The organism is Acinetobacter sp. LMB-5 (assembly GCF_001541635.1).
Taxonomy (GTDB): domain Bacteria; phylum Pseudomonadota; class Gammaproteobacteria; order Pseudomonadales; family Moraxellaceae; genus Acinetobacter; species Acinetobacter pittii.
The window spans coordinates 230,686-288,356 of record NZ_LRDR01000003.1; the positions used below are offsets into that span (position 1 = coordinate 230,686).

The 57,671-nt window shown below is 39.5% G+C and carries 55 protein-coding genes and 1 riboswitch (2 of these 56 only partly in view); of the genes, 23 read left to right on the plus strand and 32 right to left on the minus strand.

Features of this window, described 5'->3' with window-relative positions:
• From recJ to AW165_RS04555, 5 genes are all read right to left on the minus strand, one after another.
• Window positions 1-223: the start of a single-stranded-DNA-specific exonuclease RecJ gene (recJ, locus tag AW165_RS04535; protein ID WP_060465085.1), read on the minus strand. The gene continues 1,478 nt to the left of window position 1, outside the view; 223 of the gene's 1,701 nt are visible here — the first part of the coding sequence; the start codon lies at window positions 221-223; the stop codon falls past the left edge of the window.
• On the minus strand, window positions 224-880 hold the full coding sequence (pdxH, locus tag AW165_RS04540) for a pyridoxamine 5'-phosphate oxidase (RefSeq protein ID WP_044099834.1): 657 nt from the start codon (window positions 878-880) through the stop codon (window positions 224-226).
• A 10-nt stretch (window positions 881-890) separates the two neighbouring features.
• Window positions 891-2,228 carry a phosphoglucosamine mutase gene (gene glmM / locus AW165_RS04545; RefSeq protein ID WP_032004989.1) on the minus strand — a complete coding sequence of 446 codons (1,338 nt, stop codon included), beginning with the start codon at window positions 2,226-2,228 and terminating at the stop codon, window positions 891-893.
• Window positions 2,229-2,377: 149 nt separating this feature from the next.
• A complete protein-coding gene (gene guaB, locus AW165_RS04550; RefSeq protein ID WP_002121951.1) occupies window positions 2,378-3,844 on the minus strand; it encodes an IMP dehydrogenase in 1,467 nt (488 codons plus the stop codon).
• Window positions 3,845-4,038: 194 nt separating this feature from the next.
• Entirely contained in the window at window positions 4,039-4,836 is a 798-nt protein-coding gene (locus tag AW165_RS04555) for an MBL fold metallo-hydrolase (RefSeq protein ID WP_060465086.1), read from the minus strand.
• A 227-nt stretch (window positions 4,837-5,063) separates the two neighbouring features.
• Between AW165_RS04555 and AW165_RS04560 the strand changes: the two genes are divergently transcribed.
• Complete coding sequence (locus AW165_RS04560) at window positions 5,064-7,220, plus strand: TonB-dependent siderophore receptor (RefSeq protein WP_060465087.1); 2,157 nt, start codon at window positions 5,064-5,066, stop codon at window positions 7,218-7,220.
• 58 nt (window positions 7,221-7,278) lie between these two features.
• Here AW165_RS04560 and AW165_RS04565 read toward each other — a convergent pair whose 3' ends face one another.
• From AW165_RS04565 to AW165_RS04585, 5 genes are all read right to left on the minus strand, one after another.
• Window positions 7,279-7,854: a TMEM165/GDT1 family protein gene (locus tag AW165_RS04565; RefSeq protein ID WP_032004991.1), complete on the minus strand. Its 576-nt coding sequence runs from the start codon at window positions 7,852-7,854 to the stop codon at window positions 7,279-7,281.
• Window positions 7,855-7,869: 15 nt separating this feature from the next.
• Window positions 7,870-8,055, minus strand: a riboswitch (yybP-ykoY riboswitch).
• Between the two features lie 36 nt (window positions 8,056-8,091).
• On the minus strand, window positions 8,092-8,370 hold the full coding sequence (locus AW165_RS04570; protein ID WP_032057090.1) for a hypothetical protein: 279 nt from the start codon (window positions 8,368-8,370) through the stop codon (window positions 8,092-8,094).
• Window positions 8,371-8,516: 146 nt separating this feature from the next.
• The gene (locus tag AW165_RS04575; RefSeq protein WP_060465088.1) at window positions 8,517-10,505 is read right to left on the minus strand and encodes a 2-oxo acid dehydrogenase subunit E2; all 1,989 of its coding nucleotides are present in this window, start codon (window positions 10,503-10,505) and stop codon (window positions 8,517-8,519) included.
• Between the two features lie 2 nt (window positions 10,506-10,507).
• Window positions 10,508-13,225, minus strand: a complete 2,718-nt coding sequence (aceE, locus tag AW165_RS04580; protein ID WP_002121885.1) for a pyruvate dehydrogenase (acetyl-transferring), homodimeric type — start codon at window positions 13,223-13,225, stop codon at window positions 10,508-10,510.
• A 249-nt stretch (window positions 13,226-13,474) separates the two neighbouring features.
• Complete coding sequence (locus AW165_RS04585; RefSeq protein WP_002121983.1) at window positions 13,475-14,167, minus strand: M23 family metallopeptidase; 693 nt, start codon at window positions 14,165-14,167, stop codon at window positions 13,475-13,477.
• Window positions 14,168-14,267: 100 nt separating this feature from the next.
• Between AW165_RS04585 and AW165_RS04590 the strand changes: the two genes are divergently transcribed.
• Entirely contained in the window at window positions 14,268-14,714 is a 447-nt protein-coding gene (locus AW165_RS04590; RefSeq protein WP_081410540.1) for a DciA family protein, read from the plus strand.
• 97 nt (window positions 14,715-14,811) lie between these two features.
• Here the strand turns inward: AW165_RS04590 and lpxC are convergent, their stop codons facing one another.
• The 8 genes from lpxC to gshB form a co-directional block, all read right to left on the minus strand.
• Entirely contained in the window at window positions 14,812-15,714 is a 903-nt protein-coding gene (lpxC, locus tag AW165_RS04595) for a UDP-3-O-acyl-N-acetylglucosamine deacetylase (RefSeq protein WP_002121967.1), read from the minus strand.
• Between the two features lie 110 nt (window positions 15,715-15,824).
• Window positions 15,825-17,000, minus strand: a complete 1,176-nt coding sequence (gene ftsZ, locus AW165_RS04600) for a cell division protein FtsZ (RefSeq protein ID WP_060465090.1) — start codon at window positions 16,998-17,000, stop codon at window positions 15,825-15,827.
• Between the two features lie 164 nt (window positions 17,001-17,164).
• A complete protein-coding gene (ftsA, locus tag AW165_RS04605) occupies window positions 17,165-18,427 on the minus strand; it encodes a cell division protein FtsA (RefSeq protein WP_060465091.1) in 1,263 nt (420 codons plus the stop codon).
• Window positions 18,428-18,487: 60 nt separating this feature from the next.
• Complete coding sequence (locus AW165_RS04610) at window positions 18,488-19,342, minus strand: cell division protein FtsQ/DivIB (RefSeq protein WP_060465092.1); 855 nt, start codon at window positions 19,340-19,342, stop codon at window positions 18,488-18,490.
• Window positions 19,343-19,344: 2 nt separating this feature from the next.
• Entirely contained in the window at window positions 19,345-20,271 is a 927-nt protein-coding gene (locus tag AW165_RS04615; RefSeq protein WP_005066802.1) for a D-alanine--D-alanine ligase, read from the minus strand.
• 37 nt (window positions 20,272-20,308) lie between these two features.
• Window positions 20,309-21,757, minus strand: coding sequence for a UDP-N-acetylmuramate--L-alanine ligase (murC, locus tag AW165_RS04620; protein WP_002122011.1), 1,449 nt, complete (start codon window positions 21,755-21,757; stop codon window positions 20,309-20,311).
• 11 nt (window positions 21,758-21,768) lie between these two features.
• Entirely contained in the window at window positions 21,769-22,866 is a 1,098-nt protein-coding gene (gene murG, locus AW165_RS04625) for an undecaprenyldiphospho-muramoylpentapeptide beta-N-acetylglucosaminyltransferase (protein WP_005078668.1), read from the minus strand.
• Between the two features lie 237 nt (window positions 22,867-23,103).
• Window positions 23,104-24,048, minus strand: coding sequence for a glutathione synthase (gene gshB, locus AW165_RS04630; RefSeq protein WP_002121985.1), 945 nt, complete (start codon window positions 24,046-24,048; stop codon window positions 23,104-23,106).
• 160 nt (window positions 24,049-24,208) lie between these two features.
• Between gshB and AW165_RS04635 the strand changes: the two genes are divergently transcribed.
• From AW165_RS04635 to AW165_RS04645, 3 genes are all read left to right on the plus strand, one after another.
• Window positions 24,209-24,421, plus strand: a complete 213-nt coding sequence (locus AW165_RS04635; RefSeq protein ID WP_005066797.1) for a DUF1737 domain-containing protein — start codon at window positions 24,209-24,211, stop codon at window positions 24,419-24,421.
• A gap of 230 nt (window positions 24,422-24,651) precedes the next feature.
• On the plus strand, window positions 24,652-26,841 hold the full coding sequence (locus tag AW165_RS04640; RefSeq protein WP_212823827.1) for a TonB-dependent receptor: 2,190 nt from the start codon (window positions 24,652-24,654) through the stop codon (window positions 26,839-26,841).
• A gap of 141 nt (window positions 26,842-26,982) precedes the next feature.
• A complete protein-coding gene (locus tag AW165_RS04645) occupies window positions 26,983-27,450 on the plus strand; it encodes a surface-adhesin E family protein (RefSeq protein WP_060465094.1) in 468 nt (155 codons plus the stop codon).
• A 51-nt stretch (window positions 27,451-27,501) separates the two neighbouring features.
• Here the strand turns inward: AW165_RS04645 and pyrE are convergent, their stop codons facing one another.
• Window positions 27,502-28,152 (minus strand): orotate phosphoribosyltransferase, encoded by a 651-nt coding sequence (gene pyrE / locus AW165_RS04650; RefSeq protein WP_060465095.1) that lies wholly within the window; start codon window positions 28,150-28,152, stop codon window positions 27,502-27,504.
• A gap of 38 nt (window positions 28,153-28,190) precedes the next feature.
• Between pyrE and AW165_RS04655 the strand changes: the two genes are divergently transcribed.
• Window positions 28,191-29,015 (plus strand): exodeoxyribonuclease III, encoded by an 825-nt coding sequence (locus AW165_RS04655; RefSeq protein ID WP_016142748.1) that lies wholly within the window; start codon window positions 28,191-28,193, stop codon window positions 29,013-29,015.
• A 452-nt stretch (window positions 29,016-29,467) separates the two neighbouring features.
• Window positions 29,468-29,818, plus strand: coding sequence for an arsenate reductase (locus tag AW165_RS04660; RefSeq protein ID WP_060465096.1), 351 nt, complete (start codon window positions 29,468-29,470; stop codon window positions 29,816-29,818).
• Window positions 29,819-29,855: 37 nt separating this feature from the next.
• On the opposite strand, the gene AW165_RS04665 is transcribed toward AW165_RS04660, so the two are convergent.
• Entirely contained in the window at window positions 29,856-30,293 is a 438-nt protein-coding gene (locus AW165_RS04665) for a DUF2147 domain-containing protein (protein WP_002121971.1), read from the minus strand.
• Between the two features lie 152 nt (window positions 30,294-30,445).
• On the opposite strand from AW165_RS04665, the gene AW165_RS04670 reads away from it, so the two are divergent.
• Both AW165_RS04670 and AW165_RS04675 read left to right on the plus strand, forming a co-directional pair.
• On the plus strand, window positions 30,446-31,357 hold the full coding sequence (locus tag AW165_RS04670; RefSeq protein ID WP_004790086.1) for an alpha/beta hydrolase: 912 nt from the start codon (window positions 30,446-30,448) through the stop codon (window positions 31,355-31,357).
• 174 nt (window positions 31,358-31,531) lie between these two features.
• Window positions 31,532-32,725: a GGDEF domain-containing protein gene (locus tag AW165_RS04675; protein WP_060465097.1), complete on the plus strand. Its 1,194-nt coding sequence runs from the start codon at window positions 31,532-31,534 to the stop codon at window positions 32,723-32,725.
• Here AW165_RS04675 and dsbD read toward each other — a convergent pair.
• The 4 genes from dsbD to AW165_RS04695 form a co-directional block, all read right to left on the minus strand.
• Window positions 32,720-34,546 carry a protein-disulfide reductase DsbD gene (gene dsbD, locus AW165_RS04680; RefSeq protein ID WP_060465098.1) on the minus strand — a complete coding sequence of 609 codons (1,827 nt, stop codon included), beginning with the start codon at window positions 34,544-34,546 and terminating at the stop codon, window positions 32,720-32,722. The genes AW165_RS04675 and dsbD overlap by 6 nt on opposite strands.
• Window positions 34,547-34,564: 18 nt before the next feature.
• Window positions 34,565-35,332 carry a transporter gene (locus tag AW165_RS04685; RefSeq protein ID WP_060465099.1) on the minus strand — a complete coding sequence of 256 codons (768 nt, stop codon included), beginning with the start codon at window positions 35,330-35,332 and terminating at the stop codon, window positions 34,565-34,567.
• Between the two features lie 12 nt (window positions 35,333-35,344).
• Window positions 35,345-35,890 carry an ankyrin repeat domain-containing protein gene (locus tag AW165_RS04690; protein ID WP_005066773.1) on the minus strand — a complete coding sequence of 182 codons (546 nt, stop codon included), beginning with the start codon at window positions 35,888-35,890 and terminating at the stop codon, window positions 35,345-35,347.
• Between the two features lie 153 nt (window positions 35,891-36,043).
• Window positions 36,044-36,394, minus strand: a complete 351-nt coding sequence (locus AW165_RS04695; protein ID WP_001019316.1) for an HPF/RaiA family ribosome-associated protein — start codon at window positions 36,392-36,394, stop codon at window positions 36,044-36,046.
• A 252-nt stretch (window positions 36,395-36,646) separates the two neighbouring features.
• On the opposite strand from AW165_RS04695, the gene puuE reads away from it, so the two are divergent.
• The 5 genes from puuE (at window position 36,647) to AW165_RS04720 (ending at window position 40,774) form a co-directional block, all read left to right on the plus strand.
• Window positions 36,647-37,612, plus strand: a complete 966-nt coding sequence (gene puuE, locus AW165_RS04700) for an allantoinase PuuE (protein ID WP_060465100.1) — start codon at window positions 36,647-36,649, stop codon at window positions 37,610-37,612.
• 99 nt (window positions 37,613-37,711) lie between these two features.
• Window positions 37,712-38,215: a 2-oxo-4-hydroxy-4-carboxy-5-ureidoimidazoline decarboxylase gene (gene uraD, locus AW165_RS04705; RefSeq protein ID WP_060465101.1), complete on the plus strand. Its 504-nt coding sequence runs from the start codon at window positions 37,712-37,714 to the stop codon at window positions 38,213-38,215.
• Entirely contained in the window at window positions 38,212-38,535 is a 324-nt protein-coding gene (gene uraH, locus AW165_RS04710) for a hydroxyisourate hydrolase (protein WP_060465102.1), read from the plus strand. The genes uraD and uraH overlap by 4 nt, the downstream gene beginning before the upstream one ends.
• 24 nt (window positions 38,536-38,559) lie before the next feature.
• The gene (locus tag AW165_RS04715; RefSeq protein ID WP_060465103.1) at window positions 38,560-39,927 is read left to right on the plus strand and encodes a nucleobase:cation symporter-2 family protein; all 1,368 of its coding nucleotides are present in this window, start codon (window positions 38,560-38,562) and stop codon (window positions 39,925-39,927) included.
• Window positions 39,928-40,048: 121 nt separating this feature from the next.
• A complete protein-coding gene (locus tag AW165_RS04720; protein WP_060465104.1) occupies window positions 40,049-40,774 on the plus strand; it encodes an outer membrane protein OmpK in 726 nt (241 codons plus the stop codon).
• Between the two features lie 53 nt (window positions 40,775-40,827).
• On the opposite strand, the gene hpxO is transcribed toward AW165_RS04720, so the two are convergent.
• Window positions 40,828-41,985 (minus strand): FAD-dependent urate hydroxylase HpxO, encoded by a 1,158-nt coding sequence (hpxO, locus tag AW165_RS04725; protein WP_060465105.1) that lies wholly within the window; start codon window positions 41,983-41,985, stop codon window positions 40,828-40,830.
• Window positions 41,986-42,184: 199 nt separating this feature from the next.
• On the opposite strand from hpxO, the gene alc reads away from it, so the two are divergent.
• Entirely contained in the window at window positions 42,185-43,195 is a 1,011-nt protein-coding gene (gene alc / locus AW165_RS04730) for an allantoicase (protein WP_060465106.1), read from the plus strand.
• On the plus strand, window positions 43,192-43,695 hold the full coding sequence (locus AW165_RS04735; RefSeq protein ID WP_060465107.1) for an ureidoglycolate lyase: 504 nt from the start codon (window positions 43,192-43,194) through the stop codon (window positions 43,693-43,695). Before alc ends, AW165_RS04735 begins: the two co-directional genes overlap by 4 nt.
• Window positions 43,696-43,815: 120 nt before the next feature.
• On the opposite strand, the gene parE is transcribed toward AW165_RS04735, so the two are convergent.
• Window positions 43,816-45,699 (minus strand): DNA topoisomerase IV subunit B, encoded by a 1,884-nt coding sequence (gene parE, locus AW165_RS04740; RefSeq protein ID WP_060465108.1) that lies wholly within the window; start codon window positions 45,697-45,699, stop codon window positions 43,816-43,818.
• A gap of 14 nt (window positions 45,700-45,713) precedes the next feature.
• A complete protein-coding gene (locus AW165_RS04745) occupies window positions 45,714-46,295 on the minus strand; it encodes a YqiA/YcfP family alpha/beta fold hydrolase (protein ID WP_060465109.1) in 582 nt (193 codons plus the stop codon).
• Window positions 46,296-46,506: 211 nt separating this feature from the next.
• Between AW165_RS04745 and AW165_RS04750 the strand changes: the two genes are divergently transcribed.
• Entirely contained in the window at window positions 46,507-47,850 is a 1,344-nt protein-coding gene (locus tag AW165_RS04750) for a hypothetical protein (protein WP_032005011.1), read from the plus strand.
• Window positions 47,851-47,965: 115 nt separating this feature from the next.
• On the opposite strand, the gene AW165_RS04755 is transcribed toward AW165_RS04750, so the two are convergent.
• The 3 genes from AW165_RS04755 to AW165_RS04765 all read right to left on the minus strand — a co-directional run bounded on the left by AW165_RS04755 (window position 47,966) and on the right by AW165_RS04765 (window position 49,925).
• On the minus strand, window positions 47,966-48,610 hold the full coding sequence (locus AW165_RS04755; RefSeq protein WP_228138732.1) for a hypothetical protein: 645 nt from the start codon (window positions 48,608-48,610) through the stop codon (window positions 47,966-47,968).
• Window positions 48,611-48,739: 129 nt separating this feature from the next.
• On the minus strand, window positions 48,740-49,357 hold the full coding sequence (locus tag AW165_RS04760; protein WP_060465111.1) for a hypothetical protein: 618 nt from the start codon (window positions 49,355-49,357) through the stop codon (window positions 48,740-48,742).
• 214 nt (window positions 49,358-49,571) lie between these two features.
• Window positions 49,572-49,925 carry a DUF5991 domain-containing protein gene (locus AW165_RS04765; RefSeq protein WP_060465112.1) on the minus strand — a complete coding sequence of 118 codons (354 nt, stop codon included), beginning with the start codon at window positions 49,923-49,925 and terminating at the stop codon, window positions 49,572-49,574.
• Window positions 49,926-50,070: 145 nt separating this feature from the next.
• Between AW165_RS04765 and AW165_RS04770 the strand changes: the two genes are divergently transcribed.
• Complete coding sequence (locus AW165_RS04770) at window positions 50,071-50,718, plus strand: haloacid dehalogenase-like hydrolase (protein WP_060465113.1); 648 nt, start codon at window positions 50,071-50,073, stop codon at window positions 50,716-50,718.
• 56 nt (window positions 50,719-50,774) lie between these two features.
• On the opposite strand, the gene AW165_RS04775 is transcribed toward AW165_RS04770, so the two are convergent.
• A complete protein-coding gene (locus AW165_RS04775) occupies window positions 50,775-51,293 on the minus strand; it encodes a disulfide bond formation protein B (protein ID WP_060465114.1) in 519 nt (172 codons plus the stop codon).
• A gap of 16 nt (window positions 51,294-51,309) precedes the next feature.
• Window positions 51,310-52,887, minus strand: a complete 1,578-nt coding sequence (gene gshA, locus AW165_RS04780; RefSeq protein ID WP_060465115.1) for a glutamate--cysteine ligase — start codon at window positions 52,885-52,887, stop codon at window positions 51,310-51,312.
• 168 nt (window positions 52,888-53,055) lie between these two features.
• Between gshA and AW165_RS04785 the strand changes: the two genes are divergently transcribed.
• The 5 genes from AW165_RS04785 to AW165_RS04805 form a co-directional block, all read left to right on the plus strand.
• Entirely contained in the window at window positions 53,056-53,595 is a 540-nt protein-coding gene (locus AW165_RS04785) for a DUF924 family protein (RefSeq protein WP_060465116.1), read from the plus strand.
• 59 nt (window positions 53,596-53,654) lie between these two features.
• Window positions 53,655-54,218, plus strand: coding sequence for a CC0125/CC1285 family lipoprotein (locus AW165_RS04790; protein ID WP_002122008.1), 564 nt, complete (start codon window positions 53,655-53,657; stop codon window positions 54,216-54,218).
• 13 nt (window positions 54,219-54,231) lie between these two features.
• Window positions 54,232-55,542: a DUF445 domain-containing protein gene (locus AW165_RS04795; protein ID WP_017387594.1), complete on the plus strand. Its 1,311-nt coding sequence runs from the start codon at window positions 54,232-54,234 to the stop codon at window positions 55,540-55,542.
• A 28-nt stretch (window positions 55,543-55,570) separates the two neighbouring features.
• Entirely contained in the window at window positions 55,571-56,725 is a 1,155-nt protein-coding gene (locus AW165_RS04800) for a pyridoxal phosphate-dependent aminotransferase (protein ID WP_060465117.1), read from the plus strand.
• Window positions 56,726-56,831: 106 nt separating this feature from the next.
• Window positions 56,832-57,671, plus strand: the 5' portion of a protein-coding gene (locus AW165_RS04805; protein ID WP_032054538.1) for an MATE family efflux transporter. It continues 528 nt past the right edge of the window; the window shows 840 of its 1,368 coding nt (coding positions 1-840); it begins with the start codon at window positions 56,832-56,834; the stop codon falls past the right edge of the window.

Below are 57,671 nucleotides of genomic sequence, written 5' to 3' on the forward strand. Positions count from 1 at the left end.
CAATAACAATTTTTTTCTGCTCATCAATAGCTTGATCTATTAATGCCACAGCAGTTTCTAATCCCTTGAGCTGCGGAGCTAATAAATTCTTAAGCTTTAACTCTAATTCCTGTTCAGATTGTACTCCACGCCTTGCCAAAATTTCGGCAATAAACGGAGGCACGCCCTGAAATTGTTCAGGGCGTGTCAATAAAGGTCTTTGTTTGATTTGTATTTTTGTCATTTAAGGCATCAGTCGGTGCAACGTCCATTGACCGTCGATTTTTTCATAACTCAAGCGGTCATGTAAACGATTTGGTCGTCCTTGCCAGAATTCATAATAATCTGGCTGCAAACGATAACCTCCCCAGAACTCTGGCTTATCAAGCACTTCACGACTTGTAACTTGCTGTTGTAAATCTTGAAAACGTTGCTGTAACAGCTCTCGGCTTTCAATCTTACCACTTTGCGGAGTACTGATATGCGCTGCAATCTGGCTATCACGTGGTCGTTTACGATAGTAATCTGTAGACTCTTGCTCAGCAATTTTGACTACATGACCACCTACTCGCACCTGACGCTCTAGACTTGGCCAGTAAAATAATAATTCGGCATATGGGTTTTCTGCCAAATCAATACCTTTCTGACTGTCGTAGTTAGTATAAAAATCATACCCAGCTTCTGTAGCCCCACGTAACAAAACTGTTCGAACATGAGGTCTGCCATTCGCGCTTGCTGTCGCTAATGACATTGCATAGGGTTCATGCAAATTGGCTGCTAGAGCATGGTTAAACCAACCAAGAAACTGCTGATGAGGATTAGATTCAACCTGCCCCTCATGCAATTCTCCTTGCTCGTAGCTTAAGCGTAATTCACTTAAATCTTTAATGACATCACTCATGTCATGCACCTTATGCGACTTGTGCTTGTGAACGAACTGAATCTGCTAAATGCTGAGCTAAAGCATTCACTTCTTGCTCATCATCACCTTCGACCATAACTCGGATCACAGGCTCTGTACCTGACTTACGAATCAAGATTCGTCCACGTCCTTTGAGCTGTGCTTCTGCTTTATCAAACTCGGCAACCAATGCAGGGATAGAATACGGATCAAGCATTTGTTCTAAACGTACATTCACAAGAATTTGTGGGAATAGTTTAAAGTCTTGAACCAGTTCATGAAGAGCCTTATTTTGCTCGACCATCACGGTTAAAACTTGAAGTGCTGCAATAATCGCATCACCTGTCGTACTCTTGTCTAAAGTTAGAATATGGCCAGATGGTTCCCCACCAGTAACCCAACCATTTTCTTCTAGGGCTTGTAATACATAACGGTCACCAACCTTAGCACGAACAAAACCAACATTCGCTTTTTCAAGTGCGACTTCGAGTGCCATGTTACTCATGACAGTACCCACTACGCCTGCTGGCTTATTTTGAGCCTGAGTCGCTAAAATATATAAGATATGGTCGCCATCAATTAAGTTACCAAACTTATCCACCATCACGACACGGTCAGCATCACCATCAAAGGCAATCCCTAAATCTGCTTCGTGCTCAACTACAGCTTTTTGTAGTTTTTCAGGATGTGTTGAACCACAACCTTCATTAATATTTAAACCATCTGGCTCATTATATAAAGCAACAACTTTTGCCCCTAACTCACGGAAAACCGAAGGACCAACGCTATACGCCGCACCATGAGCACAGTCCAACACAATCTTTAAATTATTTAAGTCAAAGTGGTAAGGGAAAGTAGATTTACAAAATTCGATATAGCGGCCATTCGCATCATTTACACGAACACTTTTACCTAAGTTTGCCGTGTCCTCAATAAACAAATCTTTTTCTAATTCGAGGTTAATTTCTTCTTGTAGAGCATCTGGTAATTTTTTACCTTCGCTTGAGAAAAATTTAATACCATTATCAAAATATGGGTTATGTGATGCAGAAATCACGATACCTGCATGCGCATGTAAAGCACGAGTAAGGTGCGCAATTGCTGGGGTCGGTAATGGGCCAAGCAAATGAACATATACGCCAGCAGCGTTTAACCCCGCCTGCAAAGCAGACTCTAAAATATAACCAGATAAACGAGTGTCTTTTCCTAATACAACAAGTGGCTTATTTTTTGGACTCGTTCGTTTTAATACCTTCCCTGCAGCAAAACCGAGTTTTAAAGCAAACTCTGGAGTAATAGGCATTTGCCCAAATTTTCCACGAATACCATCCGTTCCAAAATAACTCATAGCTTATCTCATTTTTACGCCACTTCAGCCGTGGCTTACTTCATATATGGCAATTCCGCCATATCTCTTTTCGTCAGATTTACTTTACACCAAAAACAAAAAGCCGTCAGTGTAATGACGGCTTTCTTCATTGTTTTGGTTACGAAAATCTAACCAACACGATAGTTTGGAGCTTCTTTAGTAATCGTTACATCATGAACATGTGACTCAGACATGCCTGCTGAAGTAATTTTCACAAATTTCGCATTTTGGCGAAGATCTTCAATCACAGCTGAACCTGTATAACCCATCGATGAACGTAAACCACCCATCATTTGATGAACGATGTTACCCATTGGGCCTTTATATGGAACACGGCCTTCGATTCCTTCTGGTACTAACTTCTCAGCACCCGCTTTTGAATCTTGGAAATAACGGTCAGCAGAACCAGTTGCTCCCGCCATTGCACCTAATGAACCCATACCACGATATGCTTTGTAGTAACGACCTTGGAAAAACTCAACTTCGCCCGGCGCTTCTTCAGTACCCGCAAGTAATGAACCAACCATGATCGTACTTGCACCCGCACCGATCGCTTTTGCCATATCGCCAGAGAAGCGGATACCGCCATCTGCAATTAAAGGAATTTGATCTTTTAGTGCACTAGCAACGCTGTCAATCGCAGAAATTTGTGGCATACCGATACCAGCCACAATACGTGTTGTACAGATAGAACCAGGGCCAATACCTACTTTTACAGCATCTGCACCTGCATCTAATAATGCTAATGCAGCATCACCAGTTGCAATGTTGCCACCAATCACTTGTACTTGAGGGAAGTTTTGTTTCACCCAACGTACACGTTCAATTACACCAGCAGAGTGGCCATGCGCTGTATCAACAACAATTACGTCAACACCAGCTTCAACCAATGCTTCCACACGACTTGGTGTATCAGCACCAGTACCTACCGCAGCACCAACACGTAAACGACCAAGATCATCTTTACAACTGTTTGGATAGCTCTCAGCTTTGCGGAAGTCAGTTACTGTAATTAAGCCTTTAAGTTCGTTACTCTCACCAACAACTAAGACTTTTTCAATACGGTGCTTTTGCAATAATGCTTGAATATTTTCTTTAGACTCGCCTTCACGTACAGTTACTAAACGATCTTGACCTGTCATGATGTTGCTAACAGGTTGTTCTAAATTGGTTTCAAAACGCGTATCACGGCCTGTCACAATACCAACAACCTTGCCGTCTTTAACAACAGGTACACCACTAATGTTATTAGCGCTGGTAATTGCGATGAGTTCACGTACTGTAGTTTCAGGCGTTACAGTGATAGGGTCTTTCACCATACCCGCTTCGAATTTTTTCACACGGCGTACTTCTGCAGCTTGAGCAGCAATATCCATGTTTTTGTGCAAAATCCCGATACCACCATTTTGTGACATCGCAATCGCCATACGTGACTCAGTCACTGTATCCATTGCAGCTGAAACTAATGGGATATTTAAATGAATGCCGCGAGTTAATCGTGTCTTTAAAGAGACATCTTTTGGGAGAACAGTAGAGTAGGCAGGAAGTAATAAGACATCATCGAAGGTTAGCGCTTCTTGAACGATGGTCAGCATAACAATCTCACTGGTAAATTCCGTGAGCTATTATAAACAAATTTCAATGCAATTTTCATATTATCTTTGCCTTTTTCCGCAATAGATGTAGAGCTGCTCTAAATAATTCCCATTTATTATCGTTTTAACGTTATTTTTTAACCCATGTTTTTGCAACCCAGAATTTTATCTGGGTTAATCATTAGACATTATATTTAGGCAGGACAACTAAAAACTTGTTCTGTCATCAAGTCGACACCACAAGGTAAAACCTCAATCCAGTCCAAAAACTGATTAATCATTTCTTTGCCAATAAATGGACTGCCATGCTGTGGAACAATCATTTCAATGTCCATCTGGCGGACCATGTTGACCCATAAACGGATAACCTTATTGGAACACATATAGCGTTGGTGAAAAGCTTTCATTTTCAGAACATGCGTATCGAAATCTGTCAAAGGTTGATTAGCATCCTCAACAATCGAAGCGCCCATATCTCCAGAAAATAAGATTTTGGCAACGGGATCATAAAACTGAAAATTACCGACCGAATGTAGAAAATGGGCAGGAACTACAACTAACTTTGATTCCCCCAATTGAATCACTTGGCCACGGTCAGGTAATTCAATAAGACGGTCTTCCCAATTCCCTTTCATACGCTCACTCATAAATGAGGAATTTAGGTGCGGTAAAAAACGTGCCCATAATTTTGATGCAACGACTTTAGCATCGGTATAAACCAGCCAGCGTGGCATTGAAGTAATAATGTCCGGATCTTGATGCGAGGCCATCACATAGTCCAGATTTTTCAAACGTGTATATTTATTTAATTCCATCGTTAATGGAACATAGGTCAAATCGCCACCCGGGTCTATTACAGCAGCGCGTTCATGGTCAATAATTAAAAATTGATTGGCTTGGATGCCTTCCCCTTTAACCAAGCTGGTAAAACTAATACATTTATGTACGCCATTATCAAATAATATCTGCGATGTTGTTTTTTCAAACCCCATACAATTCCCCAAAAAAACTTTAAATATTAGATATTTTTATATCCATACTAAAATAAAGGGATTCAGTAACTCTTGCAATAAACTACTTTATTTTTCTAATAATATTTTAAAATTGATTTTGCTTTTCTTATTTTATAAATGAATCATAATATTATTTAAAATTAACCTACAATAAATTAAAATAATTCTCATTATCAAATTTACTTTTTGTGCTGCTTAGGCCTCCCATGAATCAACCCTTCCGTTTTTCAACATCAAAAACATTGTTAGCAGTTGCTATTTTTACTTCGATGACAGCAAGTCACGCTGAAGAAATAACAGAACAACAAAATTCGACCAGTGTTCTCCCCACGATTTCTGTTCAAGCGCAAAAAGAAAGCACTTCACCTTACGTCGCAACGAAAGCAAACTCTGCCTTAAAATCAGACGCACCCTTATTTAAAACTGCTCAGTCGGTTTCGGTGGTGACTCGCGAGCAACTTGACCAAAAACAAGCAAAGACACTTACAGATGCACTTGAAGGTGTTGCTGGTGTTGGAGCTGGGAAACTTGGTCGTCGTGGTTGGGATGATTTCATTATTCGAGGACAAACTTCTTCTGATTCAATTTATGTAGATGGTTTAAGAGTAGGCCAAAGCTCTCCAACTCCATCTGTAGCAGCTGAAATATCAGGTATGGATCAGGTACAAGTTTTAAAAGGGCCTGCCTCTATTAATTTTGGTTTGGTTGCTCCAGGAGGTATGGTCAACTTAGTGACTAAACGCCCTCAAGCTGAAAGCTTTGCTCGGGCTACTATGACTTATGGCAGCTACAACCTTAAAGAAGGTACGTTCGATTTAAACTATAGTCCTAATAATAGTGAAAAAGGTGCTTTCCGTTTAAATGGTCGTATCTCGGATCAAGATGACCCAACAGATTATGTATATTTTAAAAATTACTACATCTCCCCCTCTTATAACTTTGACTTAGGGGATAACACTGATCTCTCTGTCATCGCAAGCTATCAGCATCGCGAATACATTCGTCAACAAGGCTTGCCTGTCATTGGTACTTTAAAAGATAACCCTAACGGCGCTATAGACCGAAGTTTATATATTGGCGACCCTAATTTTGGTAAATATGAAGCAGATGTTTACCGCACTGGTTATACGTTTAAACATGTCTTTGACAATGGCTGGAACTTTAACCAGAATTTTGCTGTACAAAAAACTGAAATGGATGGTAAAGCGGTTTTTGCTCGTACAGGTAGTAACTTTTGGGCAGATAAAAACTACACCACCATAAGCCGTAAAAATAACAGCCGCCACCAAATTATTGATAACTTAAGTTTTGCCATCGATAACCGTTTAAATAAACAGTTTGATTTATATGGCATGCAACATGACTTTAATATAGGTGTAGATGCCTTCCAAGAAAAAAGTGATTACACCAATAACCGTTGCAATGTAGGTGATTTAAACATATATGCTCCTGTATATGGGCAAACTGTTACTTGTTCCAATCCTGTCAGCAACCATGATATTAACCGCTTAAAATACGCAGGCTTATATATTCGTGACCGTATTCAGCTTAATGACCAATTACTTTTAAGCTTATCTGGTCGCCAAGACTGGGCACAAACTCAAACTACAAGTTTGGTTAATAGCAATACGAGTAAACAATCAGACAATGCATTTACGGGCAGCGCCTCTGTCATGTATACCCTTAATGATATTGTGGCTCCTTATGTCAGCTATGCCACTTCATTTACCCCAAATAGCGGTACTGATGTAAATAACAATCCATTCAAACCTGAAGAAGGGAAACAGGTTGAAGTCGGAATGAAATTACAAAGCCCAGATCAACGAGTTCAAGGTGCTATCGCCTGGTATGATTTAAAACGTCAGAATGTTGTAGTTAATGATCCAATCAATACAAGTGAGAAAGTTCAGCGTGGCGAACAATTAACTCGTGGTATCGAGACTGAGCTCAGCGCAGAAATTTTAGAAGGTTTAAAATTAACAGCTGCATATACTTACACCATTGCTGCTGAAATTAGTAAAGATGCAAACACAAGCAATGTAGGAAAAGCACTAGATAATATTCCTGAACATGCTTACAGTCTGTCGGCTCGTTATAAATTTGACCCTGCCTCAAAACTTGGTTGGTATGTCGGCGGTGGATTCCGAGGTGAAACCTATAAAACTATGGATAAGTTAGATGTCCATATTCCAGGCTATACCGTATTTGATACAGAAGCTGGCTACGATGCAGGACACTGGGGTGCTCAACTTGCAATCCGTAATTTATTCGATAAAGATTATTACGCAGGCGCCTTAAATGAAAATTTGGTGACTTTAGGTAATTCACGTCAAATTAACTTTACTGTGAAATTTAACTATTAAAATTACCTATAAAAAAACGCACTCGATTCGAGTGCGTTTTTTGGTAGCTTAAAATGCGTTAGAAGAAGTAATACTGCACTAAAGTTGAGATACCTACAATTAAGAAAATAGCAGCACCAATTTTATGAATGAGCGAGATAGATAAACGTTCAGCTAATTTATTACCAATAAATACAGCAGGTGCATTGGCAATCATCATCCCTAAGGTTGTACCTAGCATCACCCAGAAAATGCTATCGTAACGTGCAGCTAAAGCAACTGTTGCTATTTGGGTTTTATCACCAATTTCTGCCAAGAAAAACAGGATAAAGGTTGCACCAAAAACACCAAATTTTTGCCATCTGTTAATGCTATCCGTTTCATCATCGAGCTTATCTGGAATAAGCATCCAGAACGCCATACCAATGAAGCCAGCGGCAAGGACCCAGACTAAAATTTCGGGGCTCAGCACGGTTGTAATCCACTGTCCAAGTACAGCAGAAATACCATGATTAATTAGAGTAGCTAAAAGAATCGCAATAAGAATAGGGATTGGCTTACGGAAACGTGCAGACAGTAAAAGGGCCAATAATTGGGTTTTATCGCCCATTTCAGCGAGGGCAACAATTGAAGTAGAAATCAGAAATTCTTGCATGTCGTTTCTCTGGCTAGCATAAATGCCCATGACCTACCCCTCCTGCTAGCCAAATATCTGCAGAGTGGTAAATCAAAGGTCTTGCCAACTCGGAAACGATGAGACGTTTAAGCTATGATGACCATGTTCTGTTGAACAATTATGTTGACCATCACCTATTCATTTAGAAATGAATAGCGGCTACTCCCCAATGAAGTATGCGTTTATTATATTCGAGTAGTTCTATTTTTCAAACATTCAGGCGAAAAATTTTATCCACGCCCAAACTAACAATCGTCCTAGACCCAATAGTAAAGCTAAACAAATACTTAAGTTAATAAATCCAAAATTATTAATGCCAGTTACGTGCTGAGACTGAAATTCAAATGGCAAAATAAGCATTGCTACAAATACTTCCAAGCCCATTGCAACGTAAGTCATCCATTCCCAAGGAAAGTGTAAAACACTCACCCACAACCCCATTAATAAAAATACAATTAATAGAATCGGCACCATGATTTTTAAAAAACCTACCATTTATTCTTTCTCCTTTACCGACTAACGAGAAATTTCTCCTCTCTCGACACTTCATTTTTCGTCTTTAGATTAACTTAAAACCAATTAAATTAAATATCAAAATAAAACCCCGCCGAAGCGAGGTTTTAATGATTCATTTAAAAATATTAGATTAATAAAGTACGAATATCTTTAAGAAGTTTCGTAAGCTTATTAGTAAAGCGAGCCGCATCTGCACCATTAATTACACGGTGGTCATAAGATAATGACAATGGCAACATCAAGCGCGGATCAAAGTCTTTACCATTCCATACTGGCTGCATTGTTGCAGGTGAAATACCTAAAATTGCAACTTGTGGCCAGTTCACTAGTGGTGTAAATGCTGTACCACCAATTGCGCCTAAACTTGAAATGGTGAAATTCGCACCTTGCAAATCTTTCGGTGTTAATTTCTTATCACGCGCTTTTTGACCTAACACACCCAATTCAACTGCAATTTGCTTAATTGATTTTTGGTCTGGGTTACGAAGTACTGGCACAGTTAAACCATCAGGTGTTGCTACCGCAATTCCCATATGGATTTCATTGCGCAAGAGCACTGATTTACCGTCATCAGATAGATGACCTGCGAATTCACGCTCTTCTTTCAACAAATACGCAACCGCTTTGATAATGAATGCCATAATCGTCAGGCTGATACCTTCTTTTTTGAAGTTGCCTTTTAACTCATTACGCCAATCTTCCAACTCAGTAATGTCAGCCAAATCAAACTGGGTGACTTGCGGAATAAAGTTGTTCAACGACAATTGCGGAATTGATACTTGCTGCAAACGCGTCAGTACTTTTTCTTCCACACCACCAAACGCAGTGAAGTCAGGAAGCTTTGGCAAACCCGAAACCGCTGGTGCAGCCGAAGCAACTGGTGCCGCTTGCGGTGCAGTTAAACGAGTCTTCACATAAGCAAAGATATCTTCTTTAACAACACGGCCATGTTCACCAGAAGTTTTAACTTGAGATAAAACTACACCAAGTTCACGAGCAAGCTTACGCACAGCTGGTCCTGCATAAACTTTAGCGTTTTCGGCTTCTTGTTCTTTGGTTAATTTATCATTACCAGAAGAAGCAGGAGCAGATACTGCTTGAGTCGGAGCAGGAGTTGCCGCTTTAGGTGCTGCTGCCTGTGGAGCTGGAGCTGATCCTGCTTTCGCCGCTGGTGCAGCAGCAGGTGCTTGGCCTTCAGCTTCAATTGTTGCCAGCAATACACCTTGTGAAACTTGTTGGCCTGCTTGCAAGTGAATTGCTTTCACAACACCAGCAACAGTACTTGGAACTTCCACAGTTGCTTTATCTGACTCAACAACAACAAGGCTTTGGTCTACATCAACTTTGTCACCAACCTGAACCAAGATTTCAGCAACAACTGCTTTATCTACACCCAAATCAGGAACGTTAATGTCAACTGGTCCAGATTGAGTAGCAGTCGATGCTACAGTTTCTTGCTGAGTTGGTGCAGGTGCTGCCGCCGGAGCTGCTGTTGTAGAAGCAGGAGCTTCTGCTTGCGCACTTGATGCAGATGTTGTTTTTACTTTAATGAGCACAACACCTTCTTTAACTGTATCGCCTTCTTTAACTTGAATGCTTTCTACAGTACCTGCAACACTGCTTGGTACTTCTACAGTTGCTTTGTCAGACTCAACCACAACGATGCTTTGTTCAACATCAATCTGTTCGCCAACTTTTACTAAAATTTCACCAACTAGTGCTTTTTCAACACCAATATCGGGAACTTGAACTTCAACCACTTGGCTAGTGGTTGCCGTTGCTGGTTGAGCAGCAGTTGAAGGCTGTTGAGCCGCTGCCGGTGCTGCTGTTTGTTCAGCTGCTGGTGCAGCTTTTGGAGCTTCTTCTGCTTGAGCTGCTGGTGCAGCACCCTCAGCTTCAAGTTCAAGCAATACCGTACCTTCAGTTACGCTATCACCTTCTTTGATTAAGATGCTTTTTACCACACCTGCTGAAGTGCTAGGCACTTCAACAGAGGCTTTATCTGACTCAAGCAAAACAAGGCTGTCATTTTCTGCAATGCTGTCGCCAACTTTTACTAAAATTTCAGCAACAACTGCTTTATCTACACCAATATCAGGGGTCTTAATTTGCATGCTTAGTTCCCCTCACCTGTTTGCGTTTCATTATATTCAGCAACTGCCTGAACTTCTGGATGCGCTTGAGGAGCCCATGCCACTGGACGGTCAGTATCTAACTCAAAGTTAGAAATTGCATCTTTAACTAAACGTGCGTCTACTTCACCTTCGTCAGCTAATTTTTTCAAAGTAGCAACAACGATATGTGCAGCATCAACACCAAAGAAACTACGTAAGTTAGCACGTGTATCTGAACGACCGTATCCATCTGTACCTAATGCAACAAATGGGCGACCATCTGGAAGATAAGCACGGATTTGTTCGCTGTAAGCACGCATATGGTCTGTTGCTGAAACAACGATACCTTCTGTACCACGTAACTGTTTAGATACCCAAGATTCTTTCACTTCTTCAGAAAGTGGGTGTAAACGGTTGTATTCTTCACATGCCATACCATCACGTGACAACTCATTGAAGCTTGTTACACTCCAAACGTTTGAGTGGATTTGATATTCATCACGTAAGATTTTCGCAGCTTTGATTACTTCACGAAGAATTACACCTGAACCAAGTAATTGGACAGTTGCTTTTTCATCTTTTTCGAACAAGTACATACCACGTTTAATGCCTTCCTCAGCGCCTTCAGGCATTGCAGGATGCTCGTAGTTTTCGTTCATTACAGTTAAGTAGTAGAACACACGCTCTTGGTTCACATACATACGTTGTAAACCGTCATGTACGATTACAGCTAATTCATAACCAAAACATGGATCATAAGATACACAGTTTGGAATAGTGTTTGCCAAGATATGTGAATGACCATCTTGGTGCTGTAGACCTTCACCGTTCAATGTTGTACGACCAGCAGTTGCACCTAACAAGAAACCTTGAGCTTGCGCATCACCAGCTGCCCACGCAATGTCACCAATACGTTGGAAACCGAACATTGAGTAGTACATATACATTGGAATCATTGGCAAGTTATTCGTTGAATAACTTGTTGCCAACGCAGCCCATGCACTCATTGCACCAGCTTCGTTAATCCCTTCTTGAAGCATGTGACCGTCACTTGCTTCACGGTAATGCATTAATTGTTCTTGGTCTTCTGGGGTATATTTTTGGCCGTGAGCGGCATAGATACCGAGCTGACGGAACATACCTTCCAGACCAAAAGTACGTGCTTCATCTGGAACGATTGGTACTACGCGGTCTTTAATCGCTTTTTCTTTGAGTAAAGAAGCAATTAAACGAACCATCACCATAGTGGTAGATTGTTCTTTACCACCTGAACCATTTAATACAGCATCAAATACAGATAATTCAGGAATCGCTAAAATTTCACTCTCTTTACGACGTGCAGGTAGGTAACCACCTAACGCTTCACGACGCGCCTTCATGTACTTCATTTCTGGAGAGTTTTCACTTGGGCGATAGAATGGAAGCTCTTCTAACTTATCGTCTGTAAATGGAAGATTGAAACGGTCACGTACATATTTCAAAGAGTCAATCTGCATTTTTTTGATTTGGTGAGTTTTGTTCACCGCTTCAATTTCTTCAGACAAACCGTAACCTTTAACAGTTTTCGCAAGAATAACTGTTGGTTGACCTTTAGCTTTCATTGCTTCTGCATAGGCAGCAAACACTTTGTAAGGGTCGTGACCACCACGGTTAAGATTATCGATATCTTCATCGCTTAAATCTTTTACAAGTTCCGCAGCTTCTGGGTACTTGCCAAAGAATTTCTCACGTGTGTATGCACCACCTTTCACTTGATAGCGTTGGTATTCACCATCAACTGTCTCTTCCATTACCGCTTTTAAAGCGCCTGTGCTGTCTTTTGCAAGTAGTGGGTCCCAATGACGGCCCCATACCACTTTAATGACACGCCAGCCCGCACCACGGAATAAAGATTCTAGTTCTTGAATGATTTTACCGTTACCACGTACAGGACCATCTAAACGCTGTAAGTTACAGTTAACAACCCAGATAAGGTTATCAAGCTTTTCGCGACCAGCAAGTGAAATAGCACCAGTACTTTCTGGCTCATCCATCTCGCCATCGCCAAGATAAGCCCAAACTTTACGATCTTCTTCTTTGATCAAGCCACGGTTCATCAAATATTTTTGAATATGTGCTTGATAAATCGACATGATTGGACCAAGACCCATTGATACGGTTGGGAATTGCCAATAGTCAGGCATTAAATATGGATGTGGATAGCTTGGTAAACCGTTACCGCCAACTTCACGACGGAAATTACTTAACTGTTCTTCAGTTAAACGTCCTTCAAGGAATGAACGTGCATAAATACCAGGAGCACAGTGCCCTTGGTAATAAATCATATCTCCGCCAAAGCTATTGCTGTTTGCGCGGAAGAAATGGTTAAAACCTACGTCATATAATGTTGCACTTGATGCGAAGCTCGCCAAGTGTCCACCTAAATCATCACCTGTTTTATTCGCGCGAAGTACCATTGCTAAGGCATTCCAACGAATCAATGCACGAATACGGCGTTCCATATCTTGGTCGCCTGGCATTGCAGGTTGTTCTTCAACAGAAATTGTATTTAAGTAAGGTGTATTGAGACGTTGAATTGGAACATGCTTAGCAATTGCTTGTTGGTAAAGTTTTTCCAACAAGAATGCCGCTCGTTCAGTTCCCATATGTTGTAAAACTGAATCGAATGCATCTTGCCATTCTTGGGTTTCTTGTGCGTCGGAGTCACCGTAAAACGCCATAATTCACCTGTTCCTTGTTCTCTAATCTACTTTGTATTTTTACCACGTTTTACCCCTTTCAAGTTATTGCCTCGGGTGAATGTGAGGGGGCCCTATTATTTTCTGAATGAATAGTCATTGACCGAGCAGTAAACAAAATAACAAAAAAACGCCAATAATGGCGTTTTTTTATACAATCTTTGCGTTAAAAAAGGTTTAGCTTAGTTTTAGATTCATAAATTTAATAACCTTACCTTTTTAACTATGCTTTTATGGAAGCATCGCCAAGTAAGTAGTTGGGTTCTTACGTTGACCATCTTTTACTACTTCATAGTGCAAATGTGGACCTGTACAGCGACCTGTACACCCTACATTAGCAATATGTTCACCGGCAGAGACTTGGTCGCCTACACGCACCATTAAACGTGAAGCATGAGCATAACGCGTTAAATAACCATTGCCGTGGTTAATTTCAACATATTGACCATAGCCAGTGCCCCAGCCAGATTTAGTTACAATACCTGGGCCTGTAGCATAGATTGGTGTGCCACTCGGAGCAGCCATATCTAATCCGCCATGATGTTCTGCACGACCGCCCATAGTGCGGCCACCAAAGTTTGAAGAAACTCGTACAGTATCAGGAAGAGGGTGAGAAACTAACCAAGAGTAAGAATTTGAAGAAGAGGCATTAAAAGAATTTTTTGCGGTTGTGTTACCGTACTTCTTTGCGAGCGACTCATTGTTGAGTTCAACTGTTTTTTGGCGTAAGGTCACTGAAACTTTCGCACTCGCCGGAAGATCTAAATCGTCAGGATGAGTATATGAACCTTGAGATAATGTTTTTGATAGCTGTTCCAATCGATCTGAGTCAGTAGATTGGTTAATTGTTTGATAATCTGCAAAAGCAACTGATGCTGCCGAAGCGGCAAGTGAAAACGCTAATAAAATACGACGCGTGTGCATAAAAACCTCTTGAAACTGTTCTTACTCAAGTTCCTTATGATCTCTTCCTTGATATCGATTGAAATGAACGCTTAAGATTAAGACAAGAATCCATCCGAGAATGACTATGTCTAAACCCGATAACGTTTTTCAACAACCCGGAAAACACATAAAAACAGGAAACCTTACGTTTCTAACAACGCAAGTCGCGCAATGGCAAAGACTTACGAAAATTATCCAACCCTTATTGCCCCAACCGGAACAATGGCAGGTCGTGTGTTATCAAAATGGCTCTTTAATCATTACTGGTGAAAATCAAGCGATGATTAGTCAACTCAGTTATTTACAGAACCAATATGTATCTAAATTATCTCAGCTTGAAGGGTTAAAAGACTTACAACGAATTCAGGTCCGATTGAGAAATAAAAATATTCCAAATGCACCCTCATCTGAGCCATCTAAACCCATTCCCCCGGAAACACAAGAAATGTTACGTAGTGCAGCCGACTTCGTGAGCGACCCTAAGCTTAGCCAAGCTTTACTACGTTTGGCAAGCAATAAAAAATGACGAGCTTTCTATTTCTTAATTAGAATCATTATTATTATGTGATTATAATCACACTTTTAAATGTTACATTATAACGTAGCCAAATAAAGACAAGGACTTATGTCACGCTCACATATGGAATTGGACATTGACTCTCGTCATCAAATGTTACAATTTCATAATTACTCGGATCACTTTGAACATTGCGTAACAACTGATTATTTAAAGCATGTCCTGATTTATAGCCATCAAACTTGGCAATAATTTGATGACCAAGCAAATACAAATCACCAACTGCATCTAAAATCTTATGTCTAACAAATTCATCAGCGAAACGTAAACCTTCTTCGTTGACGACCCCTGTATCATCTACACCAATTGCATTATCTAAACTTGCGCCTAATGCTAAATTGTTTGCCTTCAGGTAGTCCAAATCTTTCATGAAACCAAAAGTACGTGCTTCACTGACTTCATAAACAAAAGTTTCGGTCGAAAAGTCGATCGTCGCAGATTGATATTCTTTAGCAAATGCAGGATGGTCAAAATCAATCGTGAAATTTAATTGAAAACCATTGTGAGGGCTAAAAATTGCTTTCTTATCATCGATGAGTGCTTCAACTGGTTTTAATATTCTTATGAATTTTTTCGGTGCATCCAGTTCACGCAATCCACCTTGCATTAAGAGGTAAATAAATGGACCAGCACTACCATCCATAATTGGAACTTCAGAAGCAGATACCTCAACAATCAGGTTATCAATTCCTAAACCTGCAATCGCACTCATTACATGCTCAATTGTTCCTACTTTTATATCTCCAGTTACCAAGTTGGAGCACATAAAAGCTTCTTGAATGAGCAATGCATTAGCAGGGATATCGACTGGCGGATCCAAATCGATACGGCGAAATACAATACCCCCATCCACGGTATGTGGAATGAAATTGATCATCACTTTTTGACCGCTATGAAGACCTATTCCACTCGCTTTTACCACACGATTGAGAGTACGCTGTTTCACCATGCTTTGTAACTTCTTTTTTAAAACCGCTATACGTTAGCATATTTAGTCATTGATCAAAAATAAAAAAAGGCAGTGTTTAAACACTGCCCTTAATTAAATCTAACGATAATTTACTTACGTTGCTGATTTTTCAAGTAATCTTGAATACTCATTGGAGAAGAACGCGGAGTAGAACTTGCTGTGCTATTGACTTCATTATCGGCGTTTTGACGCTTATTAATTGCAGGAACGTCATCTTCATCAACAGATTGGGCTGATTGAGACGATGCATGGCTTACCGTATTACGTTTTCTTGGTTCAGCATCTGCTGCATTACGAGTTAAACCAGTTGCAATCACTGTTACGCGTAATTCATCACGTGCATCTGGATCAAATACTGTACCGTAGAAGATTTCACCTTCATCAAGGTCAACAATCTGGTTCACAACGTCAGTAATGATTTCAGTCTCACGTAGCGTAATATCATCACCACCCGTAATATTAATTAACACGCCCTTGGCATTAATAATATTTACGTTATCAAGTAATGGACTACGGATCGCTTGTTCAGCAGCTTGACGCGCACGATCTTCACCACGACCTAAACCAGCACCCATCATTGCGTAACCGCGAGTACTCATTGCAGTTTTCAAATCGGCGAAGTCAAGGTTAATGTGACCACGGTTAACAACCAAGTCAAAGATACTACGTACAGCGTTTAACAATACATCATCAGCTTTTTTATAAGCATCTTTCATTGAAATATCGCCATATACGCTTAATAAGCGTTGGTTAGGGATAATAATCAATGAGTCAACATGTGCTTCAAGTGCTTCAATACCACGTTCAGCAGACTTTAAACGACGGCGGCCTTCAAAGTTAAATGGTGTTGTAACTACACCAACAGTCAAAATCCCCATTTCTTTGGCAACTTCAGCCACAACAGGCGCTGCACCAGTACCCGTACCACCACCCATACCAGCGGTAACGAAAACCATATCGGTACCTTCAAGGTGGTGACGAATGATTTCACGGCTTTCTTCTGCTGCAACTTGCCCTACTTCGGGGTTAGCACCAGCACCTAGACCACGTGTACTTTGCTCGCCTAACTGAATTTTGAAAGGTGCATTCATACAGTCCAGTGCTTGTTTGTCTGTATTGGCACAAACGAATTTAACACCTTGAATATCAGACTGCACCATATGTTGAACGGCATTACCGCCACCACCACCTACACCAAATACAGTGAAACGGGCTTGACCGTTGCCATCGTTTAGTTCATCTTCTATAAATTCAAATGAGGCCATGACCTTTAGGGTTCCTAATACATTATGGCAGTCACTTCAGCCCGTATACTGCCTTGATTTTCAAAAATAACTAATTTTAAGAATGCTGTGCAATACCAACCTTGTCAAGTACAGCGGTTTTCTCTTACAACTTCCTAACAATTCTACCAATAAATACATACATCCTAAAAAATGGCTTTTAACTTGCTATTAAACGCATTCCAGCCATTTACCATTCGTTCCCATACCGAACGGTCATTTGCCTCTTCAGGCTCTTCAACAGCATCTTGCAACTCACTTTGGCTAAACATGAGCAAACCAGCTGCTGTTGCATACATAGAACGACGTAAGGCTGCTTGATGTTGATCATCAGCATAAACCTGTAACGGCGGATTACCCAAATGTGCAGATACACCCAACATACGACGAGCTAAACTCACCATACCTTCTATTTGACAAGCATCCCCTGTCAATACTACTCCATGGTATAAACCATGAATTGCACCACTTTGTTCGAGTTCATCGCGAATCTGGCTAAAGATCTCTTCATAACGGGCAATAATAATTTCTGACAACTCAATTCGGCTAATTGTTTGAGGGCCATCAATTCCTTCTACCTGAATCATGTGATCTGGCTTAACAGCACTTAAATCAACACAACCATACAGAATTTTAATACGCTCAGCTTCTTCTGTTGTAGTTTGCAATACAGCAGCAATATCACGCGTAACGTGCTCACCACCGCGTTGCAATGTACGTGCCAGAGCCAAACGTCCATCTAGATAAACCGCAAGATTGGTAATACCTGCGCCAATATCGACCAGACAAACACCATACTCTTTTTCATCTTTAAGCAGGCTTGCCTCAGCGGTTGCCAGACAAGATACCACCATTTTTTCAACCCCGATATTTGCACCTTTCATGGCGCGATCAAGGTTTTGCATAGTCGCAATCGGCATCATCATTAACTGATAATGTCCAGTCATACTATGGGCAGTCATGTTAATTGGATTCTGCACCCATTCAGCAGAATCACCTAATTCAAAGCCTAAAGGCACTGCACTTGCTAAATAGTAATCAGAAGTCACATGACTTGCTTTTGCCAATTCTAACGCGCGCACGACTTCATTTGTTGTAATCACATGTGCTGGATTAGATACTGGTGTGCGACCAGAGGCATAAAAACTTTGCAACTCGGTACTCGGAATAGATACCCATGCGCTATGAATGCGACATTCGGCCATATTTTCCGCTTCAGCAACAGCATTTTTAATCGCAGCAATGACTTTATCGAGGCTTACAATTTTTCCTTTATTCATGCCTCGATTGCGAGCAGTTGCCATACCGATAACTTGAATGTTATCCGGCGCATGAATTTTTCCAATCAAAACTGAAACTTTATGCGTCCCAATGTCAATCGCAACAACTGAGGGAACAGCTTCACTCATCACTCATACCATTTCTTTGTTGTTTAATACCAGGCAAATTGCCTATTTTAAAGCCACGTATTATGGCTTTGCTTTTGTTCCACCTGCAATGCTTGTGTCATCACTCGTTACAACAAACTGACCATTCACAATTTTAGGTGGTGTTGCGTTCTTCCATTGAATAGATAATCCATTACGATATCGCAAATCAATGGCTGAGATTTTCGACCACACCGCTTTTAAGTCAGATTGTGCCAGATGACTTAAACGTTGCAACTTATTCATTGTTTGATCTTGGTCAACAATAATACGTAAACCAGAATCAAATTGCATAAACCAAGTCATTCGCTCAGTCAGATATAACTCTTTTAAGCGTAAATTAACAGGATGGAATAATTGATTAATTTCATTATAGCGTCGCATCATCATTTTTGACTGACTTACCGGCCCATGAAGCAACGGAAGTTCAGGATGAATTGTCGGCTCCGCCTCACTAAATACATCGCCTCCATCGCTTAACAAGCGACCTGTTCCCCAACGGGCGATAGCATGTCGAGGCATGACACGAACACGAATACCATTGGGCCAAGCGCGAGATACAACAACTCGGTCTACCCATGAAATTTCTAATGTTTTGTCACGAATCTGTTCTAAATCAGATGTGAAATAATTCGCTTTTATAATTGGAGCAACATGTTGCATCACTTGTTGTGTTTCAACAGAAGACGCTGAACCTACAACTTCTAGTTTTGCAACTGTTGCATCTGTAATAACTTTATATAACCCATAAATTCCGACTGCCAGCACTACAAAAGCAATAACCAACAGCACCCATCCACCAGCATTCGCAAGCTTCTGCTTACGCGTAGGCGGTTTATCATGAATAGAGGTGATGGCCGCACGTTTACGGCGCATGGAAGCCGGAAGTTGTGCCATATTTAAGCCGTACCTTCCAATGTTTGCTCAAGAATCGCAACACACAATTCATCAAAGCTATAGCCAACAGCCTTAGCAGCTTTTGGAACTAAAGAGTGACTGGTCATACCTGGAACAGTGTTTACTTCTAAAAGCCAGAAATTTCCTTGCTCATCCTGCATCGCATCAATACGGCCCCAGCCTTCTGCACCCACTGCCTGAAAAGCACGCAAACACAATGCCTGTAGGTTTTTCTCTTCAGCCTCACTCAGACCACAAGGAATACCATACTCTACATCATTACGTTGATACTTCGCTTCATAGTCGTAGAAAGCAACATCTGCTGGTGGTTGCAAACGAATAACGGGCAAAGGCTGTCCATTTAAGAATGAAATTGTGAATTCACGACCAGTGATCCATTTTTCTGCCATCACCACAGCATCGTGCTGAGTCGCCTTTTCAATTGCAGCAGCAAAGTCTTCTGCTTTCTCAACCTTACTCATGCCGACACTCGAGCCTTCATGTACAGGTTTGATAATGACAGGTAAGCCTAAATCAGCAATCACCGCATCTAAATCTGTTTCTTTAGTAATAATGCGATATGGCGCTGTAGGTAAATCGCTACCTTGCCAGATTTGCTTGGTTTTAACTTTATCCATGCCAATAGCGGAACCTTGCACGCCTGTTCCTGTATAAGGCAGATTTAACCATTCAAGCACACCTTGAATCTGGCCATCTTCACCGCCGCGACCATGCAATACAATAAATGCACGATCATAATTTACAAGTTCAGTCACACTGCGGTCTTGTGGATCAAATGCTTCAGCCTGAACACCTGAACGTAACAAAGCGTCCAAAACTGCCTGACCACTATCCAAAGACACAGCACGCTCAGCCGATTTCCCACCAAACAACACGGCAACTTTGCCGAATTTTGTAGCATTTGACACGTTTAAATCCTTAACCCGATTATTCAATACTTTTTGTTTATTTCACATACAAATGGTGTTGTGCAAGTTCTACTGAAATTGCTCCCACGTTACCCGCACCTTGTGTTAATAACAAGTCATTTGGTTGTAACACATTTTGCATGATATTTTGCAAATTACCTTCAACCGGATCGACCAAAATTGGTTCTACTTGTCCGCGTAAACGAATACTACGCGCTAAAGTACGGCTGTCTGCACCCACAATAGGTTTTTCACCAGCAGGGTAAACTTCCAACAGTAATAATTGATCGACTTGAGAGAGCACTTCAATGAAGTCATCAAAACAATCGCGAGTACGAGAGTAACGGTGTGGCTGGAATAACATAACCAAACGACGGTCCGGATGGCTCTGACGAGCAGCTTTAATAGTTGCTTCTACTTCTTTCGGATGGTGTCCATAGTCATCAACTAACTTAACGTTGCCATCAGCAAGTTCAAATTCACCTTGCACTTGGAAGCGACGGCCAACACCACTAAACCCTTCTAATGCACGGCTAATTGCATCATCAGAAACACCTTCATCTGTTGCAACACCAATTGCTGCCAAGGCATTTAAAACATTATGTAAACCTGGTTGATTAATTGTTAAACGCAATGGTTCACGGCCTTTACGCAACACAGTGAAGTGCGATTGCATACCATCTTGTTCAATATCAACTGCACGAATGTCATTATCTTCATTAAAACCATAAGTAATGACCGGACGGCCTACACGCGGCAGAATTTCACGAATGTTTGCATCATCACCACAAACTACAGCCAAGCCATAAAATGGTAAGTTATGAAGGAACTGTACAAAAGTATCTTTTAATTTATCAAAGCTACCTTCATAGGTATCCATATGGTCAGCATCGATATTGGTTACAATCGCTGCCATTGGTTGCAAATAAAGGAAAGATGCATCTGATTCATCAGCTTCAGCCACGATGAAACGGCTTTCACCTAACGCCGCATTTACGCCTGTACTGTTAAGTAAGCCACCAATAACATAAGTTGGATCAAGGTTTTCTTCAGCCAACATCGTCGTCAAAAGACTTGTAGTTGTAGTTTTACCATGTGTACCAGCCACAGCAATACCGTGACGGTAACGCATAAGCTCGCCTAGCATTTCTGCACGACGTACAATTGGAACACGCTGCTCAATCGCAGCTTTAATTTCCGGATTTTCCGGATCAATTGCTGTAGAAACTACAAGCACATTGGCATTTTTAATATTTTCCGGTTGATGGCCAATATAAACTTTGATGCCATTTTTCTCTAATTGTTCTGTAGTTTTAGACGCTTTAATGTCTGAACCGGAAATTTTATAGCCTTGGTTACCCAAAACCTCTGCAATGCCACACATCCCAGCGCCACCGATCCCCACAAAATGAATGTGTTTGATACGGCGCATTTCAGGCACTTTAATCAGTTTTTTTGCTTGGTTCGCAGCTGTTGATGGAGACATAGTAAATCCGATTACATTTTTTGGATAAGATCAACCACATGCTGAGTCGCATTTGGTTGGGCATGTTGACGCGCTTTCACTGCCATTTCAGTAAGTAATTGGCGGTTCATCAGCGAAGTGAACAATTCATTTAAAACATCTGGTGTCATGGTCGATTGCTGGCAAATTTTCGCAGCACCGACATCCGCCAGAAATTTGGCATTTGCAGTTTGATGGTCATCAACTGCTATAGGGAGTGGTACAAAAACTGCGGCTACACCTGCTGTTGCAACTTCTGTTACCGTTAGTGCTCCAGCTCGGCAAATAATTAAATCTGCCTCACTATAAGCTTTTGCCATATCTTCAATAAACGGCAAAACGTGTACAGTTAAATTAGCTGGTGCATCTGCATAAAGTGCTTGAGTTGCCTCAACTTGTTGCTGACCACACTGGTGAAAAATATTGAGTGGAACTTGTAATTGTTTTAATGCTGGAGGTAAGCGTTCATTGAGTGCTTTAGCACCTAAAGACCCGCCCACAATTAAAATATTTAAAGGCTTGCCCGCTTGTTCACGCTCATCATAGCGCCACTTTGGGCTTAAAATATCCGTGATTTCACGACGCACAGGGTTTCCTGTGGTTACAACTTTTCCACCAGCAGGAAAGGTATTTGGAAATGCTTCACATACGACTTTAGCAACACGAGACAACTGCGCATTGGTAAAACCAGCAACTGCATTTTGCTCGTGAATGAGAACAGGAATACCTAACAAACGTGCAGCTAAACCACCTGGACCAGCGACATAACCACCAAAGCCTGCAACCGCATCAACTTTAAGTTGTTTCATATAGCGCATTGCACTAAAAGTGGCTTTTAAAATTTTAAAAGGTGCAGCAACTTTACGGACTAATCCATTGCCACGAACACCTTGGATATCAATTTGATATATTGGAATATTTTGATCTTTTAATAACCGATTTTCCATACCTGTTGGCGTGGCTAACCATGAAACCTGACAACCTTGTTGTTGAAGTTGTTTGGCTACGGCGAGGGCTGGAAAAACATGTCCACCTGTACCGGCAGCCATCATCATGACATGTTTGGGTTTGCTTTGCTGTGAATCGGTCACGGTCTAATTCTTCAACTCAAAAAACAATGGAAATTGTCATCTATTTTTGTAGCCGTTTATTTTAATCCTAAAGCTTCATTAACGAAAAGCTAATTTCACTCGTTTATAACAGAAAGATGTGCTTTTTTGAAAATATGCCTACAAAGCTGTGGTGTATTTAGTATTGTTATTTTATTAATTCATATATTTTCAGGTGATTTCCAATAAATACCGCTGAAAATCACCCGAAATAAATAATTAAGCTGTGCGACCACCTTCTAGTACATCAAATAGATCATCGGCAATTGATGTACCAAATTGAGCATCAATTTCGCGGATACAGGTTGGACTAGTGACATTAATTTCAGTGACATAATTACCAATTACATCAAGTCCAACAAATACCAATCCTTTTTCACGTAAGAAAGGCCCGATTTTCGCTGCAATCTGCTTATCATTTTCAGTAAGCGGACGCGCTTGGCCTAAACCGCCTGCTGCCAAGTTACCCCGCACTTCACCATTTTGTGGAATACGAGCTAGGCAGTAAGGAATAGGTTCGCCATTTACCATTAAAATACGCTTATCCCCTTCTACAATTTCAGGAATGTAGCGTTGAGCCATAATTGGACGAGTACCTAGCTCTGTAAGCATTTCTAGGGTAGAACCAATATTTACACCATCTTGGTATAAACGGAAAATTCCCATGCCACCCATACCATCAAGTGGCTTAACGATTACATCGCCATGTTCTTTAATAAATTCACGAATTAAACTTTGTTGCGATGTCACAAGTGTAGGCACTTGTAGTTCTGGAAACTGCGTTGCAAAGAGTTTTTCATTGCAATCACGCAGTGACTGAGGCTTGTTAATAATCCATGAACCTTCGCGCTCAGCTTGCTCAAGCACGTAAGTCGTGTAGACAAAATTCATGTCAAACGGCGGATCTTTACGCATGAGCACAACATCGTAAGCCGCGATAGATTCTTTTTTCTTTTCGCCTAACTCATAGTAATGGTTGTAATCTTCAAAAACCTTTAACGGTGAAATGAGACCGTAAGCTTTGCCTTGATCGATATATAAATCTTGTTGTAATGCATAACCTAATTCATGTCCACGACGGCTCGCCGCCCACAACATTGCCATGGTTGAATCCTTTTTAAGGTTTACGGTTTCAATCGGATCCATGACGACAAGTACACGCATGCTCAAGCTCTTCTTAAAATTTAAATTAGCATGAGTATAACTGAGATTTTTCACTGGTTTTTCTTAATTTCAGTAAAACCTTATCGGTTATTTCTTTATCTTGAATTAAGGTAAATTCAGTTAAACTATGATCATAAAATATTATTTTTAAAGGCTAAACATGAAACTTTATCGCTATTTAACTGGCCCCGATGACTCTGCTTTTTGTGCACGAGTGACTAAAGCTCTAAATCATGGTTGGGAGTTATATGAAGCACCCACTATGACCTTTAATGGCACGCATGTCATTGTGGGACAAGCAATTTGCAAAACAATTGATGAAAATTATGATCCAGAAATGGATATTTTAGATGTTCTCAAAAATAACACGTAATTCCAGAAGGGTGCTTTTAATCGATGAAAAGCCCCCTTTAAAACCCAATTAACAAGAAAAACTAATGAGTCAACTCATACAATTCGTTTAATTTGCTAATTAACTTATTAAAAATCAGTTATTAAAAAATAAATATGTCATTTTTTAAGATAATAGTTCTTTTATTCTAAACAATTAAATGATTATAATTATCATTTATACTTTTATTTTTGTTAATTGATTTTATTTTTATGTTAAGAATTTCTATACCATCTCCCCAAATGAAGCGTCTTTTCCCGCTGAGCTTACTCAGTTTAATGATCTTGAATATTCAAGGTGCCTACGCAGAGGAAGCGACTGATTCAGCGGCAAAAGTTGCAGCAACCATGCCTACCATAAAAATTGAGGCCATGAGTGAACTCGACCCAATTAAAAGTTATATCGACTATGACAAAGCCAATGTCACACGCAACGGTTTAGACAAAAAAGATATTCCTCAAACCGTCGATACGATTGATGTTCAGAAATATAAAATTTATGGATCAAATGATTTAAGCGTTATGCTGCAAGGCACCCCAGGGGTATCAACCAGTTATGATATGCGCGGTGATGGGATCACGATTCGTGGTTTTGGAGCTGATACAGGTGATATTTACCGTGATGGTATACGTGAAAGCGGACAAGTACGTCGTAGTACAGCAAATATCGAACGTATTGAAATTTTAAAAGGCCCCGCCTCTGTTTTATATGGCCGTAGTGCTGGCGGCGGGGTTGTGAATATGGTGAGTAAATTCGCCAATTTTGACTCTAAAAGTTCAGTTGGTGCGTACGCTGGTTCATATGATAACTACGGAACAACGGCTGACATCAACCAAGTACTTAATGACAATCTAGCAGTACGTTTAACTGGAGAATATGGCGAGTCAGGCAGCTTCCGTTCTGGCATTGAAAATAAAATTGAAATGTTTTCACCAAGTTTTACTTATAAAAATGATGATGGAACACTCACTTGGACCACACAATACACCTATGACAAATTAGGTCGTGTACCTGATCGCGGACCATCACGTGACATTCTGCCTGCAGGGACTTCAATTAAAATGGGATTTGCCCAAGACGGCGATTATGTTGATGATATTTTGCAAGTTGTCCGCACCGATGTGAATTATCAATATGCGCCTGATTGGAACTTTCACTGGGCAGCAAGTTACCGACAAGCAGAACAGAACTTTGACCACTTTTATTTTGGAACTTATTGTGGTTTAGATGGTAAAAACTCAAAGAATGAGTCTTGTACTAAAAAAGGTTACGTCGACCAAATTTACTACTGGCAACAAACCAGCAATAAGACCACCACCAATACCTTTGATATTAAGGGCAAGTTCAAAACAGGCTCGCTTGAACACCAAATTATGGTGGGTACAGACTGGACTTATGAGCAACGAGAGCCACGTCTAGCCAATAAAACTCAAAATGGGTCAGCCATTTATGGTTACGTTAATCCAATCACTGGTGAACGAGAGTACAGTCGTGGCAATGGCCCATTAGAAATTAGTCAGCATAACTATAATGAAGGCACAACTTACGGCGTATTTATTCAAGATTTAATTGGTCTAAATGACCAACTTAAACTGATGATGGGCATCCGCTACGATTACTTTGACTTTTCAACCACTAACAAAATTAAGAATGAACATCGTAATGTAAAAGATGGCAGCTTTAGCCCAAATGTTGGTTTGGTATGGCAACCGCTTCCTGAACATAGTTTTTATACGTCTTACTCTAAGAGCTTTGCACCGTTTGGTGGACAAATGGGTGTTAACCAAGTTACTGGAAACACCGATGTCACAAAAATGGATAAAGAACCTCAATATAACGAGCAATATGAAGTTGGGGTAAAAAGCGAATGGTTAGATAATCGTTTAAATACTCAATTTTCTGTCTTTGATATTCGTAAAAATAATATTCGCTATAAACCAAATCCTAATGAGCAACCAGAAGTATGGGCAACTGCGGGACAGCATCAATCTCGTGGTCTTGAATTTAGCTTTATTGGTCGCGTACTTGATAATGTCTTTGTCCGTGGTGGTTATGGCTACACAGATGCAAAAGTAAAAGAAGATAAACAAAAACCTGAACAAGAAGGCAACTATTTAGCCAACACATCTAAAAACACGGGTAATTTATTTGTTCGCTATTTACCAACTGAACAGTGGTATACCGAAGTGGGTGTGACCTATGTGGGCTCTTATTATCCAAATATTAATAATCAAGTAAAAATGGAAGGCTTTAACCGTGTCGATGCAGCGATTGGCTATAGTGCAGATCCGTGGAATGTCACACTTGCGGTAAATAACCTAACCAATAAAGAGTACTGGCGTTCGGACAGCATGCCAGGCACACCACGTAATGTGTTATTGCGTTTGAATTATCAGTTTTAAGTAAATATTAAAAAGGCATACCCCTATTTAGGGGTATGCTTTTTTAATAATAAAAGAAACAAGTTTTTTATCTTCAATAAATAAAATATTTAATTTTTAGATTATACTTTCCTCATTAAAGATACCAATTAAATCAACAATATGGATAAACAGTTTATTTTAACTTTTTTATTATTTTTTTTATCGCTATCAACAGAGGCAAAAATCATTACTCTTTCAATTGATACATATCAAAACTTATCAAAACAACAGCAAAATAGTATTAAAGATAACCTCAACAAAGGATGGATCAGTTATGCTAGAGATGATACAAAAATTCATTATTTGAGTTATCAACTAATTAAATCTATTTCAGATTCCATCGTAATAGCCCCAGTTAAAACTACATCAGTCAATCTAGGAGATTTAAACTCTATAGGGTTATGGCAATTTGACTGCAAAAATAAAAAAATGATGTTGTTGTCTACAGCAACTTATTCAATTACGAATTCTAAAATATTTTCAATAGAAGAAGTAGAATTTCCAAAAGAAGTACCAGCTATTCCTAATTCTATGGCAAATAGAATTTTAGAAATGGCATGTGTTCTGAACTACATAAAAAATAATTAGTCATAAAAGGAAGAAGAGCTCAAGCGCTCCTTCCTTTTATATTATTAAAAATCAAATCCCGTATTTCTCGCGATAAGCTTGCATGTTTGCTAGGGCTTCTGTTTCGCCTTTCGCTTCTAAATAATCCATTAAATCTTTCATGGTAATCAGTGCATGCACAGGGATTTCTAATTCTTTTTGAACTTCTTGAATTGCGGAAAGTTCACCTTGACCACGTTCTTGACGATCTAGCGCAACCAACACACCCGCAATAGTTGCACCAGCATTTTTCAAAATTGTTACCACTTCGCGAATCGCTGTACCTGCGGTAATTACGTCGTCAATAATCCAGACTTTTTTACCTTCAACCGCAGCACCAACTAATACACCGCCTTCACCATGATCTTTTGCTTCTTTACGGTTAAAGCCCCATGGCACACTTTTGTTATGGACTTGAGACAAAGCAACAGCAGTCGCTGCTACAAAAGGAATACCTTTGTAAGCTGGTCCAAAAATCACATCAACATTTTCACATTGTGTTAATTTATCAGCATAGCCTTGCGCTAAAAGAGATAAAGCTTCACCATCGTTGAGTAGGCCTGCATTAAAAAAATAAGGACTCACGCGTCCAGATTTTAAAGTAAACTCACCAAATTTAAGCACACCGCGTGATAATGCGAGTTCGATAAATGCTTGCGGGTAAAATGACACAGGCGTTGTCATGAGGTGCTCCAAATTCACAATTGAGGTTAAATTTTCGCATGATACCAAAGGATCAGTATCCAAGTGATGTAAAAATTCTTCGAGTCGTTTCCATTAACGTAAATGGCTTACGTTCTTCAGTAACGAAAGGCTTACTTGAATGGTTAGAACAATCAGATGCCGATGTCGTATGCATGCAGGAAAGCCGCATTACCCATGAACAATGGACTGAAAAATTTAGACCCGAAGGATGGCATACCCATCTCTTTCCAGCAGAGCGTGCAGGTTATGCGGGGACTGCAATATATAGCCGCTTACCCTTTGTCTCTGTTAAAGATGGATTAGGGTTTGAGCTGGCTGACAGTCAAGGCCGCTTTATTTCTGCGGAATTCGATTTAGGTTTGTCACATCCAGTACATATTGCGTCATTATACTTACCTTCGGGCTCAAGTGGTGAAGAAGCGCAAGCACGTAAAGATTTATTTTTAGGTGAATACGCGAAAATCTTGAAACAATGGCGTGATGAAAACAAGTCAGTCATCATTTGTGGTGACTACAACATTGTTCATAAACGTATTGATATCAAAAACTGGTCTGGTAACCAGAAATCTTCTGGTTGTTTACCACATGAACGTGCGTGGCTTGACCATATTTATGATGAACTTGGCTATGTCGATACTTTCCGTGTAGTTCGCGCAGAAGCAGAACTTTATTCATGGTGGTCTAATCGCGGTCAAGCTCGTGCAAAAAATGTAGGGTGGCGTATTGATTACCATGCATGCTCGCCAGACTGGAAAGCACGTACAATTAACGCATGGGTTTATAAAGATCAATGGTTTAGCGACCATGCACCCGTTATTATCGACTATAAAATTCAAGAATAAGTGAACACTCGTTCACTTACATTGTCGTTTTCGCTTACAGCATATGTCGTTTTTGAGTATTTTTCTTACACAGCTTTAACGGCATTATAGCCCCACGGCACAGGGAAGCAGTCAGGATGACGCAAAAGGATAGGACGCCGTAGGAAGATAAAATAAACTTATGATAAGTTTATTTGCAAGGATGTGACATTGGACGTTGAAATGAGACCCGCATGATCAGGATGATTAAATGCGGGTTTTCTCTTTTCTGTCTCTTATTTTGCGCTAAGTTCTTTTAGTTTTAACTTCTTCTTATTAAGCTCATTATTACCTTGTCTTATGACAATAACATGACATTTCTCTTCCGATTAATCATTAATTTTCATTTGTTTTAAAAGTATCGGTATAAAGTAGTGCTTAAAAGCATTTTGGGTTAGGCTGTGTGCTCTCTCTTTTTGACATGGTCCGATAAAATGTTAAAAATTTATGGAATTAAAAACTGTAACTCAATGAAAAAAGCATTTGATGCCTTACAGGCTAAAGGGCTTAACTATGATTTTCATGATTATAAAAAACAAGGCATTGATGCAGATACTTTAAAAATCTGGTTAAAAGAAATTGGACAAGATACTGTTCTCAACAAAAAAGGAACGACTTGGCGCAAGCTTTCAGAAGAAGAACAAAATCGTGCTCTAAGCAGTGAAGATCACCTGATTGAAGCACTTATTGCTCAACCAAGTTTGATTAAAAGACCTGTCTTAAAAACTTCACAAGGTTTCATTGTAGGTTTTGATGAAACCACCTATCAAAATATTCAAGCCTAAAAAAACGAGCCATTTGGCTCGTTTTTTATTAAAACTTTTAGTTCGCGCGAATCCACGTTTGGTTACGACCAAGTGCAGAAACGCCAATATAACCACGTAATTTAAGCTTTTTGCCGCCATCAGTTAACTCACCTTTCAGTTTGTAAGTTTTACCTGATTTTGGGTCTAAAATCGTACCGTTTTCATAACTGTTACCACCTACATTTTTTAAATTATGTACAATGGTGACACCTTTAAGCGGTTTGTTTTTGTACGGACCTTCACATTTTGTACAAGCGTTTTCTTCACCCGGTGTCAAAATGTTCTGAATGGTTGCAGTTAAGGTTCCGTCCTTCTGTTCCGTAAATTTCACTACGGCTTTTGGCTTGTTGGTCTGATCATCAATCGTTTTCCATACCGTTCCATTGAGTGAATCAGCCGCATTGGCAAATGCAGCCATACCAATGAGTCCTAAAGCTAAAGCAATCTTTTTCATTTTTGTAATATCCTTGGGTCTTTCAAGATTTTCAGTATTCAGAAGTCGCAAAGATATTGCAATTTTTGAATGTGACTGTTTCGTGTAACCTTGTAATCTTGCAAAATAAAATTTACAAGAAAACAAGAAACTAGCATAAAAATGGATGCTATATGAATATATCAAATGTTTGGAAATATTATTTTACAGAAACTTTTCTTAAAACAACAATTCGTAAGCCAAGCCAGCTAAATTTGCCAGCTACTGCCTTACGCCCTGTACTAGATCAGATGTGTCGTGCTTTTCCACGACAAAAAAATGTTTCTGTGCGCCCGATTCGACTAGCAGGTATTAAAGGTGAAGAAATCAAACCGCAAGATTCTGCGACTCAGCTGATTTTTCACATTCACGGTGGTGCTTTTTTCCTTGGTAGTGTTAAAACACATCATGCTTTTATGACGGATTTAGCTGCCCGCACTCAAATGCAGATTATTCATGTGGACTATCCACTTGCACCTGAACATCCATACCCTGAGGCAACTGAAGCTCTGTATGACATTTATCAGTCTTTGGTAGTACAAGGCATCCAACCGAAAGATATTATTTTATCGGGTGACTCATGCGGGGCAAATTTAGCGCTAGCACTTTGCTTGCGTTTAAAAGAACAACCTGAACTCATGCCGAGTGGCCTGATTTTATTGTCTCCATTTTTGGATTTAACACTCACGAGTGAGTCTCTTCGGTTTAACAAAAAACATGATGCTTTATTATCAATTGAGGCCCTACAAACAGGCACTCAGTACTATATAGGCAATCATATCGCAGCCGATGACCCACGTGTTTCACCTATTTTCGATGACTTACATGGACTACCACCAACTTTGGTTCAAGTGGGTTCTAAAGAAATCTTATTAGACGATGCCAAGCGTTTTAGAGAAAAAGCTGAAGATGCTGGCGTTAAAGTTCAATTCAAACTTTATACGGGCATGTGGCATAACTTCCAGATGTTTAATGCATGGTTTGATGAGGCTAAACAAGCATTGGCAGATATTGCTGAATTTGCACACGAACTCGATAAAACTTAATTTATTTATAAATGATGTGAATAGGCCTCAAAACTTTTCACATCATTTTCTTTATAAAAAGTCATCATATATAAATTGAAAATCATGTTATGTTTAAAATATAAATTATTGAAACAATCCAATTTTAGGATGGTCTAACAAAGAGGCATCTATATTTAGGAGCCCTTATTTATTATGAAAAATCGTTTAATCACTTATCCCGTAAATAGAATAAAACAGGTGATAATCGATTTCATCCACAATAATCACATCATCAATTGGACGCCATTACAAAAAAGCGCACTGATGCTCACACTTGCTTGCGCAATGAATTTCAGTTGGATTTTATGGAAAGGCTATATTTTAATTACACCAAGTGTCTGGCAATGGGCAAATTTACCTTTAGTTGAATCACAAATCTGGCTCAATTTATTTACCTTATTTTTATTAGGCGCTTTGATAATCCCCTGTTATCACTATAAAAATGATGAATGGGCTCAAAAAGTTATTCCTTTCATTAGCGTGCAGTTCTTTGCACTTATGCTATGTCATGATGGATATTTAATTGGCAGTATCAGCCCTGCCACTATGGTCGGTTATGTGGGTACGATTGGGGTGGGTTTGGTGTTATTTGACCGTAAAATTGTTTATAGCGCCCTTGTACCTGCCACAATTATTTTAACTGTTTGTACATATTTAAGTATGACAGGTGCTTTAGCGTATGCACCTCTATTTAATTTTAGAGCCATGGATCATGCCCAAACCAATTCTTTCTGGTTAGGAAGTATGGCTTTTTTTATTATGCCTATTTTATTGGCCTGTTTTGTTTTATTTGAAATATTACTCACCCAATGGCGTCAGCGAGAAACTTATATTCAACGTTTAAGCCAAATCGACCCATTAACTAATGTATTAAATAGACGTAGTTTAAACATGCATTTGGAGTCGCTACACCAACAACAATTTGATTATGCTGTGGTACTTCTTGATATCGATCATTTTAAAAAAATTAATGATATATACGGCCATCATCAAGGCGATCAAGTCTTAATTGAAATTGCTCAATGTCTTTCTGAGAATTTACGTAGCGAGGATATTATTGGTCGATTTGGTGGAGAAGAATTTATTTTACTACTCCCTCACACCGATATTATTCAAGCAGAAAAAATTGCTGAGCGTTGTCGCCAAGCCTTGCAAGAATTACCTGTTTTTACCGCTCAAAATAATCCTATTCACATTAGTGCGAGTTTTGGAATAAGCAGTTCAGCTTTTGCACAAGATCCTTATCTGGTTATTCGGCAGGCTGACCAAGCACTCTATGCAGTAAAAGCTTCGGGACGTAATCAGGTACGTACATTTCATCAGACCGAAACTATTGATACTTTATGATTCTTTAAATTTTGCCAAACTCGCGAGTTGCTGCAAAAGCTCTTGCTGACTAAAAGCGCCCGTTAAACGTAAAGCACGAATCTCTTTTTGCTCTGGGCTTAAAAATAAATAGGTCGGTGGTCCTAAAATATTCCACTGCTTGAGTAGCGCTTCATGCGACTGGTCATAATGGCTCAAATCAAGCTTAATTAAATAATAAGGTGCAAGAGCAGACTGGACCTCTGGTGCTTTTAAAATACGGTGCTCAATCGGTTGGCAGGCAACACACCAATCTGCATAGACATCAACCACAATAGCTCGATCAGCAGGTGCTGCCGCTAAAATTTTCTCAAAGTCTGCTGCACTAGTCGCAATATGCCACTCGGCCATATGATTAGAACTTTGCAAGGTTCGATTTTGAATGTGTTGATATTGGTTATAGGCTACAAAAGGTGTAACGATTAATAATAAAATCGCGTAGAGCCCTTGTAGTTGCCCTTTTTTCCAGAAAAACTGATAAACAGCATAGGTTATAAAAGCAAGGCCTAATACGAGGCTAAGCACTTGCATGCCCAAATCTGGCAGCAAAGGACGAATAAAATAAAGACTTAATCCCAACATCAGAAAAGCAAAAATTACTTTAATCTGATGCATCCAGTCACCAGCTTTAGGCAAGAATTTTGCCCCTAAAATACTTGCCAGCAATAGCGGAATTCCCATTCCAAAGCCTAGACAGAATAAAAGCAAAGCACCTTGCCACTGATTTTGCGTTTGAGAAATAAATAACAAAGTTCCGGCGAGTGGTGCAGTCATACAAGGACCCACCAAAAGCGCAGAAACGACACCCATAACTCCAGCACCGACCAACGTGCCGCCTTGTTGCATTGACTGAATACGGTCAAGTCGGTTTAACCATGTCTGAGGTAAACGAAGCTCAAACAAACCAAATAAGTTCAGAGCAAAAACAATAAACAGCAAACTAAAAGCAATTAAAGTTGCTGGCTGTTGTAACCAGCGTTGGAAATTTAAGCCTGCCGAAGAAGCAATTAAACCTAAGCCTGCGTAAACCAATGCCATGCTACACACAAAAGTAAGCGCAATCGTCCAAGCCTTTAGACCTTTATGTTCGCGAATGATCAGTGAAGTTAAAATAGGAAGCATCGGTAAAGAACATGGCGTAAATGCGAGTAACATGCCTAAACCTAAAAATAATAAAACTCCATACCAAAGCGAGTGTTCAATTAACTTGGCTGACCAGATCTGATCTTGCGCAATTTGAGGTGTAGTTGGATCAGCTGCTGTCTCTGTACTCTGCTCTTTTTCTAAAGATTCTGAACCCGAGGAAGTGTCGGATTGTGTATTCGCTAAATCTAGTAATCTTTTTGGCGCTGTTCCTGCTTGGTTTTGCACACCCACCAAGCCATCTGCATCGGTTTGAAACTCAATGGTCTGGGGTGGATAACAAATACGGTCTTTGGCACAGCCCTGCCAAGTCACACTATAGTGCTCTGAAGGCTTAGTCTTAATTTGGAAATTAACTTGATGGTAGTAAACCTGACTTTGCCCATAATTTTCATCATATTGGGCAACCGCTTTAGGTAACTTTAAAGTTAAAGGTTGAGTACCTTGTTGTACAGAAAATTTATGCTGATAAAGATAATAATTTGGCTGAATCTGCCAAGACAAACTCGCAGTATGCGGCTCAGAAGATTCAACCGAAAATGAAAAAGCTTGTTCGGGCGAGAGTAGCTTATCTTGCGCAGAAACCAACTGGCTAAACATGCAAACAGCAACTGCTAGAAAATAAAGAATTCCCTGATGAATAAGCTTTTTCATTAACATAAATTTAAATTGCTTCGATTAGAACAAGAATGCCACGCCTAAGCCACCGTTGTAGCTCTTGTCTTGACCCTCTAAATCAACCCCGATACTTGCATCGAGCTGAGTACGATCATTTACTGCGTAGACTAAACCTGTCCCTAGACCATATTCGTAGTCTTGGCTTTCAGCTTTACGGTAAATGAACTCAGAATAACCTGACAGCTTACCTGCGATTTTATAATCAATCGTCGGGATTGCAGTTACTGCCCAGTTACTATTTTGTACTTCGTAGCGCATGGTAATTGATGTGCCTACTAAGTCATTATATTTATAAGCGACTGCTGAACTTAGGCTATAAATATCGTCATGTGCAGTAAATTCATCATTTCCAGTGGCAATGATCGCTTCAGCTAACACAGCCATTGATAAATTTTCATCGTTTAGATCAATTGCTTTTTTCAAACCGATGCTGACATCACCAAAACCTGATTTATCATGTTTTTTACCAGCACGTTTAGTTTGAGTCCATGCTGGACCTTGCCAACCTAATTGTAATTCCAAACCATCAGCTAAACCGGTACGGAATAACATATCTTCATTTACAGTTACGGTTTTTTCTTTGACGCCATCAACCGTTGATTCTGTATAAGTTGCACTTGGCAAACCTTGTTCCCAAGCCAATTTACCAACTGGAGTAATCCCTGTTCCCATACCAGCACCTGGGCGGTCAAAAGAGAACTCTGCAGCAAAAGTACTTCCTGCGGCAACAGTGGTCAAAGCAAAAGTTAAAATTTGAAATGTTCTCATTCTATTATCCAATCAAGTAGTTAGTTCTTTTGACATTTTTGCCCCATGTTGGCGCAATAATTCTAATGTTTCACGCTCTTCTTGAAGCGCTTCTGACCAATCTATTTCATCAAAGTCACAATCAAAGAACAACTGACTGATTGAAGATAAAATAGTGAGTCCCTCTTCATCGCGTGTGTTTGGATCAACTTTTTCATTTAATAAACGTTGAACGGCTGGCGCACATGCCGAGCTTGCCGCATCCCATAAAGGACCATAAAACTCTTCTGCATCCCAAAGGTGTACATTCGCTTTGGCTTGAATCAAAGCTTCGAGAATATCGAGGTAAACTTGTAATGATTGTTGCTTTTCTTCTTTTGATAGTGGTGTACCCGCTTCATAAGCTTCTGATACATCTTCCCACCATTTAAAAATTCCATCACAAATGATTGATACAGGTGGCCCTTGTTCCGGATCAATAAAGTTCGGATCAAGTCCTTCAGCAAGTAATTTTTGCACTTGCGCGAGTTCTAATTCTTCTATGGCTTTAATTAAAGCTTGCTGCTGGGTGGTTAACATGACCATCTCTCAAAAATATATTAGGGCTATTATGCCTAATCTCTTCTGAAGATTTTAGAGGTTGATTGCATCGCATTGCAAACCTAATGTTGTGAATAGTTTTATTTTCATTAAATATAAAAAAAGCCCCGAAGGGCTTTTTAGCATTTTAAATTAAACTTCATCATCAATGAATTCTGGTTGACCACCTCTCGGGTGTTCTTTTTTCTCAAAAGTATGTTCAAGGCTACGTTTTAATTTTTCAATCGCGCCATGAATCGAGGCGTCAATATTTCCTGCTTTATGATGTACTGCAACTGGTTTCAAACCTGAAGGACGCGCTTCAATCATACAGTGGATATCTTTGTCACCACCTTTGTCCCCATTTTCATCACTAAAATGAACCGAAAAATGCGTAATACGTTCGCTATGACGTTGGAATTCTTGAGTAAGTTCTGCACGTACATAAGTAATTAAACGTTCGCTGTTATGGATGTTTTTATCTGTGCGGATTTCAATATTCATAAATACCATCCTCTCTTTCTTACTGTGGATCTTTTCTATGCAAAACTTTTTTATGTTGGCATGTTTTAAGCATGCATGAACTGACTTCAATTGTACATTTTGATGGTGTAATGGTTTGTTATCTCCTGACTTAAACGTACTGCTTTTAATTTATTTTGAAGATCTTCATACCTTCAATATCAGTCCATCTATAAAAATATGCAAGCTGATTTTTTAAATTTTTATGAAAAATTGAACAAAAGGAGAGCAATCGTGTCCAAATCTTATCTATCTGGAGCAGAGCTTATTGAGCAAATCCAGAAGTCTCCTTATTCACGTGATTTAATCGGATATCACGGGCAACCGCCACAAGTTAAATGGCCTAATAATGCCAAGGTTGCTGTGCAATTTGTTCTTAATTATGAAGAAGGTGGCGAAAAACATATAGAGCATGGCGATGATGGCTCAGAACAGTTTTTATCAGAGATTATTGGCGCTGCAAGTTACCCAGCTAAACATATGTCGATGGACTCTATGTACGAATATGGTTCACGTGCTGGTTTTTGGCGCATTCATAATGAGTTCCAAAAGCGCAAACTTCCAATGACCATTTTTGGGGTTGCAATGGCGCTTGCCCGCAACCCTTATATTGTAGAAGCGATTAAACAAGCTGATTATGATGTGGTTTCTCATGGTTACCGCTGGCTTCACTATCAAGATACCGATATTGAAGTCGAAAAACAGCATATGGAGCAGGCTTTAACTGTCTTAGAAAACCTGTTTGAAAATAAAGTGATAGGTTGGTACACCGGACGTGACAGCCCCAATACACGCCAGTTACTCGCAGAGTTTCCACAAATACAATATGACTCAGATTATTATGGTGATGACCTGCCTTTTTGGACAACGCTTACCAATGCTGATGGCGCATCACGTCCTCATCTGATTATTCCTTACACTTTAGAATGTAACGACATGAAGTTCTGTTCACCAGGCGGCTTTAATAGTTCAGAACAGTTTTTTCAATATTTGAAAGATAGTTTCGATGTGTTGTATGCAGAGGGAGAAACTGCACCAAAAATGATGTCGATTGGAATGCATTGCCGCATTTTAGGGCGTCCAGGCCGTTTTAAAGCACTACAGAAGTTTCTCGACTATATTCAAATGCATGATCGGGTCTGGATATGTCGTCGTCAGGATATTGCTGAACATTGGTATAAAAATCACATAACTAAATAATTGATTTTTAATTTTCAAAATCCTTAAACGAATTAAAACTCGCTATTGGCACTGTTATTGCTAAAACTCTATATCAAGACAACGAGTTTAGGAATAACAGTGTTTTTAGCCGAGTTTAATCAAGCCCCACCAGAACAACTCAAGACTTTGTTAAAAAACTGTGTCCACATTCAAGCATGGGCCGAAAAAATCATCTCAAATCGTCCCTATTCAACAAAAGCATCTCTTTGGGAATATGCAGAACAGTTAAGTCAAATGTGGTCATGGCAAGAGATACTGGCAGCATTAGCAACCCATCCAAAAATTGGTGAACGCCAAGCTAAAAAACAACTCAATGCAAAAGAGCAAGATTTTTCATCTAAAGAACAAGCTGGCATTTCTTTAGATGAACTAACACAACAGGCTCTGCTACAAGGCAACATGGATTATGAACAAAAGTTTGGCTTTATTTTTTTAATTAAAGCGGCAGGCCTCAGTAGCGATGAAATTTTAAAAAAGCTACATGAACGACTACAAAACGACTTAGCTATCGAAAAAACAATTGTACATGAGCAACTTGCAGCGATTGCTCTATTACGTCTATCTCAGGAAATACAAGCATGATCAGCACTCATATTTTAGATACGAATTTAGGTAAACCAGCTGCAGACGTAGAAGTGAAGTTATTTCATGCAGCAACCCATGAGCTGATAGCGACAGCAACCACTAATCAAGATGGTCGAGTGAGTGATTTTGGAATAACAGACTTTGCAAAAGGTGCTTATCAACTTGAATTTGAAATTGCCCCTTATTTTTTATCGCAGCAAGTCAAAACTTTTTTCCCACGTGTTTGTATCCAATTTTTTATAGAAGACATCAATCAGCATTATCACATTCCATTACTGATCAGCCCATTTGCTTACTCCACCTATCGCGGTAGCTAACTCAATTATAAATAGGAGAAAAATATGAATCATCAGCAAAAAAATGCGATTTCTCCAGAGCATGAATATTTAGGAATTTCCAAAAGTTTTGCTTACGGCTTACAGCATGTGCTGACCATGTATGGTGGTATTGTAGCCCCGCCCTTGATTATTGGAACGGCAGCTAGCTTAAGCTCAGCACAAATCGGAATGTTAATTGCAGCAGCCCTATTTGTAGGTGGATTGGCAACCCTGATCCAAACCATCGGAACCAAATATTTAGGCGCAAAATTACCTCTGGTACAGGGTGTATCTTTTGCGGGTGTGGCCACCATGGTCGCGATTATCACCACAGGCGGTGGTTTACCTGCTGTCTACGGTGCGGTCATTGCAGCCTCTTTAATTGGGCTATGCCTTGCGCCTTACTTTTCAAAAATTATTCGGTTTTTCCCACCTGTTGTGACGGGATGCGTCATCACGATTATTGGTCTATCTTTGTTACCTGTTGCAATTCGCTGGATGATGGGCGGCAACAACAAAGCGCCTGACTGGGGTAGCGTAGAAAATATCTCTTTGGCCCTGCTGACCTTAGGCATTGTGATCGTTCTAAATATGCTGCCGCAAGCAAGCATTCGCCGTTTATCAATTTTGTTGGCTATTGTGGCTGGTACCACCCTCGCCTACTTTATGGGTTTTGGTGATTTTAGTCAGGTGAGTTCAGGCGCATGGCTCCAATTTCCACACTTATTTGCATTTGGTTTACCGACTTTCGAGCTCAGCGCAATCTTGTCGATGTTGATCGTCACTTTGGTGATTATGACTGAAACCACAGCCGATATTATTGCTGTCGGAGACATTGTAGGAACTGAAGTCGATTCAAAACGTATCGCCAATGGTGTTCGTGCAGATATGTTCTCAAGTGCTTTTGCGCCTATTTTTGGTTCGTTCATGCAAAGTGCTTTTGCCCAAAATGTTGGACTGGTTGCGATTACAGGCATCAAGAGTCGATTTGTCGTAGCAGCAGGCGGTGTCATTCTGATTATTTTGGGTCTACTACCTATTATGGGTCGTTTGATTGCAGCGATTCCAATGCCCGTACTTGGTGGTGCAGGTTTGGTCTTGTTTGGGTCGGTTGCAGCGAGTGGAATCCGCACTTTGGCAAAGATAGATTATAACGATCAGAAAAATTTAATTATTGTCGCGACCGCTTTATCAGCTGGGATGATCCCAATTATTAACCATGAGTTTTATGCTCATTTCCCAGTTTGGGTACAAACTTTGTTCCATTCGGGCATTAGTTCAACTTGTATCTTTGCTATCTTATTGAATTTATTATTTAATCATTTACCTTCATTTCGTAGCTCGCGTACCCCGCATTTGAGCCAAACAATAAACACAAGAAATACTCATTAAAGATTTACTTTTTAGCGCCCCACTTCGGTGGGCTTTTTTTTAACCGTTGATCAAATTTGGCTTCATTTTTGCTTAAGACCCTGTATCCTTAGCGTGCTTTATTTGGGGGGAGATCATTTAAATGCAATTAAAGCAACTTGCGGCGACTTGTGCCTTGTTATCTGCAACTGCCATGGTTCAGGCGAAACCAATCTGGCAAGATTTTAGTGTGACTGGACTTTATGGTGAAAACTATGAAGTTGTAGATGACAAAGAAACCACGATTACTTTGGAATATGCAGCGAAAGTTAAATACGCTGATGTATTTTTCTTCATGGACCACATGCGTGGCGAAGATGATCATAAAAGTACATATTTTGAATTATCACCACGTTTAAGCTTAGGCGAAGTGTCTGGTAAAAAACTGTCGTATGGCCCAATTAAAGATGTACTCATTAGTACTACTTGGGAGGGAAATAGAGAAAATGGTAATAACTTCAACAATTTCTTGTATGGTTTTGCAGTTGACTTAAATATCCCATATTTCCAATATGCAAATTTAAACTTCTACCGTGCAGATAATGACAAAACTGACGACGATTATCAAATGACGTTCGTTTATGGTATTCCATTAAAATTAGGATCTGAAGATTTCTTGGTAGATGGTTTCCTTGACTGGTCAACTGCTGAAGGCGACCATGCGAGTGAGTTGAACTGGACAACTCAGTGGAAATGGAATGTGGGTAAACACATTTCTCCTGATACACGCCTATACCTCGGTATCGAGCACTCAGTGTGGAATAATAAATTTGGCCTTCAAGGTCGAGATGAAAATAACGTTAGTGCATTGGTTAAATACCACTTCTAAAATCCAAATTTAGAAGATAAAACAGCAAGGAAAATTCCTTGCTGTTTTTGTTTTTAATCAAGTGGATTACCCACAATATTACTAATAATCCCCTGCATAATATGTCCACCTTGTTCACGGCGTAATTCTTCATACCATGCTTGTGTAACAGCTTCATCTTTCATATGTGTCACATCACAACGTTTGCGTGCTCGAAGCACCAACTCATTGGCACGTTCATTGCGCTTGTTTTGATAGCGACGTAAAGCATCCTCTAGCCCCAAAGTATTAATTTGCAGAGAACGCGCTAAATAAATCGCGTCTTCCATGGCTTGGCAACCGCCTTGCCCAATATCGGGTGTCGTGCTGTGTGCAGCATCACCCAAAATCACCACGCGACCTTTATAAAATTGAGTAAACGGTTCAATATCATGTATTTCTACCCGATTGGTCTTTTGCGGGTCTAAGCGTTCAATAAGCTGCTGTACGGGTTGGCACCAATCAACAAAATATTGTTTTAAAAGTTTTTTATAGTCATCTCGATTATTGTCTAAACCTGCTGGCAAAGGCACATCCAAAAAGAAATAGAATTTGCCATCTGCAACTGGCATTAAAGAAGCTCGCTTGCCTTCGCCCACATAAGTCGTCCATTGCTGGGCTGGAGCCAAATCTTCAGAGATCTCAACCAAACCATTCCAATTTACATATCCCGCGTAACGACGCTGTACTTGCTGACCCAATACATAGGTCCGTGTAAGTGAATGGGTGCCATCAGCCCCAATTAATAAATCAGCCTGCGTTGAGCTACCATCTGCAAAATGAACTTCTACATAATCAGCTTTGTCTTCAAGACTGACCATTTTTTTGCCTAAATAAATCTGATCACGACCAAATTCATCCATCAACATATTTTGTAAATCAGCACGTGCAACTGGATAAGGTCGTTGGCCCACTTCTTCAATTAATGGCAGTAAACTGAATTGTGTCATCACATCTCCAGTTAGACCATCCACATAGGCCAAATCATCCATTTGTCCACCAAGTTTGGCGATTTTTTCAGTTAATCCCAGATAGTTCAGACATTTCACACCATTCGACCACAGCGAAATTGCCGCGCCGACATGAAGAATTTTTTCAGTTTGCTCAAAAATGCGAACTTGGTGACCAAATTTCTTTAATGCAATGCCTGTGGTTAGACCTCCCATTCCTGCACCAATAATCACCACATTCATAACACTCTCCTATAGATATTCACCTATAGGGTGCTTATGCTAAAAACATGCCATCGTTCAAAATTTATTTAGCTTTTCCACAAAACTGGCATGCACCATGCTTATATATTTATGTATAAAACTCGACTTGGCACGCTCCGTGTTAGCGCAGTTTTAAATGAAAAATCATGTTTTTAACAAGAAATACGGATACCCCATTATGGCAACATTGCACGCTCCAGCTTTTGAACTTCCTGAGATTTTGAATACTAAAACCAATTTGGCAGATGCCCGAATTGGTGCACAAGTCATTGAGTGTTCAGATGATTTCTTTGCAGAAGCAAAGCGTATGCTGCAATTTGATGCACCTATTTTTGTTGAAGATAAATTTGATGATAACGGCAAATGGATGGACGGCTGGGAAACGCGTCGTAAGCGTCATGCGGGCTATGACTGGTGCATTGTGAAGTTAGGCGTAAGTGGAAAAATCACTGCTCTTGATATTGATACCAGCTTTTTTACAGGAAATTATCCTGCATCTGCATCATTAGAAGCATGTTATGCACCAAATGGAGACCTAACAGGGGCAAAATGGGAGAATGTTTTAGGAAATACTGAACTCGGCCCGAGCCAACATCATATTTTTATGGTCAATAATGATGCACTTTTCACTCATATACGCCTCAATATTTTCCCAGATGGCGGTATTGCACGTTTACGTGTCTATGGTGATGTTCATATTCAAGTAACTAACAGCGAACAAACTCTCGATTTATTGGCTCTCGAAAATGGTGGCCGTGTAGTTGCCTATAGTGATGCTCATTTTGGACACCCGCGTAATTTGATTAACCCAGGTCGCGGAGTCAATATGGGCGATGGATGGGAAACCAAACGCCGCCGTGCACCGGGTTATGACTGGTGTATTCTTGCGTTGGGTAAAAGCGGAAAAATTGAAAAGCTTGAAATTGATACAGCTCATTTTAAAGGGAACTTCCCTGCCCAAGCATCTATTCAGGCGGTTTACCTCGAAAATGCAACCGATGCACAGTTAATTCCTCAAAGTATGTTTTGGCCTTACTTACTAGAAGCCCAACCGATGCAAATGGATCATATTCATGAATATGTGAATGAGATTTTACAGCATGAAAAAATCTCGCATATTCGTATTAACATGATTCCAGACGGTGGTATTAGTCGTGTTCGTTTATGGGGAAAAATTGCCAAGTCATGATCATGAAGAATGTTCAAATTCAGCCATTAACCATTGAGAACTTTCAGTCCTTTGGAGAAGTCATTTGTTGCGATGGGCATGACTTTTTTCATATTAACGATGCCCACACTGAGCGCTATCATGCGCTCGTTGAAACTGAAATTGAAGGGGAAGCAAAGGCAGGAATTAGTATTTTCCGTAATATTAAGGCCAGTGTGCTGCCTCTGGAAATTTCAATGCTAGAGCGCCATCCGAAAGGCTCTCAGGCATTTATTCCACTACAGCAACAAAAGTTTTTAATTATCGTGGCACCCGCTTTGGACGAAAATACTCCTGATATTTCAAAACTATGTGCTTTCGTCTCGAATGGAAAGCAAAGTATTAATTATCGGGCAGGCACATGGCATCATCCTTTGCTTACCTTCGAGGCACCCAGTGATTTTGCAGTGGTAGATCGAATTGGAGGTGGAGCAAATTGTGATGTTTTTCAATTTCCACAGGTTATAAAAATTACGACCTAAATTAAAATATACAAATCTGTCTATTTTAATTTAATGGTAGAAATCGTTGTGGTGATTTCCAACAATTTAGATTTACATAAAAAAATCCCCGCCAATTGAGCGGGGATTTTTTACGCCTTTTTAGACAGTGATATCAGCTAAGTTACCCTTCTGCTCAAGCCACTGCTTACGATCTGCCGAACGTTTTTTCGCAAGTAACTTGTCGAGTAAACCTGCCGTTAGATGCACATCATCTAGATCGAGCTGAACTAAACGACGCGTGTTCGGGTCCATAGTCGTTTCACGTAGTTGAATCGCGTTCATCTCACCCAATCCCTTGAATCGGGTAATTTGCGGATTACGATTACCTTTAATATTTTTCAAAATAGTTTCAAGTTCATCATCATCAAGCGCGTAATGAACATCTTTACCAATGTCGATACGGAACAATGGTGGCATTGCCACATACAAATGTCCTTCTTCAACCAATGCTGGAAAATGTTTAACGAATAAAGCACAAAGCAAAGTCGCAATGTGTAAACCGTCCGAGTCGGCATCGGCCAAAATACAGATTTTGCCATAACGCAGTTCAGATAAATCATCACTGCCAGGGTCTACACCAATCGCAATCGCAATATCGTGAACCTCTTGAGAAGCCAAAACCTCATCAGAAGAAACTTCCCATGTGTTTAAGATTTTTCCACGAATTGGCATGATGGCCTGAAAGTTTTTATCGCGCGCCTGCTTGGCACTACCGCCCGCAGAGTCACCCTCAACAATAAAGAGTTCACTTTCTTCACGTGTTTGGCCCACGCAGTCCGCCAGCTTACCCGGTAAAGCCGGGCCAGAAACAATCTTTTTACGCTCAACTTTTTTCGCAGCTTTTAAACGGCGCCCTGCTTTAGAAATTGCCATTTCAGCAAGCTGCATGGCAATTTCAGCATGTTGGTTGAGCCAGAGTGCGAAAGCATCTTTAGCAATATTTAAAACAATATTTGATGCTTCACGACTCGAAAGACGCTCTTTGGTTTGACCTGAAAATTGTGGCTCTTGGAACTTGAGTGACAAGATATAGTTCACGCCATCCCAAACATCTTCTGCCGAAATTTTGAGGTTTCGTGGTAGCAAATTACGTAACTCACAGAACTCGCGCAATGCCTCGGTAACACCTGAACGTAAACCGTTCACATGAGTACCGCCTTGTGCAGTTGGAATTAAGTTGACGTAACTTTCTTGAACCTGTTCACCGCCTTCCACATTCCAACAAATCGCAAATTCACATGCCGCACGGTCTGCCTGACCGCTGCTTACAAATGCAGGGTTTGGCAAAATTTCGCGGTCTTGCAATTCATCCATCAAGTAATCAACAAGGCCATTTTCAAATTGCCATTCGATTTTTTCATCGTTAATTTGATCGATATAAGTAATTTTTAAACCAGCAGCTAAAACAGCTTTGGCTTTTAAATTGTGTTTCAGTGCTTTTAACGCAAATTTTGGACTATCAAAATATTTAGCTTCTGGCCAAAAATGTACAGTTGTACCAGTCGCACGTTTTGGTGCTTTACCTTCTAAGACCGCTAAAGGTGCTACTGGTTCCCCTTGCTCAAAGGCCATCTGGTATAAATTACCCTGACGCTGAACTTCAACCTCAACACGTGTTGATAAAGCGTTTACAACCGAAATCCCCACACCATGTAAACCACCTGAAAACTGATAGTTATCGGTACTGAATTTACCGCCTGCGTGGAGCTTGGTCAGAATGATTTCGATACCACTTTGTCCATATTCAGGATGAATATCCACTGGCATACCACGGCCATTATCTTCAACCGACAACGAACCATCTTTATAAACCGTGACACATATTTTGTCGGCATGACCAGCTAATGCTTCATCAACAGCATTATCAATAACTTCTTGGGCCAAATGGTTAGGTCGAGTCGTATCGGTATACATCCCTGGACGACGACGAACAGGGTCTAAACCAGAAAGAACTTCAAGCGATTGAGCCGTATATTGTGTCACGTTGTACGTTTTCCTTATTTGATGGTGTGCGCAAAGAATTCGATCACTAACGGTAATTTTTCTTCAAAATCTTCCATAGCATGATTGCCATGAGCATCCGTCAAAATCAATGAGGATGGCGTTGCAGCACTATAATAGCGTTGTGCTTGACGATAATCCAAAATTTCGTCGCCTTGTTGCAATAAGACGAGTATTTTGTCGGCATTTTCAGGTTGTTTCAGTTCCAGTTGTTGTAACTGCCGTAACTGAACATGGTCAATTGACCATTGATCATTCACCACATAGGGCATACTTTCAACTTGAAATAACTCATCAAACAGTTTCCATGGTTGCATAGCAGGGTTAATCAGTACAGCTGGAACATTATATTTCGCGACAAAATATGTCGCAAAAAAACCACCGAGACTACTACCAACTAAAGCCACGTCTTGCAACGATTCAATTAGCGCTGAAACTTGCTCAACCACTAGATCAGGAGATCTATTTAAGTCTGGCAAATGCACATTTATGCCCAATTCGCTACAATACTGTCTAAGGCTCAGCCCTTTAATTGAAAGAGAGCTACTATTAAAGCCATGGAGGTAGATAATATTCATATATTTTCCCTCTAAATTGAGAATAAATTCACATTTTTGTTCTCAGTTTGTATATAAAAACACTATTGTCAGACAAGAAAAACCACTCAACTAACCATTCATCAGTATTTTAAAAACATGTGTTATTTAAACTACTAAGATGGAAACGTTTACTGCCGTTGATAAAAAGTACAGTTTAAAACGTCGGTTATAACGTATATGGGGAAAAGATATGCCGAGCTTAACACCACTACATGAAACTTATTGTAAATGGGATCGTACGCCACCGAGTCAGGCAGACGTACTAGAAGGTTTAGCTCAACTGTTCAGTACCAGCTTAAATGGTGTACATGAATTAATACAAGTTATTAATATTGAAGTATTAAAAAATGCTTTTGGTGTGAGCACACAAAATGCTAAAAACTTTCAAAAACGACCATTTGTGCAAAAGGCATATCAATTTTCTTATGGTGCTTTACAAAAATACGGTAGCTGTTTTTTAGCGCCAAGCTTACGTCATATTATTGAAAAATATCCCACACTTCACGAAAAACCACTCACCCCGAGCTTACATTTTTTAGTCGGAATTTTGAATGGGATTTTTGGGGATTATCTACTGAAACAGCATAGCCCCCTCGCCTTACCCATGGTGCTATACGATCACTACGGTGCAATACAACAAGGGGAACTCGCAGGCCGTATTGTGATTTTGGCTCATGGTTTGTGTATGAACCATCTGACTTGGTCAAATGCACACTATGGTGGCATTGGTGAGCGTCTGTTAGCACAGCGTGACCATAACACCATGTTGTATTTAAATTACAATACAGGTCGACGCATTTCAGCTAATGGACGCAGTTTTTCAAACTTATTAGAAGACTTGGTCCAACGTAATCCAAGAATTACCAGCATCGATATCATTGGCCATAGTATGGGCGGGCTAGTCTCTCGTAGTGCCTTATTTTATGGCAAACAAAATATGTATCAATGGATTCATATGGTCGAGAATCTAGTCTGTATTGGCTCTCCACATCATGGGGCAGTTTTAGAGCGCTTTGGCTTTACCATACAAGATAAACTTGGGGCTTTCCCTTTTGTCGGCTTACTCGGTCAACTGGTTAATATTCGCAGTAATGGTATTTTAGACTTACGTCACGGCAGCGTTCGTGATGATGATTGGGAACATATGGATGCCCGTATTGGTATGATGGATGATAACCGCGCGCCTGCTCCACTGCCTTCCCATATCAACACCTTTTTAGTAGCAGGGACCTTAGAATTTGAAAAGGTCCGCAATAAAGCGTTGACTGTTATTGGCGACTACTTAGTGAGTGTAAAAAGCGCGCTAGGCGAACACCCTAATCCACGTTTTCAGCTTAAGGTTCCAGACTCACATAAAGCCGTGTTTTATGGCTTAAATCACTTTGAAATTCAGTATCACTCAAGTGTTGCCGAACAGATCACTCGCTGGTTATATCCTCATATGAATGATTATGTGCAAGAGGGTATTCAAACCCATATTATTGATATGCCGAACTATAAGCTCGAAGATTTAGAAGGAATTGTAGAGACTTAAAAACAAAGCCCAACTTATGTTGGGCTTTTTCTAAATTGTATAGTTTACAATCATTTAAATCTGTCATAAGTTTTATATTTAGAAAGATTTTAAATCTTCGCAATCATTCTTTCTATTATTCACAAGCTTTCTTAATTATTTTATTAAAGTATAAGCTATCACCATTTTTATCAACATCAGCTAACATTGCTACTAAATGTAGCTGTCCTTGATCATCAAAATATAAACTTTCTTGAAATGAGTTATATATACCAACATCGATTGGAATATTATTAAATTCTTTATTTTTCAAATCAACAATCATTTTTTTATTTTTATTAAAAAGTTTTCTAGCATAAATAAGATTTCGTTTAGAGTCACTTTCAACTAGGCAATTATTATTTTTATCTAAAGTAATAAACTCTTTAGTCTGATCTTCCTCTGTTTTACTTATAAAAAAATGATATTGACATGGTGACCCACAACTACCATAAGTATGAAAAATATTTTCATTTACTTTATCAACCTCCGGGTATCTCATGTCTCTTAAAATAAAATTAGTTTTATTATCAGCATTTTTTACGACATCACAATATTCCTGATCATGCCCTTTACATTTCAATTCAACATTAAATGTCTCTTTTGCATAGATGGTTGAACAAATAATAAATCCAAAAAATGTAAGAGCCAATATAGTTAGCTTCGTAATATAAAAAAGGTAAAATTTTATAATTTTATTTTTTAAATATTTAAGCAGGTTTATGTTTTTCTCTATAACCATGAACACTAATCTCTTAATCATCAAAAGACTCAATTTTCTAACCAGAAATTAAGTCTGATACTTTTTTTAACACTTACACTAGACCTAAAAGAAAATTAGTATTTCTATCAACTAAAGGCACTAAATAAATTACTTCTTATCACCACCACAAGGATTTTTTATTTTCTTTTTAACCAATATTTCCCCATAATCATTTGCAATTAAATTTAAACTACCATCAGGTGAGAAAAAACTCTCCCCCTTAAAATAAGTATAATAATCAAACCTTTGTAACAACCCATTAAATTCTTTGGTTTTTAAATCGACAATTTTTCTAGGCTTATTTGTAAACAATTTTCTTGCATAAATGACTTTTTTCTGACTATTACTTTCAATTAAACAATTATTTTTATTATCAATAGTAATAAATTCGTCTGTGGAATCCTCTTTATTTTGACTATAGAAAAGCGTAACTAAACATGGAGACCCACAAGATGTTTTCACTTTATATAAGTTTTTATTTATTTTTGAAATATTTAAAAGTTTGACATCTTTTATAACTATTTCATTCTTACTATTTCTAGTTCTCACAATGTCACAATTAGAACTATATTCATCTTTACATTTTGCAGAAACTACAAAAGTATCATCATTTGCATATATGTTAAAACTAAAAATAATTCCGCTTAATAAAAAAATTGATATAAAAGTCTTTTTCATATTAAATCCTGTAACTTTCGTTATTTTTCGTTTAAATATTTCAATCATATTCTATCCTATAGCTACTTCCATAAATATCTTCATCACTTAGGTATTAAAACCTTCATCTTAGATATGCCGAGTCATATGCTTAAATGTTGACAATAAACTGTAAAGATATATAAAAAGTGAACTTATGTTAGGCTTTTTTATAAAATTTTAAATCTTTTCTTATTTTTTCAAATATTAAAAAAAGAAAAGGTTATAAAGAACCCTATATCAATTATTTATCCTTATAAAATAGATTATCTTTGATATCTAAAACTTCATCGGAATAAAGATAATATTTTCCTTTCTTAAAGACTACTTTTCCTAACTTTTCACCACTTTGAACTTTAAAGAAATATAGTTCGTTATTTTTCTTTTTCACTTTACATATATAAGATTTATCAACCTGAAAGCCAGCAATAGAATACTCACACTTTTTGGGTGTTAGCGTTAAAACCGATTCTATCGTCACAACATTACCACCCAGCAACTCTTCTGAACTATAATAATGATAAGTACCATTCCACTTATCTGCATTTGCAAATGTGGTAACAGAAAGAGCCAGCAATAATAAACAAAATTTTTTCATTTAATTAATTTATAAATAATCAAGTCAAACTATTATAACTAAATTACAATACAATAAAATATTTTATTGTTTTATAAATCAACTATTAAAAATACTCTTTTTTGAAAATTAATTCTTACCACAATTACCAAATCTAGAGAAATATATGAAAGAAATTGTTGTTTTTGACTTGGATGGGACATTACTATCGGGTGACTCTACAAAGGCATGGTTAACAGATAAATTGAAATCTAATATTTTTAGATTTATCGCTGCACTTATTGTTACGCCCATCGCTTTACCTCTTATGAAATTTAAGAAATATAAATCTAAAGGAGCTTCATTGTATTTATGGATTGCAACGTATAGTTTGAACGAAGAAGAATTAGAATACAGCTTTAAAGATTTCTCTAAGAATATCAATGAAACTACTTCCAGTTCATTATATTGGTTTGAGCAAGGGATAGCCGAAGTTAAAGATCATTTAGCACATGGAAGGATTGTGTTTATTGCCACGGCTGCACCAGAAAAGTTAGCGAATGTTTTACTCGAGTCTATCAATTTAGATGTACAAATTATTGGTACTCCTTTGCAAAAGAAACTAGGAGGATGGATAAGTGGGATACATTGTAGGTCGGAAGAAAAAGTAAGAAGATTGAATAAACTTGATATCAAACAACCTTGGTTCGCGACATATAGTGATGATATTGAAGATGACTTGCCTATTTTGATGGGTGCCAAACTCCCCTATTTAATTAATAGTGATAACAAGAAAATTAAAATTAATAATTTAAAAAAATTAAATTGGTTTTAAATAAAAAAGGATGCTTCGAATAGCATCCTTTTTTATTTACATTTAACTAAGAAATTCTATTTATTTTTACCAAATTTAATTATTGGATAAAAACGGAATAACTGCCATAAACAGACCAGTAATAGTAAGAGGAAATAGACCAATGACCAAACTGGTAAAGATTGACCTAAAAAGGTCCAATCAATTGCTGCACATTCACCTGAACCCGACAATACTTCTTGTAAAACCGTTTTCATTGGTAAGGCATCAATTAGATAATTTAAACCCGGGCCACAGCTTGGTACTTGATCTGGTGGTAAATGTTGCAACCAGACATGACGTCCTGCTACACCCACTGACCATAAAATTGCGATGCCTGCTAAAAATGCATAAAAACGTTTAACCGCATTGGAAACTGGGTTATGCAAAAAGGCTATGAGTGCTACAAGGCCCATCGCCATTAAGCCAACACGTTGAAAAATACAGAGCGGACATGGCTCTAAACCTTTTACATGTTCCAGATACAACGCAAAAGACATGCCGACTATACTTGCTAAAACAAGTAGTCCACTCACCAAACGGTAACTTAATCGCATGTAAAACCTCGTTTTATTATCGATATTGTTCAAGATATTGATCAAAACTGATCTTGGTATCTTGCTCAAGTTTTTCTTGCTGCTGTAAAGATTGCGCAGCCAACTGTTCAAAATGTTTCAAAGTTTCCACACTAAGCTCATGCTGTTCATAACTTTCAGCATGTAACTGAGCCATGTGGCTACCAAAACTCCAAGTTCCACCATGCTTTAACGTATCGTCAATGACATGGGCAGATAAAGTTTCATCAACTTCATCAATTCGTGCTTGCATGACCGCCAAAGCTGAACCATACAAGTCCGTTGCATAGGTCTGATCGAGTAGCTGTGCACAATCTTGCATTTTTGCAATATATAAACGTGCCCAATCTTCGATGTGATATGACCCTGTTAAATCTGTAATGGTTGCGTTTGGCGCTCGACCTCGGTTGACCACCTCTGTCTGATTTTTCTCAACCAAGTCTTGCTCAGAACATAACAAGTCTGGGCTATCACTTAACAGACAATAAAGTGCTAACACTTCAAGAAAGCCTGCTGTCGTTTCATTAACGCCAATTGCCGAGTATGGATTTACATCTACAGCACGTAACTCAACATAACCAACGCCTCGATTTTTTAAAGCTTGAGACGGTGTTTCACCTGCTTGAGGCACCTGTTTTGGACGTACTAGACTGTAATATTCATTCTCAATCTGCAAAACATGATCATTAATTTGCAACGGCTCACCAGATGCATCATTTAACCCTAAACGGCTAAATGGTGGGTAAGGAGAATGAACGGCTTTTTGTAAACCATCCAGATAGCCAGACAAATTGTTGTAATGAATACCTAAGCTTTTTTGTGCTGAGTTTTGATAGCCCAATCGTCCCATACGCAAAGCTGTAGCATACGGTAAATAGTATGAACCTTTGATTAAAGGTAACAAATGATGTTTATGTCCGGTCAAGAAACAGCGACATACCGTTGGACTCGCGCCCACCAAGAACATGACCAATGGTGTTAAACGAATAAAATTACGAATAAGGCCAAAATAACGATGGCTACGGTAATCCTGCAAACTTAATGATTTTAATTGTTCGTCAGTTTCATGAGCTTGTAGCTCAGCAAAAAGTGTATCTGGAAAAGATAAATTGTAATGCACGCCTGAAATGGTCTGCATACGGCGACCATATCGAATTCCCAGTCCACGGCGGTATAGTGTTTTAAAACGACCAATATTAGAGGTGCCGTATTGTGCTAGACGAATCCTTTCTTCATTGTCATCTAACATACATGGCATAGACAGCGGCCAGAGTTTCTCACCATTTTCTAAATGACGATGCACAACCGCATGAATATCGGTGAGCTCATGCAGAGCTTCTTCAATCGTTGGCTTAGGTGAGGTAATAAACTCCATCAACGCTTCTGAATAATCAGTTGTAATTTTTGGATGTGTTAAAGCCGAACCTAATGCCTTCGGATGTAACTCTTGTGATAAGAACCCATTACTCTGCATACGTAGGCTTTCACGCTCTATTCCACGTAACATGCCTTGTAGTAGCGACGAATCCACCCAAGCAGGAATAACTGATTGAGATGGTGTAGTGGGTTGACTCATGCATTTGCTCGCTTATTAAAGATCACTATATACAAAATCGTGAGATGATACGGTTACTTATATAATCACATCATTCCAGTTTGGCAATTTTTATCACAATCTTGTTATTTAAGACACGAAAGAATTGTGATTTTATTGAAGAATAATTGCTAAAGAGTTGTCAATATCATGAACGAACAAGACATTTTAAACTTCTGGTTTTCTCCTGAACACCGTTCACTTTGGTTTGCAAAAAGTGATAATTTTGACAAAAAAATCCGTGAAAATTTTTCTGATGTTCATCGACAGGCAACTCAAGCAGAACTGTGGTCTTGGCGAAAAACAGCTGAAGGCCGTTTGGCAGAGATTATTGTACTAGACCAGTTTTCTCGCAACATCTATCGTGATCAGCCCCAATCTTTTGCCTATGACAACTTGGCATTAGCTTTGGCACAAGAAGCAATTAGTTTGCAACTCGATGCACAGCTTAATCCAGAGCAACGCTCTTTTTTATATATGCCGTTTATGCATAGTGAATCAAAATTGATCCATGAATTTGCCTTGAAACTATTTCAACGTCTTGGCAATGAAATTAACTTGAGCTTTGAGAAAAAGCATAAAGTCATTATTGATCGCTTTGGACGCTATCCTCATCGCAATACCATTCTCGGGCGTGTTTCTACTCCAGAGGAAACCGAATTTTTATTAGAACCGAACAGTAGTTTTTAAAGCTTCTTAATTTTTAATGCTGAGTCATCTTTGTTTTAATGCTCAGCTGGGAGTTCACCATGAAATATCTCTCTCTTTGTTTAGCCTTAGGCACTGCCTTAACCTTAACTGCTTGTGCAACGACTCCAAGTAAACCAAAAACCTTTGATCAACTTGGCCAGTTTTCCGCATACCCTTTAAATGCGCAAACATTTCGTATTAGTTTTCAAGCCGATCCGAATATGAGTTACGGTGCAGCTGAAGAAATCACTTTGGTAAAATCAGCGCAAACGACCGTACAAAAAGGTTTCCGCTTTTTTAAAGTACTGAATGACCCAAGTAACCAAAGTCAGAAACCACCACGTCAGGCTGTGGTTTATCCATCTGCTCCAAGCTTTTATCCTTATGGCTATGGTCGTCGCTATCCGGGTTTCTGGCATGATCCGTTCTATGATTTCCCACAAGTGGTCAATATCGACCCTGTTCAAGTGTCGTATACTATTGAATGTTATCGGGATCAAAAGCAAGCTCCTCAAGACGCTTTTGATGCAACCTTGATCTTGAAATCAATCGGACAAAAATATGGATTGAGTCCGACAGGAGCGCTGTTGCCACCACCCGAGCCTCCAGTAAAACAAAAATGAATAGGATAAATTTATGAGCATGGCAGAAGAAGTTCACCACGTGCCCAGTCTTAAACGTAGTAAATATTTTGCTACCCTAGCGCTGATCATCGTCGTTGTGCTGTGGATTGCACTGATGGTAGCCGACCGTTTTCTGCCAGAGTACACAGGTTTTATTCATATTTTGATGCTAGGGGCCGAAGCAGGTGTAGTGGGTGGTCTAGCCGATTGGTATGCGATTACAGTTCTGTTTAGGAACCCTTTTGGTAAGTTACCGATTCCTAAGTTTTTACGAGACCATACCGAGATTATTCCGCGTAACAAAGCACGGATTGCAGAGTCAATGGGCCGTTTTGTACAGGAAAATTTTCTTTCGCCTCAAGTGGTCGAAAAAAGCCTAGAAAAAACAGACTTAAGCCTCGCAATCGGTCAATGGTTGGCAAGTCCACAAAATAATACGCAAGTGGTACAACTCATTCAGCAAACTGTACCGAAAATTTTTGAATTTGTGAGCCAAGAGCAAATTGCTAATTTCGTGCAAAACAACAGTGTGCAATGGGTACGTAATACCCAAGTCAACAAACTCGCTAGTGAAATGCTACGTGCAGTATTGGAAAATGATTTCCACCAAGACGTTTTACAGCGTGGTCTCGATATTGCCCATGAGTGGGTGGTACAAAACCCAGATAAAACCCGTGAACTAACCAGAAAAATGTTTAAAGCGTTAGGTGTATGGTCTCTTGCAAGAGGCGCAAGCTGGATTGGTATTGATGTTCAACAACGTACCATCGACTCATTGGTTGAAAAAGTAGAATCGATGCTGGCCGACCATGAACACCCATGGCGACAAGAAATTGAAACCATTGCGCATTCACTCATGCTGGAGCTAGCGAAACCCGATAGTGTTGCCAGTCAACGCCTTAACAGCGGTAAAGATGCGCTCCTTGATAGTCCTCAAGTTCTAAATTTTATTAGTGGTGCTGTCACCATTTTGTGTGATGCCATTAAAGAAGATTTAATGAAAGAAGACTCTGGCATTGCAATGAATCTGCGAGCTGCCATTCAGCAGCTCGGTGAAAACCTTGTTCAAAATGTAAAAGTACGTGAAGTTCTCAACAAAGAAATGACAGGACTTGCCATGAATTTTACGGATCAATATAGCCATAAAATCATACGCTATGTGAGTGAACGCATTCATGAATGGGATTCACGTGAAATGATCGGGAAAATTGAAAATGAAGTCGGTGGCGACTTGCATATGATCCGAGTAAATGGTGTTGTAGTGGGTGCATTTATTGGTTTGACACTTGGTGTAATTCGGGCAGTGATTGAATCAATTTTATAACTTTAAATATTTTTAATAAGAGAACAATATGCTTCAGCTACAGTCAAAATTGGCCACTCAAGGCGTGACTATTTTTAGTACCATGACGGCACTGGCACATCGTCTAGGTGCACTCAACCTGTCACAAGGCTTTCCAGATTTTCCGGCGCCACAAGCCCTACTTGAAGCCTTATCTCAAGCGACTTTAGCTGGACATAATCAGTACCCGCCTGGCGATGGTATTCTCGGTTTAAGGGAGCAACTCGCTTTACAATTTCAGCAGCGTGATCAACTTCAACTTGATCCTGTTACTCAAATCACGATTACTCCCGGCGCAACCATTGCAATTTTTTGTGCCATACAAGCCTGCATCAATGCAGGTGATGAAGTCATTATTTTTGACCCAAGTTATGATAGCTATGGCCCTTCTGTCGAGTTAGCAGGCGGCAAAGCGGTTCATATTGCCCTGCAAGCACCTGACTTTAAGGTGAACTGGCAACAAGTTAAAGATCTGATCAATGACAAAACCCGTATGATTGTGGTGAATACGCCCCATAATCCAACCGGTACGATCTGGGCAAAACAAGACTGGTTAGAACTCATTGAACTGATTCAAGATAAAAATATTCTGGTTTTATCCGATGAGGTCTATGAACACTTAGTTTTTGATGGTCAACAACACTTTAGCGCATTGCATTTTCCAGAGCTCAGAGAGCGTAGTTTTGTGATTGGTTCTTTTGGAAAAACCTTTCACGTGACAGGATGGAAAACGGGTTACTGCGTCGCTTCACCTGAGCTAATGCGTTTATTCCGCCAGATTTATCAATATGCGAATTTCTGTGGCACGACTCCTTGTCAGATTGCCCTAGCGCAATATATGGAGCAACATCCAGAACATATTCAAGAACTTTCTCAGTTTTACCAAACGAAAAGAGATCGATTTAATCAGGCAATTCACAATAGCCGTTTTTTACTAAAACCATCTCAAGGTACTTATTTCCAAAACCTTGATTACAGTCAAATTAGACCTGACTTAAACGATGTAGAAATGTGCCAGTTTCTTGCCGAGCAACACAAGATTGTGGCAATTCCAGTTTCGGTTTTCTACCAGCAAGCCCCTGAGTCTTTACGCTTGATTCGATTCTGCTTTGCTAAAAATGATGAGACTCTGCAAAAAGCAGGAGAAATTTTGAATCAATGTTAATAAATTTAGCCACTTAGCGCTGTAAAAATACTACAAGTCATTCGCTCCAACTATGCTAAGTTGAATATCCGCCCCGCTCATCAAAGAGATGGGCGATGGAGAACACATGCCACCAAGACAGTCCTTAATTCAACAGCAAAATCTATGGAAAACATTTTTTGTTTTCTTGCTACCTTTGATTGCTACCAATATTTTGCAGAACTTGTCAGGAACTATTAACACCATCTTTGTTGGTCAAATGATGGGAGTTGATGCGATTGCTGCCGTCTCGGTTTTTTTCCCTATTTTGTTTTTGCTCCTCGCTTTTATTATCGGGATTTCAACGGGTACTACTGTTTTAGTAGGGCAAGCATGGGGCGCGCAAAATATAGAAAAAGTCCAAAGTGTGGTTGGTTCTACTCTGTTTATGACCATCATTGGTGGAATTATTACCGCGATTATCGGTGTGTTTTTCGCCCATGATATTTTGGAGCTTTTAGGTACAGATCCGAAGGTAATGCATCTTTCTTTGCCTTATGTGCAATGGATGCTGGCAGGTAGTCCACTTCTGTTCGTTTATATTATCTATACCTCAATTTTACGTGGTGTGGGAGACAGTACGACCCCTTTACTGGCCCTTGCTTTAACCAGTGTGATTGGCTTGGTGATTACCCCAATATTACTTAAAGGTTATTTTGGTTTACCTGCTCTTGGGATTATTGCTCCGGCAATCGCAACGATCACGGGTTATGTGGCTATTTTGATTTTTCTCGCGATTTATCTAAACAAGAAAAATCATCCACTTCGGCCGAATCGTCAGCTTCTGCAACATATCCGTCATAATCCAGAACTAAGCAAAATCATTTTGCGCTTAGGCGTCCCAACGGGTATTCAAATGATTACCACCTCAATGGCAGGTTTAGTTATTGTTGGGTTGGTTAACCATTATGGCTCACATGCTACAGCA

Excerpts from the sequence above, each read along its gene's own strand:
- pdxH (WP_044099834.1), bottom strand. The coding sequence starts at position 880 with ATGAGTGATGTCATTAAAGATTTAAGTGAATTACGCTTAAGCTACGAG.
- glmM (WP_032004989.1), bottom strand. The coding sequence starts at position 2,228 with ATGAGTTATTTTGGAACGGATGGTATTCGTGGAAAATTTGGGCAAATG.
- guaB (WP_002121951.1), bottom strand. The coding sequence starts at position 3,844 with ATGCTGACCATCGTTCAAGAAGCGCTAACCTTCGATGATGTCTTATTA.
- AW165_RS04555 (WP_060465086.1), bottom strand. The coding sequence starts at position 4,836 with ATGGGGTTTGAAAAAACAACATCGCAGATATTATTTGATAATGGCGTA.
- AW165_RS04560 (WP_060465087.1), top strand. The coding sequence starts at position 5,064 with ATGAATCAACCCTTCCGTTTTTCAACATCAAAAACATTGTTAGCAGTT.
- AW165_RS04565 (WP_032004991.1), bottom strand. The coding sequence starts at position 7,854 with ATGCAAGAATTTCTGATTTCTACTTCAATTGTTGCCCTCGCTGAAATG.
- AW165_RS04570 (WP_032057090.1), bottom strand. The coding sequence starts at position 8,370 with ATGGTAGGTTTTTTAAAAATCATGGTGCCGATTCTATTAATTGTATTT.
- AW165_RS04575 (WP_060465088.1), bottom strand. The coding sequence starts at position 10,505 with ATGCAAATTAAGACCCCTGATATTGGTGTAGATAAAGCAGTTGTTGCT.
- aceE (WP_002121885.1), bottom strand. The coding sequence starts at position 13,225 with ATGGCGTTTTACGGTGACTCCGACGCACAAGAAACCCAAGAATGGCAA.
- AW165_RS04585 (WP_002121983.1), bottom strand. The coding sequence starts at position 14,167 with ATGCACACGCGTCGTATTTTATTAGCGTTTTCACTTGCCGCTTCGGCA.
- AW165_RS04590 (WP_081410540.1), top strand. The coding sequence starts at position 14,268 with ATGACTATGTCTAAACCCGATAACGTTTTTCAACAACCCGGAAAACAC.
- lpxC (WP_002121967.1), bottom strand. The coding sequence starts at position 15,714 with ATGGTGAAACAGCGTACTCTCAATCGTGTGGTAAAAGCGAGTGGAATA.
- ftsZ (WP_060465090.1), bottom strand. The coding sequence starts at position 17,000 with ATGGCCTCATTTGAATTTATAGAAGATGAACTAAACGATGGCAACGGT.
- ftsA (WP_060465091.1), bottom strand. The coding sequence starts at position 18,427 with ATGAGTGAAGCTGTTCCCTCAGTTGTTGCGATTGACATTGGGACGCAT.
- AW165_RS04610 (WP_060465092.1), bottom strand. The coding sequence starts at position 19,342 with ATGGCACAACTTCCGGCTTCCATGCGCCGTAAACGTGCGGCCATCACC.
- murC (WP_002122011.1), bottom strand. The coding sequence starts at position 21,757 with ATGTCTCCATCAACAGCTGCGAACCAAGCAAAAAAACTGATTAAAGTG.
- gshB (WP_002121985.1), bottom strand. The coding sequence starts at position 24,048 with ATGCGTGTACTTGTCGTCATGGATCCGATTGAAACCGTAAACCTTAAA.
- AW165_RS04635 (WP_005066797.1), top strand. The coding sequence starts at position 24,209 with ATGAAACTTTATCGCTATTTAACTGGCCCCGATGACTCTGCTTTTTGT.
- AW165_RS04640 (WP_212823827.1), top strand. The coding sequence starts at position 24,652 with ATGTTAAGAATTTCTATACCATCTCCCCAAATGAAGCGTCTTTTCCCG.
- AW165_RS04645 (WP_060465094.1), top strand. The coding sequence starts at position 26,983 with ATGGATAAACAGTTTATTTTAACTTTTTTATTATTTTTTTTATCGCTA.
- pyrE (WP_060465095.1), bottom strand. The coding sequence starts at position 28,152 with ATGACAACGCCTGTGTCATTTTACCCGCAAGCATTTATCGAACTCGCA.
- AW165_RS04655 (WP_016142748.1), top strand. The coding sequence starts at position 28,191 with ATGATACCAAAGGATCAGTATCCAAGTGATGTAAAAATTCTTCGAGTC.
- AW165_RS04660 (WP_060465096.1), top strand. The coding sequence starts at position 29,468 with ATGTTAAAAATTTATGGAATTAAAAACTGTAACTCAATGAAAAAAGCA.
- AW165_RS04665 (WP_002121971.1), bottom strand. The coding sequence starts at position 30,293 with ATGAAAAAGATTGCTTTAGCTTTAGGACTCATTGGTATGGCTGCATTT.
- AW165_RS04670 (WP_004790086.1), top strand. The coding sequence starts at position 30,446 with ATGAATATATCAAATGTTTGGAAATATTATTTTACAGAAACTTTTCTT.
- AW165_RS04675 (WP_060465097.1), top strand. The coding sequence starts at position 31,532 with ATGAAAAATCGTTTAATCACTTATCCCGTAAATAGAATAAAACAGGTG.
- dsbD (WP_060465098.1), bottom strand. The coding sequence starts at position 34,546 with ATGTTAATGAAAAAGCTTATTCATCAGGGAATTCTTTATTTTCTAGCA.
- AW165_RS04685 (WP_060465099.1), bottom strand. The coding sequence starts at position 35,332 with ATGAGAACATTTCAAATTTTAACTTTTGCTTTGACCACTGTTGCCGCA.
- AW165_RS04690 (WP_005066773.1), bottom strand. The coding sequence starts at position 35,890 with ATGTTAACCACCCAGCAGCAAGCTTTAATTAAAGCCATAGAAGAATTA.
- AW165_RS04695 (WP_001019316.1), bottom strand. The coding sequence starts at position 36,394 with ATGAATATTGAAATCCGCACAGATAAAAACATCCATAACAGCGAACGT.
- uraH (WP_060465102.1), top strand. The coding sequence starts at position 38,212 with ATGATCAGCACTCATATTTTAGATACGAATTTAGGTAAACCAGCTGCA.
- AW165_RS04715 (WP_060465103.1), top strand. The coding sequence starts at position 38,560 with ATGAATCATCAGCAAAAAAATGCGATTTCTCCAGAGCATGAATATTTA.
- AW165_RS04720 (WP_060465104.1), top strand. The coding sequence starts at position 40,049 with ATGCAATTAAAGCAACTTGCGGCGACTTGTGCCTTGTTATCTGCAACT.
- hpxO (WP_060465105.1), bottom strand. The coding sequence starts at position 41,985 with ATGAATGTGGTGATTATTGGTGCAGGAATGGGAGGTCTAACCACAGGC.
- alc (WP_060465106.1), top strand. The coding sequence starts at position 42,185 with ATGGCAACATTGCACGCTCCAGCTTTTGAACTTCCTGAGATTTTGAAT.
- AW165_RS04735 (WP_060465107.1), top strand. The coding sequence starts at position 43,192 with ATGATCATGAAGAATGTTCAAATTCAGCCATTAACCATTGAGAACTTT.
- AW165_RS04745 (WP_060465109.1), bottom strand. The coding sequence starts at position 46,295 with ATGAATATTATCTACCTCCATGGCTTTAATAGTAGCTCTCTTTCAATT.
- AW165_RS04750 (WP_032005011.1), top strand. The coding sequence starts at position 46,507 with ATGCCGAGCTTAACACCACTACATGAAACTTATTGTAAATGGGATCGT.
- AW165_RS04755 (WP_228138732.1), bottom strand. The coding sequence starts at position 48,610 with ATGGTTATAGAGAAAAACATAAACCTGCTTAAATATTTAAAAAATAAA.
- AW165_RS04760 (WP_060465111.1), bottom strand. The coding sequence starts at position 49,357 with ATGATTGAAATATTTAAACGAAAAATAACGAAAGTTACAGGATTTAAT.
- AW165_RS04765 (WP_060465112.1), bottom strand. The coding sequence starts at position 49,925 with ATGAAAAAATTTTGTTTATTATTGCTGGCTCTTTCTGTTACCACATTT.
- AW165_RS04770 (WP_060465113.1), top strand. The coding sequence starts at position 50,071 with ATGAAAGAAATTGTTGTTTTTGACTTGGATGGGACATTACTATCGGGT.
- AW165_RS04775 (WP_060465114.1), bottom strand. The coding sequence starts at position 51,293 with ATGCGATTAAGTTACCGTTTGGTGAGTGGACTACTTGTTTTAGCAAGT.
- gshA (WP_060465115.1), bottom strand. The coding sequence starts at position 52,887 with ATGAGTCAACCCACTACACCATCTCAATCAGTTATTCCTGCTTGGGTG.
- AW165_RS04785 (WP_060465116.1), top strand. The coding sequence starts at position 53,056 with ATGAACGAACAAGACATTTTAAACTTCTGGTTTTCTCCTGAACACCGT.
- AW165_RS04790 (WP_002122008.1), top strand. The coding sequence starts at position 53,655 with ATGAAATATCTCTCTCTTTGTTTAGCCTTAGGCACTGCCTTAACCTTA.
- AW165_RS04795 (WP_017387594.1), top strand. The coding sequence starts at position 54,232 with ATGAGCATGGCAGAAGAAGTTCACCACGTGCCCAGTCTTAAACGTAGT.
- AW165_RS04800 (WP_060465117.1), top strand. The coding sequence starts at position 55,571 with ATGCTTCAGCTACAGTCAAAATTGGCCACTCAAGGCGTGACTATTTTT.